Here is a 56,714-nt window from a genome sequence, read left to right on the forward strand (position 1 = left end):
ACCCGCTGGACTGGGGAGAACAACCCCTGAAAGTCATCTATCTGGTTTCGATTCCTACGGCTGGAATCTGTTGCGTTGTTAGGGTTTCAACGAGGCCTAATAGAAGATTACAGGTTGCTGAACTCATCCTCTATATTCAGCACGCCGATTCTGACAACATCCATATAAAAGACAGCGTGGTTTCTGGGTCCGATTGCGAACCTCCACGAACAGCTGTACATGGCCGCTGGACACAGGAGCATCCACCGTCACTACCGAGACTCGTCTCCTACGGTCCCACTCCAGAGTTGCAACCGCTGGCGTAACCATTCGAGATCGACTGTCTCACCCTGCAAGGGGAGCTCATCGAGCATCCACCGGAGAATATTCCCCATCGACCACAGAAGCGCGAGTGTCTCGTCGTCGATGTCTGCAGGTGCCGTGTTTTCGAAGTGCTCAACGAGGGCCGCAACCTGTTTGGTCGTCGGGTCGTCTGCGTTGGCGATGGACTCACGACCGACGTCGATGAACCAGTCTCGAATGTACTCATTATCGGCGAATGAGTGGTCGCCGTCGCCGACGACCTCCTCAAGCAGTTGCTCGGTCATATTGTGAAGTCTCGAAGATACCACCTAAAAGAGTCGGTGGCGGCGTCGCTCTGGTGTCCCAGCCATTGCGTAGTCGAGCGACCCGTGAGCACCGCTTCGTTCAGCACGCGACTCCTGCAGTGAGCGTGCTGGGTCGCAGACAACACATCGGATGAACCACGTCGACAGTCTCGGAAACCTGAGAAGTAATCGATATCGATAACATTCGAGGCGATAATAAACCAGTATTATATAGTAGCTCGTGCAACTGTCCACTCACCCGACCGCACGCTGCCGTGCGGTCGGGTGAGTGATGACTTGCACTCGTTACTATAATATACATGCAGACAATATGTCAGGACGGGGCAAACGGAAACTGTCAGAGGCATGCACCCCATCCCTCCCTCTCAACAGTCATGGGAGACGCTCGTGATGAACCAGATCGTATCGACGAGTTCCAACGAACAAGTTGATAACGAACAGGCTATCATACCCACCTGTGCGTCCATTGACGCACGCCAACTATCGCGGCCCTACAATCACGACCGGCGCTTTTCTCGTCGGTCGTGAACGCTGCACCATTGCCGGCCGCCAGCCACTCCCCTGACGGCCGGCCCCCTCGTCTCGACCCCACACACTGAGTCTGCTGTACGAGTTATGACCAAATCAACACCTCAGAAAGAAGTAATAGCGCACGCGACCGTCTAGTGCGGTGAGCGACCGGGCTACGCACTGCATAACACACAGTCTCCACCCGATAAGTCTCGTATCGCAAAAACACCGTGAGAGACGCTCAGAGCCAATCCTACCGCATTTCAGCATGGCGTTACACCAACTGTGATTTTGCGATATAAGTAACACCCCATAATCGCAAGACAGCGCAGTGTTACGGCAATATACCGTATGCCGTCACAGCACCCCGTCGTGAGAAAATGCCGTAACATGCCGTACGCAGACGACACAGCACATATCACGGCGGTTTTTAGTATCTGCTACGGCAAAAACCAACTAGTATAGACGGGGGGTCGGCCGTTGGAAGTTGGGGTGGAACCAGTGAGTAGAAATGTAGTGCGCCGCGCGCGGCGCAACGACGAGAAGTTGCTGTCGCTGTCAGCGAGAACTTTCTGAGTTCTAACATTGAAAAGAGAGGTAAGTCGTGGGGGCAGACCACAGCAAATTTCGTAGGCCAAATGCAACACGGAGGATTAACACTACCTTCTAATCCGGTGACTCAACGAGCAAGTGTTCCAAACACGCGTTCTTCGGCTTTTCGGAGGTGATCACCAGCAGTCGTAGGTGCAATCCCGACGACCGCTGCTACGTCACCAAGCGTTGCCTCTCTGGGAACTGTGTAGTATCCTATTTCAACGGCCGCCTCGAGCACCTCCTGCTGGCGCGTTGTTAACAGTCGTGTAAATGACACTTCGTTCGGATCGTACTCACCGGTTTCAACGACCTCGAACGTGATCGGGAGTTCCTCCTGCCCGTCTTGGGCGAACTCTTGGAAGGCTGCGTCGGTTCCTAGATACGTCACTCGGAACGATCCGTCGGTGTTGAAGTGGATTGGCGTTTCGAGGACGAGGTCGGATTCACGCTGTCGTTCCAGCATTCGGCGAGTCGTATCGGTCGGTTCAAACTGACTGACAGCCATCCAACGGTCCTGGCCGGATACGAGATAATCGATGACAAATTCGGAGTGTTCCATGATCTCCTCGTACCGCTCCCGATCGCCACTCCCCTCGGCGAATAGCAATACAGTCCCGTCCGAAAGCAGTTCGACGTTGCGAATCGCTTCCCGGGTGATCGAGGGCTCGTCCATGAGTTGCTTCGCAAGCGGATGGAACGCACCCTCGTCGGTCGGACGAACGTGGATCGTGAGATACCGCATTGAGATACGATGAATCGGGGGGCTGATAAAAACGCGTAAATAATCACCAGTTGACGTTTCGTGGTGCTCGTCGAACCGAGAGGTATGAAGCCTCGCCGACTAGCCACCCGATCTAATCGACTGGCAGTAACACTTGGTGTCGAACTCGTTGTAGCAGATTCAGGTACGGGATACAAATGGTAAAATCGAAACCGGAGGTTGCGATCATCGGGGGCGGCATCTGTGGACTCACTACGGCCCTCGCATTCGAACAACGAGGCTGGCGGCCGACGGTCTACGAAGCCGCCTCAGAATATCGCCCTGTCGGTGCTGGACTGCTACTCCAGACAAACGCACTCCTCGTCTTCGATCGCCTCGGGATCGCTGACCGTATCCGTACTGCAGGAGTCCCTCTCAGTGACAGTCTGATACGTTCCTCAAGTGGTCGGGTCCTCACTCGATTCGATCTCGAGCAGGTTGAGCGAAATCAGTTCGGGTACGGGTTCGTCGCGATTCACCGTGCCGAAGTTCAACGCATTCTTCTCGAAGAACTCGATACCGAGGTTCGCACTGGGATGACATGTGTGGCTGTCCCAGCGACTGACCCACCAGTAGCTCAATTCGCCGACGGGACGCACATTCAGCCAGAAATCCTCATCGGGGCTGACGGTATCAACTCTGCAGTCCGAGCTGGAATCGCTGGCAGCGTCGAACCGCAAGTACTGGATAGCATCGTTTACCGGGCTGTCACCACAGTCGACCTCCCCGACGAATACCGTACCCAGGGGGTGGAGGTCTGGGGGAACGGGACCTATACTGGCGGGGCACCAATTGACGCTAATCGGTTCTATTGGTTCGCAACAGCACCGGAGCCTGCTTCGCCCGATTCGACTGACCCTGCGGAAACGATTGTGACGCTTCGTGCCCGATACGCTGACTATCCGGAACCGATTCCCACTGTTGTCGACTCGCTCAAGCCCGACGACGTCTTCGTTACTAATCTCGAGGATCTCCCCTCCTTGGAGACGTGGTCCCAGGGATCAGCTGTCATCGTCGGTGACGCTGCTCACGGGATGCTCCCGTTTGCAGGTCAGGGCGCAGCACAGGCTATTGAGGACGCAGTTACGTTGGTGCACGCGCTCGATACGCACGACGAATCGACGACAGCGTGCGAGACGTTCGAAGCCGAACGAAAACCGAGAGCGGACCGAATTCGGTCCGAATCTCACTGGCTCGGAGCACTCGGGACAATGCAATCACATATTGGAACTCGGGCACGCAATCTCGCTGTCAAGCTACTTCCGAGCGCTGTCCTCCATCGGGCGCGTCGCCGCCGAGCAGCTCAGACGTCGCTTCCCAAACCGACAACGCCCACGAAATCGACCACCAGTTCCTTCTGATTCAAAGTCGAATCACAAGCTGAGGGACCGCCACCGCTCGGCGGGGGTCCCGAGCGTCCAGGAAGTGTCCGGACGGGCGCGAATATGCACGACTGACAAGAGCTCACCCCAGCTTGGTGGACACCAACGTCTCGGGTCGGCGGGAAGGGAGTACGTCCAGCAACCCCGCTCGAATATGACTGGTCGGCGTGTGCTCAAAGCATCGGATGAACATGCCAGCCGACACTCTCGTCAACAGACACTACTCCGCTGTGACGATCTCGGCGAAGGCAACGTTCTGGCGAACCGTATGCACATCGACCTTTACCGTCTCACCAGGCTGACCACCGTCGACGATGATGATGTAGCCGCGCTCAACTTTTGCGATGCCGTCGCCTTCCTCGCCGAGCGTTTCGATTGTTACCTCACGGACTTCGCCCTCGTTGACGGGCGGTGCCTGGGGCTCCTGTGGTCCCGCGTCTGGGGCGGTGTCGGCGTCGAGGGACTCGCTCGGCGACGACACGGCGGTGTGCGTGAGCACACCAACGCGATAGAACTTGCCGACGTCAAGCCTACCTTGTTCAACTTCTCCACGTGGGATCTCGATGCGGTACGAGCCGTTTTGTTCGGTCACAGACGCAGCAAACAGACACTGCAGTGAGTCAGGAATCTCGACCATCGGTATAGTGGTAACCCGTTTGAGAGACTCATGTATAATGGTGTGCGTCGAAGACATCGCGAACTGGCACCTGAGAGGGACGTTCGCCACCGGGGATCGAGATTGTGAGACCCGAGACGACCACTTCAGTTGTGTGATCGACACCTGTTAACCAACAGATTGGGCTCGTTGGTTAATAGCATCATGTCGACGCACAGCGACGGTGGTCGGCGAGCCACTGATGGAGTCCAAGTGAACGTGACAAAATCTTGAGCAAGTTGAATGCAGAGACAGTAGAACGAATGGACACGTTGCAACCAAGAGTGCGTGTCAAAACGACGTGGGAAAGCCACGCCCTGGCTATCGACGGATCGGGTGACTGGTAACAACCCGGACGCCGCCACAGACGCGTTCGAGGTGTGTCTCCTCGGCGACGCTGCGGTGTGCGATCGGCGTCAGACAGAGTACCTCGTTGTCTTGTGTCTCAACCCACTCTCTCCCGGTCTCGGTGTTCCAACACTCTGGTGTCCACACCCCAGACTCGAATCGATCCCAGAGGTCCACATCCCCGTAGTACTCTCCATCACTGCCGCGATAGATCGTCCCATCACTCATCAAAGGTAGTCACACACTTCTAGACAATAATAGTTGTCACCTATTTGATTAATTCGAATGGTAGAACAATAATAGGAAGTAAATTTCCGTTGAAATTTGTATTTAGGTTATTGATACTGTGACGAGACCGACGTCGACGACCGTCCAGAGGGCGTCCCGTCAAAAGCGTCGCTCAGGGTGAAGACGATCAACGACAACGACGACGAGTACTGGCAGTGGCGAGATGGCGACAGTATCAAATTGAAGTATCACGGCCCAGCTGACGACGAGTGAGTAGTGAGTGTCGGTCCTTCGATGCTCACTTGAACCCTCGAGGCGGGAAATCGGCGGAAAGAGAGAACCTGACTACACACCATGTTGCCGTTGTAAAGAGTGGGGTAGTTCACGCTGTCGACTGCAGCCATGGCAACCGTCGGGCACCCAGCCACCGGACAAGCGTTGAGGAAGCGTATCCCAACAAGCCGACTGCGATCATCCCGACGACAACGTTTGGATACTCGCCCGCAGTGAATGCGTTCCAAATGAAGTACCCGAGACCGCTACTCGACAGGACCTCTGCCGCGACGAGGCTGACCCACGCCAATCCCATAGCATTAACCAGACCAGTGTAGATTGAAGGGAGTGCACTCGGGAGCACAACGTGGCGCAAAGTCTGTGACGAAGAAGCACCCAAGGAGCTGGCGGCTTGTGAGAATTCTTCCTCAACATCTTGGACTCCCTCAATCGTATTGAGAAGAATCGGGAAGAATGCGGCAAGAAAGATGATGAATCGGACGATATTTTCGGGGTTAAATAGGATAATCGTCAGTGCTGGGAACCACGCAATCGGTGGAATCGGTCGGAGGACCTCGAGCGATGGGAAGAGGAGATCCTCAGCAATCTCACTACGACCGATCAACAGTCCCAGTGGAATCCCCGCTATGGCTGCAATTACGTAGGAAAGATACACCCGGAACGTGCTCAAAGCGACCTCTCCCCAGAAGTACGAATCCGCCGCCGAACCGACCAGCGCCGTGAGTACTTGCGGTGGGGTCGGAAGACTCGGGTTGTTGGCGATGACCATAGTGGCGACTACCCACAACGCGAGCACTGCGAGAAGCGACATCGACTGCTCGGCACGCCGAATGTACTCCATCAGGTCCGTCCCTCCGCTTGTTCCATCGCACGCTCGGCCTCGTCGTGGATACTCTCGCTTGCTCGGCGCTGGAGTTCGTTGAACCGGTCGCTAGTGACGATGTCGGTGTCGCGCGGCCGATCGAGATCGACATCGATGACGTCCTTGACCTGACCCGGCCGCGCAGTCATCACAACGACTCGATCCGCGAGCAAGATCGCCTCTTCGACGTCATGAGTAATGAATAATACTGTCCTGTCGTCGTCCTCCCAGACGTCAAGCAACTTCTCCTGCATCAGCTCTTTTGTCATCGCGTCGAGCCCGCTAAATGGCTCGTCCATCAGCATGATGTCTGGATCGTTCGCGAGCAACCGCGCAAGTTCGGCGCGCTGTTGCATTCCGCCCGAGAGCTCGTGAGGATACGAGTCTTCGAATCCCTCCAGCCCCATCTGATCGAACAATGTCTCTATACGACTTTCGTCGACCGCGTCACGCATCTGGGGACCGAATCGAACGTTCTCGTTGATTGTCTTCCAGGGGAACAGCCGATTTTCCTGAAAAACTACCCCACGGGAGGGGTCCGGCTCATCAACTGGCTCGCCGTTGACCAATACCTCACCCTCGGTAGGGTCAAGATAGCCGGCAATACACTCCATTACGGTGCTTTTCCCGCAGCCGGAGGGGCCGAGCACAGTCACGAACTCCTCAGCCTCGATGTGGAGATCCATCCCGTCGACTGCAGTCAGTTCGCCGCTGTCGGTGTGGTACACCTTCGACATGTCCTTGATATTGACGGTGCCTGTCCCGCTGGAGTTGGTCCACGACCGAAACTCTTCGTTGTTGTTCGATTCTGGGTGGTCCGTCCGGTTCGCGGGTTGTTCGTTCGGGTTGGTGCGTTCGTCGCTGGTATTGTGTTCACTCATGAATTAGTTGCTTTGGGGTGTGTTACTCTGTGTCGGACCATGGGGTGAGCCATCGGCCGAGCCGTCCGACGAGCGCTGAGGAGGCATACCCGAGTGCGCCGACTGCGAGCATGCCGATGACAATCGTCTGCTTATTTCGAAGCCGCGATCCTCGAATGATGATGTACCCGAGTCCAGGGCCGCCAGTGACGAGCTCAGCGGCGACGACCGTGATCCAGCCAAGACCGACACCGAGCGAGAGTCCTGTAATAATTGACGGCAAGGTCGCTGGCAGTACCACATGTCGGAAGACATTCGTCGAGGATGCACCCAGACTCTCTGCTGCCCTGCGGAACTCCACTTCAACGTTTCGCGCGCCCTCGATAGTATTTGTAAATATTGGGAAGAATGCTCCGATGAACACCACGAAGAGCGCGGACAGTGGGATCGAGACTGACCCAACTGCAATTGCTGGGAAGACGATGATGGCGATTGGGAGCCACGCGATTGGCGGAATCGGACGGAACGCCTCGAGTGCGGTATACACGAAGTTTTCCCACCGCTGACTCGTCCCGACAATCAGCCCTAGTGGGACAGCGAGTATGGCTGCAACTCCGACCCCAATCACAACGCGCGCTGTCGAGTAGATAGCGTGGAGGTAGATGGTGTCCCCGCCCTCAACTAACGGCTGCCCGGTGAGCGCCTCGCCGAATGCTACGAGGGCAGCCGTTGGACTCACGAAGTGTTCGAAGTTGAGCACGCCGAACTGATAACACAGCCACCAGATCGCAACGAACCCGACAAGTGAGAGGAGCTTCCGAACTCCCCGTGTTGACGACGGGCGACTCCCAGTGAACCACTCGCCAATGAGTTCGGTCGTCGAACGCGTGCTCATCGATTGCTTCCCGTAATGTTACCTCCGTTCGAGGCGTTCGTTACTCCCGGCCCAGTGCCGCTGTCCGACGCGTTTCCGGCCAATCGTGGCGACCAGTCGACCGTGTCGTTGAGTTCGGCCGCTGCCTCGTTGAGGACCTCTGGCTTATACCGGTCGGACGGTGGGGGTGCTTCAAGCGCTCCCTGGCGTGTGAGGAACTTCGGACCGGTTTCTTTCATCAACCGCCCCGGCTCTTCCGCCTGCTCGAAGTCGGTCGCAAATTGCAAGCGTTGGACATTCTCGCTAATTGGCGGGCTTTTGTATACGCCCCACCGGAGCGACGAACGGTTGAAGTACCGGAGGTCGGCTTCTTGCGAGACTAAATCGAGTGTCCGCTCGTGGTCGGTCGCGAGGACTCGTGTCGCTTCAAGCTCGGCCTTTAGAATTGCCTTCGCGGCCTCGCGATGGTTGTTGATCAAGTTGTCAGTCATCGGTATTCCACCAGCGTCAATTACATTGTATTTCGCGCCGGTCGAGACGTACCGGGTCAGGTCGTCCTGAACCACTGACTTTGCAACTGGAGGCTCCCATCCTAGTCCTGCTGCAATCCGCCCCTCCCGTAGATTTGCGAGTATAGTGGAGATGCTGGTGTCTTCCATCGTGACGTCGATCCCCTCGGCTTCGAGCAGTCGGAGGAGATATCGATGTGTACACGACCCCTTCGTGACGCCAACGGTCTTGCCAGCGATGTCTGACGTCTTTTCGATCGGGGAGTCACGGGGGACGATGAGGAGGTTACATTGTTGGCCCCGTGACCAGTTGGCGAGACCGACGAGGCTGGCTGGGGTTTCGTCCTGGGCGATAGTCGTCAGTGCAGGCATATCGCCCATCCAGCCTACTTGGTTCTTCCCGACACTCATTCGGTTGCCAACGACCGAACCCTGGAGTGCTGACTGCCATTCCAGCGAGTAGCCCTCAGGGAGATATTTCTGTGGGATATTGCTATGTTTCATAATGAGGGCTTCCCACGCGTGCGCTGAAAACGGCTGATACCCCATAGTCAGCGTTTGTTCAGTATTGGATGCCGAACCAAGACATCCAGTGAGCAATCCTGTGGTTGTAACGGCCGACGACTGGAGAAATCGTCGGCGTGACGAACTTCTTGCTCTCTCCGTCTTCGATTGATGATTATCCATTACTGAAGTGTGAGACGTATCCAATTAGTTTCCGCACAGTGCCGTACGAACGATGATTAACAGCTAAGTCGGAGCACAAAATTGGCGGAAGACACGCCTGATTCCACCTGACAAATGAAATGAAGCACTGTCGAATAAGAATATTGCTTGTAAATAAAACGGACACTGCCAGAGAAAGCGCTCTCACAGCTCGACTGGATCGCTGCAGCTCTCAAACTGCCTCCTCAGAAACACTGTTGTTGACTCGGTATGGACGGCAGCACAAATAGCATGTACTAACATTCGAAACTGTGGCTACCTGAGTAGTGGTAAGAAAATGAAAGAATGTTGTGCATGTGGAAGTTGAGATGTTGTCACACTTGGGCACTTAGAGTATGACTGCAAAATGGGTGAGCCTTCTCGTTGACCTTGCACGACCAGTGCGCGGAGAAAACGTTCGTGAGGTCGCTTACGATGGCCGGTGTCAATGCCTGCGCCGAGTAACCACTCAGCCACGAGTCAGACTGATGCGTCTCGATGATGGTATTGGCAGTTTCCTCAAAGCGCATACGTTCGGCGTATTTGCCGACTGGAATCCGTCTCTTAAGGGAGCCGAGACTGGAGTGTTGTAATTGGGTTTGTCAACGAACAGACCTACGACACTCTGAGCGAGCGTTAAGGACAAGTGTATCAGCCGCGATGGTGACGACGCTGATCGTATTTTCAGTGACCTTGAGGTTCGTGTGTTTATACGTGGAGCACTTGCTGTTCTGAAGTTCATCGATCAATTCCATGTGTTGTACAACTACTTCGATACAATTCTGGAACTATAGTCTGGGGTCCCACCGTTCCAATCTCTCTGAGCGAAATCAGCATGGACAGCAGTAACGATGTCCCGATCGGCAGTTGGACGAAGGTTGCAACCGAAGTTATCACCCGTCTCAATAGTCTATTTTTCCAAGCTACACCTAAGATCGATAAGTTACAACGCTACTAAGCAGGGAGCAACGAGTCTCTCCCGGTCGTGAAGCTAAAAGCGTAGGCTACCCCGAATCGTGGTTGTAATTTGGATCATTTGTATCGCTTGGATAGCTTGGCTATCAAAGACGTACAAATGGCTTAGACGTACGATACAATGCTCAACGCTTACTCTGACGCGTCGGCGGGAGAGCGTCAGAGGCCTCCGAAGAAGGGGGACAGAGAGTGTGCTGTGCTTGACCACGAATTCTCAAGATGAAGAGAGTCCAAAACGCTATTGACAGGGTGCCTTAACGGAGCAGTATGAACAGAAGTGTTTGGGGAAATGGAAAGCGGGCCAGGCGCTATTCGACCAACCGTGCAGAGAGTTTTTCTGCCGCAACAGCGATCGAAAGGGAGAACAGCACGATCAGCGTCCCAATGGCGTTGATCGTCGGATCGAGTCCTGTTCAGATTTTTGCTCTGTAGGATCGCTAGACTGCGGCGTGGCGACTCCGTTATCTCGGTAGAAATCGAAGCGGCAGATTGGTTTGGGTTCAGAATTCCGCCGCTTCACACGTGTTACGGTCGCTACTGCTAAAACAGTTGTCGAGAACCCAGGCGAACCCGCCGACCCCATCGGGGGAGGCAGGTTCGCCGACTGAGCGATGCTCACGCTTCATGTTATGACAATTTGATGAACTGATATAAGCTTACCTCCCAAGCTGATAAAAGAGGCTATCGGGCAGAGTTACTCACAAGCAGGAGACTTCCATAGACTCAATAGAACCTGAGCAGACTCGTCTTTCTATCCGTGCTAATAGTTATTTGACTTCACATTCTTCTATTCTCTCTTTGACTTCTTTACTCTCTAACTCTTCTAACCGTTCTAACCCGAGTCTGACGACCAACGGATAGTAGTGCCGCGTCTTCTTGATTGAGAGGCCGTAGTCTTGGTCGAGATCAAGGTCGAGCCGTTTGTAGTTGTGACTGAGCGATGACGCCAGTTCGTCGTTGAGATAGATCGAGTGGTTGGTCCACTCTGATTTGATGTTTACTGCCTTCTCGTTCTTTGAACTCTTTACCTTCTGTTCCTTCTCTGCTTTCTTCTCTTGATTTTCGTTCTCTTCTTTCTCTGACTTCTCATCGTTCTCGTCATCGAACCGTTGTGCGAATCGGTCTTTTACCGAGTCGCCAGTCTCATTCGCCATTACGCAGTCACCTCCGTTTGTTCAAGTTCAATTGCCAGCTGCTGGTAGTTCTCTTTCATGTCCGTATCTTCGGCATCGTCGCCGAAGATCGACCCGCCAGCACTGAGGCTCCGCTTCACTGCTGCTCTGTGCCGGATCTCGTGTACCGGACATCTCCCATCAAAGGTCTCGTGGAAGAACTCGATGTTCTCTTTCTGGTCGTTGTCCAAGGGGTAGTGAACGTTCGAGATTACGATGGCGGACTGCTGAATGGTGACACCATACCGATCTTCGAGCGTTTCGATTTGATTGAGCAGAATATCGAGTGCGTGGATCGAGCTCTCCATGGCTTCCACTGGGATGACCATGTTCTGGCAGGCCAGCAATACGTTGTCGTTGATGACACCGAGACTTGGTGGGGCATCGACGACGACGTAGTCGTAGCTGTCGCCCAACTGTTCGAACAGCATCGACAGGCGTTCGCGTGGTTTCCAGCCAGCCGCGATTAGGTCTTGCTGCAGTGAGAACATGGAGACGTTAGACGGCAGCACGTCGAACTCCGGATGCCCCAGGATGATCTCATCGAGATCGTATTCAGTGGGGTCGTTGAACGCGTCTGCGAGATTGGGACTTTGGGTGTTGTATTCGTCGGTGAATCCGAGCGTGCGTGTGGTATAGCCCTGTGGGTCGGTATCGACGATGAGGACATCATGGCCTCGAGAAGCCAGGGCTCCGGCGATATTGATAGAATTTGTTGATTTCGCGACGCCGCCTTTCTGGTTCGACACGGCTATATTTACGCTCATATCGTTCAAAGAACGATGTTCGCTCTTTCCTTGTAAATCTATGTCAGACAACTATCGCTCAGACGAGTCTAGCCTCCGATTCTATGCTGGTAGCGCCCAAAGATGGGACTATGGAGGGTTTCGGCACTCGGCAGTTCACGCTGCTTGTGATTGGTGTGGCGATGATTGCCGTCGGGTATCTCGGATTAACCGGACGGATAGCAGACCCTGATTCTGTGCTGGTGGGATGTTTCATCGCGGTGATGGTACTGTCGTTCTCTCTCGGCCGCCACTCAACACGCTCTGCATAGCTCTCATTCTTCGGAGGCGGAACAGAGCGCTTCCATCTTAGAGACGAACTGTTGTGTCCGAGCTAGAAGCGCGTCGATGTTTTCGTCGAGTTCTCCGTACCGTAGTCGGCTTGCTTACGGAGTTCAGAGAGGTCGTTTAGAAAAGGGCCATCCGCACGTGACGCGTCACCAGCGACGACAACTTCGGATCCGAAGAGGGAGAGAACACCTCCGTGGCTAGTGGGATCGTGCCCCCGGTGGTAAAGGACAACCTGTGCAGCGTGGAAGCAAGCGTAGTACAGCCGATTGATGACAAGCGCGTCAGAGAGTTGTGCATCCCGCGCACCGTCGGCATCTGCAAGCGCTTGGCGGGCTTGCCGGAGTTGATCTTCGACCACGGCTTCTCCCGGCTGTTCACCATCAGGCATAAGAGTGCCCCTCAGTGACGACATTTCTGATGAAGGGGTTGCCCTCGTGCTGGTGACGTTCGAACGCGGTCTCCGACAGGATGTGACTCGACGACAGGCCCATATTCGAGCATCATGTCATAGGCGAGGTCACGGAGAGAATCGGCGGTGACGTCTTGGTCGGCATCGTCATTGAGGACAACGAGGACGTCAACGTCGCTGGCAAGGCCACGGGTTTCGCCGCGGATGGTTGAGCCGAAGACGTACAGTTCGGCGATTTCATCGCCATGCTGGGACCGCGCTTGGTCGACAAATGCCTCTGCTGCGACGGTGTGGGCATTAGCCGATGTGGATTCGTTCGCGGTCTCGTTACTCATATACTTGGCTACGTCCTTCGGTGTCATTTATTTTCCCTGTTGAGGAATGACGAGACGGGCATCAGATACACCTAGTGAGATGCTCACTGAGGTGAAGTTCATACGATGTCAGACCGACACAGACTCTGAGCAACCGAAGCCGGGCGAGGACAGCTCTATCAATCTCCTCGGCCTGTGATAGGTTTCTACGGTCGTGCTGACTCGATGGGAATTCTGCTACCGATAGAGAGCGTGAACAAAGTATGGGGTGCAAGAGACCAACCTGAGTTCCGTACCACCGAGCACGTCGTGCTGACTGGTCCGAGTGCGTAGGAAGCCGAGACTTGGGCGAGACAGCCCGGATGCCGCTCCAGCGGCATCCAGGAAAGCCCGTATAGGAAAGAGGAGAGTGAGCCACCGTCGAATAAGGTCTGGAGAGAGTTGGGACAGCATACCCTCTCCCCATGCGGTCTACAACGATAACTTAGCTAAGTGAGCGCAGTCTCTCGGCTTTTCTGCTTACCCGAACACGGATTAACACAGCTATATTTACGCTCATATCGTTCAAAGAACGATGTTCGCTCTTTCCTTGTAAATCTATGTCGGACAGACACTGCTTGACCGCGGACTCACCATAGTCGGTGGTAAATAGGCACCCTGATGGGTGCTTTCTGTGAACTCCAGGTATGGCTGAGACGTATGCTCTCCTCGTTCAAATCGAAGCGCACGAGTATTACGGCGAGTTTCATATCGTCGGCGACGGGTATGGAACTCCAGCAGAGATCTTAGACCACGTTGGTGGCGACCATCTCTTGCGGATTTCAAATGCCGCGTGTATCGAAGAGTACCTGCTTGACGTCCTGAATACCGGCGAAAACGCACGCAGGGACGATTACAACGCGACGGACATTGATGTCGAGTGCTGGATTCACGTTGATGTCTCCTACCAGCGATATGCGTTCGGCGTAGGCGATATAGTACTTGAGTTCACCGGCGAGCCGACCAAGGACGAGATCACATCGAACGTGGAGAAGTTGGAGTCGTGAACCTGCCCCGAGGTCAAGCCTCGGGGCTTCCTGCTTCAACGACGCGCTTTGCATCCACCCCAACCGGGGTGAACACAGGGAGCGCAGTCTGCACAGGCGTTGGTTCGGAGCGTCCCGCCCCTACATCGAGCTTCTGACGACCGCGAGAAAGAATGTTCTTCGCCGCGTTCAAATCCCTATCCTCCTCGTGGCCGCACGCAGGGCACGAATGCTCACGCACCCACACCGGCTTCGCAGTCTCCACACCACACCGCGAACACTCCTTCGACGTACCTGCCGCTTCGACCCTCACGACATGAGTACCATACAGCTCACCTTTGTACTCTAATATCGTCAGGAACTGCGACCACGCCGCGTCCTGCTTATTCTTCGCGGACTGCGACGTCTCCATCATCGGCTTCACGTCCAAATCCTCGACAGCCACCAAGTCGTACTCTTTCACCAACCACGTCGACAACTTGTGTTGGAAGTCCTCGACTTTCCGTTTGATAGTTCGCCTCGCCTTCGCCACTTTCTGTCGCTGTTCCCCCCAATTATTCGACCCGTGTTCCTTCCGGTCAAGTTTCCGCTGTTCACGGGCGTATCGCTCGTACTCGTCATCCAAGTCGAGCATGTCGACCGAGAGGTTGTCCGACGTGTGGATGTACGAGAGGATACCGAGGTCAAAACCCACACAGTCAGCATCGTCGAGTGACTCTGGAGATGGTTTCTCAGGGAGTTCTTCGTCCGGTATTCCGGTTATGAATGAGACGAACCACTCGCCGGTTGCCTCTTTCTTCAGGATGACGCGCTTGATGTCGTCAGTCTCCGGAATCGGTTGGTGTTCGCGGACAGGGAAGCTACCGATTTTGGAGAGTTCGAGTTGAACGTATCCGTCTTGACCCGTGTTGTGATCCACGTCGAAGCCTTCTGACTGATACGCGACTGACCGGAACTCACCGCACCCTTGCCATTTGAGTCGCCCTGTTTTGTATCCGTTCTTCCGCCGTCCTTTCAGCGTCTCGGTGTCCTTGTGGATTTGCGAGACTGTTTGTTGGGCGGCATGCGCGGATACGTCACCATAGACCGGCCACTGCTTTTTCCATGTGTGAGCTTCTTGTGTTGCTCGTATGCGGCAGGCCGGTTGCCTTTCTTGTAGGAGTAGTAGTCTCGAACCGCGTCGTTGCGGATTTGGCGGTGGATTTCAATGTGCCGCCACGCTTCGCTAGCCGTGTTTTCGTCTGGGTAGGCACGACAGCGAAGCGCGGTATCCATCGTGGGGTTAGTCCTTGGTGGTGGCTTTTTCAACAGTGAGTTTGAGTCGGTCTCCGGGTTGGAGTCCGAGTAGTTCTCGGGTTTCTTCAGGGATTGTGATTTGCCCACGTTCGCGGAGAGTGGGGTAACATTTCATCTGATTCATACCCATTCACTCACACCGAATCGTATTAAAAGTGATGACTGTTTGTGTGCGGTGGGCCTGTGAGCAGGTCGTCGTGAGAGAAAAATGTAGGGAGTGTCGGCATTCACCCTCGGGGTCAAGCCCCGAGGCACTCTGCCTTGATTATCTGTAGACGAGTCCCACCTGTCAGGGGTTGAAGTGGTAGATGTAGGGATGATCAACCTTGCCAGCAGGCATTATGTCTTCGAGTATCTCACGGACCTGTGCTTCAGAGGGTGCGCTCGTGATGATTCGATCATCGTAGATGGCGACATGGGCTTCGTTCAGCTCCAACTCGCGTAACTCGCGACCAAGGCTTCGAGCTCTGGCTTTACCCATCTCTTGGTGGTAAATCCGCTCTAATTCGTCGTTTTTCTCCCGCAACTGGTCGATTTCCGACGCATATCGCTCTCGGTTGCGCTTGTTCTTCATGTAGAAGCGTAACTCTTCCGTGTCTGACTTCTCAGCCTCTTCGGGTGCTGGAAGCGAGTTGACGACGCCGAAGCGGTGTTTGGCTTCCTCGTATTCGTCGTCGATGTCCGTACTGAGCGACCCACCGAAGACGATGTTCTTGACTCCGATCCACCCATCGTAGATAATCTGTCCCTCGAATGGAAGTAGGACGACGCTCGAAACCGGTATCGGGAGTGCGCGTTCGTCCCAGAGTTCGGAGAACGGTATCCGAGTGGGCCGCACCGCGTATACTTTTGGAGGCTCTGTCCAATCGAGAAAGATCGCATCATGCTGTCGGTATCGAACAACGACGAACTCCCCGGCGACAAAGTCAGTCCAAGCGGCGATCTGTTCGAGATCAGCCTCTGACAGCGTGGCAGGATTCTCCTCGACGAAGTCCGTGATCAGTTCCGTCGTCGATTCCTGATACAGCTTATCTCGGAGGGGCAAGAGCTCGTCGGAGTAGGCCTGTTTCAAATCGTCCAGAGCTTCGACACCATCGATGACATTGAATCGATCGTTGACGTACACCAAGAGATGTCCGTAGAGATCCAGAAACCGTTGCTCGCTGTCTTCGGACAGTCGTCTGTCGGTCTCGCCCATGGTTCCTGTACGTGTTCACACTCTCGCTAATCAGTTGTTTCGCCACCGGCAGTGACTGGTTCTGACCGACACTGGCACGCTTTTCTCGCTGCATCGACCGCAACTGCTTCGGTGACGAAACGGTGATTTGTCTCTCCGACGATTGTGTCTCTAGAGGATCGTGCCCCGATGACCAAGCACCCTACACCCGATGATGAGAGCCCAGTTGTTCTCGACTCGTTGCCTGCTGGCGGTCTGAGCATGGAGATTGTCGATATATTCAACGACAGAGACATATTTGAGATGGTCGGCCCACTTGTCATCGACACTACCACGAACGAGATTACCCATCTCAACTTTGTCATTGATGACAGACATCACTTCGTCGGCTGGAACCCGACGAACGAGCAATGGGAGCAGATTATCGTCGTTGTCGATGAGCAAGCGGATGACGATACGGTTGTTCTCGAGTCGGCGATCAAGGTGTTTGATGACGAAACAGGAGAGCTAGCACTCGGATTCAATCAGAGAACGAATCCCTCCGTTGAAGATGTCGCAGCGTTCGTCTGGGAGTATGTCGAGTATACGTACCCAGAGACTGATCGGTTATTCAACGTGATGGACGAAGCGCTGGACGAACTGAGGGCGGACGCCGGCTGACTGAATTCGGGCGAGCGGAGCTGTTCACAGCTACCTGACACTCTAGATACGGTCGAGCGAGGCGTGTATCGTACGCGATAACCCACAGATTGAATTCTTCTCACTGTCTTGCGTGTAGATACTGAATGCGGATTGAGTTCGACGACGGAACGCTGTTACTCCGTGACGCGCCGGCCGACGTCCCCTACGTCGAGTGGGACGACCGCGTCGACGAATACCGTGCACAGGCCTATCGATATCGATCGCTTCTCGAATGGGCTGGTGTGTGGACGGACGGTGACGAACAGGCGACGCTTCAGGACGGCTTCACTAACTCGTTTGAAAATGCCGCCCGAGCGTACCCTGATCTTGCGCTCACACCGGCGCTTCACATCGAGCCACGTGACTACCAACAAGCAGCTCTCAACGCATGGGTCGAACATCGACGACGCGGGAGCGTTGTCCTCCCGACGGGCAGCGGAAAGACGTTCCTCGGGCTACAGGCTATTGCGGATGCTGGTGTCAGCGCGCTCGTTGTGACGCCAACGATCGACCTAATGAACCAGTGGCACGCCACGCTCACCAACGCTTTCGGTGACCAACTCTCACAGCCAATCGGCGTGCTCGGTGGCGGCAGCCACGAGGTCACCCCGATTACGGTCACGACCTACGATAGCGCCTATCGCTACGTCAACGAGTATGGCGACCGGTTCGGGTTGCTCGTCGTCGACGAGGAACACCACCTGCCAGCCCCGACGTACCAACAGATCCCCGAGATGATGATTGCGCCGTATCGACTCGGCCTCACAGCGACCTATGAGCGCTCTGATGGGAAGCACGAACTTCTCGAAGATCTTCTCGGCTCAGTCGTCTATCGGGAGCAGGTCGACGACCTCGCCGGCGAGTACCTCAGCGAGTACGAGACCATCCACATGTCGGTCGACCTCACAACCGACGAACGCAAGACGTACGACGAGGAGTACCAGATCTATCGCGACTACGTCGACAGCCACAACTTCGATCTCTGGAAGGAACGCGGCTACCAGGAGTTCCTCAAACGGACCTCCTACGACTCACAGGGACGGCGGGCGCTCATCGCCAAGCAGCGCGCCGAGCGAATTGCTCGGACAGCGACGAAGAAACTCGATACACTCGATACTCTCATCAAGCGCCATTACGACGACCGCGCCATCATCTTCACCGCGAATAACGACTTCGCCTACGAGATCTCTCAAGAGTTCATCGTCCCCTGTATCACCCACCAGACGAAGACCGACGAACGCACCGAGATTCTTGAGCGATTCCGCACTGGAGAGTACTCGTTGCTGGCAACGTCCCAAGTTCTCGATGAGGGTATCGACGTTCCGGCTGCGAACGTCGGAATCATCCTCTCGGGGAGTGCGTCGAAACGGCAGTACGCCCAGCAGCTTGGCCGTATTCTCCGGCCGACGGACGACCGTCAGCCAGCGCGTCTCTACGAGATTATCACCGAAGATACGATGGAGACGTATGTCTCCCAGCGACGCCGCGAAGGGGTGACCAAGTAGTGTTGACCGCGAATCTCGCCCGGTCGCGCACGACCGACGAGACGATTACGCCACTGTTCATCGACCCATCCGATGCACGCTACCGCGAGACAGCAGAGGAACTCATCCGACTGTTCGAGAGCCATCTCGGTGAACCGAAAGGTGACCTCGAGGACGCGATCGACGAGCTGACCGTCGCAGATACTGACTACAAAATCGTCCAAGGCCTCGCGAAACTCCTGAAAGATGAGTGTGCGTTTGAGGTCGTCGCGTCGGTCGACCCGCAGGAGATCCGCCGGTTGCTCTTCGAGAAAGCTAACGAGCAGTATCCTATTGTCCGACAGCCCACGCTCGGCGAGGACACCCAGCAGCTGGAAGTGTACAGTGCAGTTGCCGACGAATTCGGGATCTCGCTCGAAGAGTGCTACCGTGGAATGTACGCCGACCTGGAGGACAACAAGCGCCTTGTCCAGATTGGTACGCGGACGGCTGACCGATACACGAGTGACGGTGACACGTCATCGTCGACGACAAATCTGACCGGCAGTAGTGGCGAGGAGTACGAACACACGGACCTCACCGTCGATTGGCTGTTGACCCGATACAACCTCGCACTCGCTCAAGCTGTCCTCTACGACGCTACAGAGATGCGGATTCGTGTGTGGGACCACTTCGGGACGGTGTTCAGCTACGTGAAGCTATTTGGGCTGATGCATCGAATTTATCCAATCGACGCCGACGGCAATCGTGTTTCAAGTACGGATCAGGCAATAGGGTATGAGGCTGTGTTGGATGGGCCTGCGTCGCTCTTCTCGAAATCACAGAAATACGGGATTCGCATGGCGAACTTCCTGCCAGCGTTGCCCCTCTGTGAGCGGTGGGAGATGAGCGCTGAAATTCTCGTCGACGAAACGACTAGCGAGACACGGCAATTCACACTTGATCAGGGCGAAGGTCTCGATTCGCACTACAGCGCGGGGGAGCGATTCGATAGTGACCTCGAGCGGACGCTCGCCCAGAAATGGGAGCGGGCGAACACAGAGTGGCAGTTAGTACGCGAGGATGATGTCTTCGATCTCGGTGCCGAGGTGATGATTCCTGACTTCGCAATCGAACATCCCGATGGCCGGCGAGTGACCCTCGAAATCGTTGGCTTCTGGACACCGGAGTATCTGGAGTCGAAACTGGAGAAAATCCGGCAGGTGGATGCAGAGAACTTCATGCTGGCCGTCTCAGAGCAACTGGAGTGTGCCAGCGATGACTTTAGGGTCGTCGCGGATCGCGTACTGTGGTTCAAAACAGGGATTCATGTCTACGATTTGGTTGAGATGGCCGAGCAGTACGCGACTGGGAGTGCTCACACTGAGATAGACCATCAATAGGTATTAGCGAAGGTAGTTGTATTTTTCATCGTTCGATAATCTGTAGGGAATCGTTGATACCGGTCTCTCCAGCTGAGTCGGAACAGGCGTTGACCAGCTGACCTTCCAACGATCCGATTCTCGTCTTACCGACTGCACCCCAGAATCACACTCGAACGCACTTCTGACAGATTAGACCGGGGTTAGCCAACGAATGGATTCGCGTCTGTGTTGAGCCGTGTGAGTTGGTCGAACCGATCGAAGTCGTTGTCGAAGCTGTAAATGTAGGTGAATCCAACGCGATTCATATACGCCGTGGCGAGTGCGTCGGCCAGTTCCAGTTCTCGCTCCCGGACGAAGATACTCTGGGCGTTCACGAAATCGTCCTCCGACGGATGAACAAGGTCAAACTGAGAACTGTCGTGGAGATACCGATATGTCTCGACACCACGCTCCCAGCCGAGATTCTTCTGAATGGCGTTCGTCGCCTCAATCAGGTTGTGTGAGAGAATCCGCAACTGGGGGAGATCGCCTTGGTGTGCTGCCTGCATGATTCGATGGCCCGGTTCGTGGAACGAGTCGTTGCGATTCCGATCCGCATAGATGATACCAGAATCGAGAAGCGCCGTCGCCACAGTTAGTTTAGCGAGGCTTCTGTTTCCTCAAGTGCGTTCGTCTCTGGTCCGTCTACAGGCGTCGGTGGCTTCACATCCTCACGAGGCCGCCACCACAGAATCACCGACCCGCCTTTCTTCCGTTTTACGAGACCACGATCAGAGAGCGCCTCTAAGTGGCGACGTGCCGTATCCGTCGAGCAGCCGAGGATATTTGCGATGTTGCTCGTCGTCGCTGCCGGCGGCTCAATCGCATTGAACACCTCCAGCACATCTTCGTCGGTGACTGTGACATCACCATTACTTGTCTCGGAATCGCTCATAGGCGTTCTTAGAGACCACATCGAAAATACGTTTCCCAACACTGGGACTACGTTTCTCCCTATAGAAACTGCGCTGCTTGACTCCTCCACTGACGGAACTACTCCATTAGGAGCGTGTGCCAACTTCCGTCCCAGGTGTGAACTCGGTCAGATCTTCGATGCGTTGTTCGAGTTCCTCGACCTCGTGACGTAACTGCTCGGCTTCCGGCTCGTCACTGCCTGCAAGTCGGTCTTTGAGTCCCTGCAGCCGGGTTTCCTTGTGTTCTTCGTCGACGTCGGCTTTGCGGACGTATGCACTCTCTTCGATATTGTAGACTGCTGCCTCTGACAGGCCAGTCACGTCGAGTGCGTCGTCGACTTTCGCGCGGTCAACACCCAGCACTTGCTCTCGGGGAACACCCGCCTCTTCGAGCACACGCAGTACCTCTTCATCGTCTTTGAGGGTGCGATTATGCCGTGTCGTCCGCTGGACGGATCCGTATTGGCCGTGGACGGGTTGGTCATGGTGGAGTCGGTCAAGCAGGAGTTCACGGACCGACTGACGGAGATCACCAGCGTTGTGCTGGACATCCGAACAGAGCGTGTAGAGGTTGATGAGCACCGGTGTCTCACAGTCTTCGAGTGTCGTTGAGTCGTGGCGCTCGAGGGCGTCGATGAGAAGGAGCATATCGGCATAGACGTCAAGGTCTGGTTCGACACGCTCACTTTCGGTGGCAGCGGGGCGACTCTCGACCAACTGTGAACTCGTCGGGTCGTCGGTTTCAGTAATCGTCTCCGTCCGCTCGTCGCACTCGTAGCGTGGATGTAAGCTGAGAACTGCTGCATAGGGTTCGGCATCGGGTGGGAGTCGACTCAGATCGAATGTGCCACCGATTTCACCAATCCGCTCGGCAAGTGTCGCGAACTGCTCGCGCTGCAGCGGTTGTGAGGTCTCTGATTCGACGAACTCGATAATGATGCGGTGCGCTTGGCTGTCAGTAATGCGGAACCGTTTGTCTGTGAGCGGCGTCACGAGTGTCGCTTCATCGGGAAGCGCGTCGCATTCCTCGAGCAGCGTGTGCCAACTCCCAGTGAATGGCATACGTGACACTTGCCGTCCGGCGATAAAACATCTCGGCCGCTATTCTGGACGGTAGTCTGTACGGGTTCGGTGATCGATATCACTCCAATTTCGCTGCTCTGGTGACGACTGTGCTGCCCGCTCTTCTGCCAGAGCTCCGGAAACGGTGGTGTGTTACCGTCGGTTAGCGGTAACGTATTAACCAACACGACCCACCCTGATTCGACCTGTTGGTTAACGCGCTGACGAGTACTTGTTGTTGTCGAGAGCTGGTTCTCCAGGAAACAGCACAGATTCCGAATTCGTCTCGACTTCAATCGGTAATCTTGAGACCGTGCTTGGATTCGTACAGATACCCCTTCAACAACAACTGTTCGAGGAGGTCCTGCGCCTCTGGCCGTTCGAATCCACCGTCAGTGATGAACTCAACTGCTGTCTCCGGTTTTATTGACTCGTCCTCTTCCCCAATGCCCTGGGTGATTTGTTCGAACGCAGCTTGTTGTGACGGCGTCAGCGGGGTCGACGGGTTCCGCATTATCTGTCTCTCTGTCGGCGTCCACTGAGACTGTTGGGGTTGTCTCGAACTCTCGTCAGGAGAATCACTTGAGATGACCAACTGAACGACGACTCGTCAGTGGCAGTGGTGGTCGACGTTCACTCAAAGCCTACCGGGACTCTATGTAGAACTCTCTGACACGGCTCCGATGTCGTAGGCGTATGTGTAGACACAGACCAAGAGAATGCCACCGAGAGCGAGCGCGTTCGTCAACCAGTCTGCCACAGCAAACACACCGATAAGAGATACTGGTATGAAAAACGCTGTTCCAATAGCGAGTCCCATCGCACAGTAATATCGGGGGCCGAGGAGGTCGATCTCTCGCTGCTCGGAATCACCGTTGAACACTGGCCAGAATGCGCCACAGACGGCGCCAGTACTGACGGCGGTCAGTACCGTGACCGGGAGGAACTCAGGATGCCAGAAGAGGAGTGTCCTCACTGACAGCGTGGTGATCTTACTCACCCCCAGGACGAGCGCGCTTCCAAGGGTGAAATAGAGGAGAAGCGCGGTGAGAGTCCACTGTACAGTGGTAAATAGCCGTGTCAACGGCGCTGGTTGCGCGATGGGTATTCTCTCAACGAACATTGTTTGTTAACACAGACCATAGCTACTGTCTTATCTATTTTGTGCAGTTAGGAGACAGAACACTTCCCCAGCGACAACGAGGCCGCACCAATAGTGGCAGATCTCAGCGGCGACCCGATAGACAGCAGTCTCGCTGCAATCGAAAGGGTGGATAACGTTATTAGCTAATATCGATTTGTGGAAGTTTTTGGACCTCACAACGTAACAAGATTCTCACCTATTGAGATCTTCGTGCTGAATGTAGGGCGCAAGTCAGTCAGCGAATCGAAGTGATTTGAGAGACGGCGTACCCAATCGAGACACTACCGGCGACGAGGCCGATAGTCCCGAGTAATTGGTTTCGGGGGACAACCGTTGTCTGTGAGATGACGAGCAACGCGATTAGAATCACAAGTACCCAGAGGGGACGTTCCAGGTTTTCACTCATAGATTACGTCCGAATACCAGACATATGAAACTCCGGTTGATTCGACTCGTAGTGCTGAACTTACTCTCTATATTCAGCACGCAGCTATTGTCCGTATCTGTATGATTCGACGGAGGAAACCGGTAGTATTGATTGCTGGATGAAGTTCACTCCCCGAACGCCTCGGTCAACTGCTCGCGCATAAACTCACGGCGTACCCGTCGCGACCGCGAGTCAGAGAGATAGTTCTGCATCACGACTTGGGGGTCGCTACTGCCTTGCTCTGCGGCGATTTCTTCGACACCTTCGAGCACGCCCTCGAGGACTGCCGTGTACGTGTCGTACCAGAAGCGCCGACACAGCTGTGGACTCGGACGCTCGCCGTCGATACGCTCTGGGAGATCGGCGTCGGCGGCGAGCGTTTGGAACCAGTTCCGGATGGTGTCTCGTGTCACGTGGGGTGTTTCACCTTGTGACGACGGGAAGACGTACCCTGTCCACGTCTCATCGCCTGCTAGCTCGTCGATTCGTGCGTCCAGAACGTCCAAACCGAACAGCACCGAGACTTCTCCGGGACCGTTCTTGCGATTCTCGAAAGCGATGTAGGGGACGTCGTCGTCGGCAACATCACGATTGAACTGCGAGACGTGGAGTGCTGCGGCCTCGCTTGCGCGGAGTCCCCAGCCCGCAAGTGCTACGACCAACAGCCGTTCTCGCGCCGTCGTTGTGACCTGCATCAACTTCCGAATGTGGGCTGCGGAGAGTGCTGGCGTCGACGACTCCTCAAGTTCCCACTTGAACTCGTCGTAGAGTCCGCTCGCTGGGTTCATCGCGGCGACGCGTCGCCCGACCAAGTGTTGATACCAGGCGTCGACGATGCGCCGGACACGCTGGAGCGTCTGAGCGCTGTAGGCACGATCTGCCTCCTCGTTCAACCAATCGAACGCTGCATAGCACGCATCGACGGCTTCGTAGGCCGGAGCGTCTCCGTCGCGCTGAATCGGTGTGAGGAGGTTATCCGTATCGTTCGCTTCTCGGTAGGCACGTACGTACAGGTTCAGCCGCGTTCGGAGGGTTTCGACGGACGACGTCGCGAGGCTGTACCGTGATTGTCGGCGGTCGAGAAACCGTTCGAGGGCATCAATCGTTTGTTCGTCTGTAGTGGCCCACGTGTAGCCCTCGTCGTCGTCGCCGAGCCCGAGGTCCTCAGTCCAGAACTCGTCAAAGGGCCGGTCATGCTGGCGCCGTAGTGCGGCAAGGTATGCCTGAGCGTCGTGATCTCGAAACCACTGATGGGTCGGCTTTTCGCTCGTCGAATCAATGCCTGCTGCTTCGAGACAGGGCGCGATTTCGTCCTAGTACAGCTCTGTGAAGTCCTCGAGGGAACAGGTTGTCCAGCGGACGTCGTCGAACGAGGGCGTGAGTTTCGGTTCTTCCGCTGACTCACTCATCGCGATGGTCTCCTTTGAGAGCGAAGATTCCGAGGTAGTAGCCCACTCGCTGCGTGTGGTGGTGTTTCTGAGTGTGGCATGTTCTGAGTGTTCAGCGTTTCATTCGGTTTTCTTATAGTTTTGTGGATTTAGCAGACCTCTCCAGTCTGCTAAACACACAGTAAATGCAGTGAAGATATGCCTGTGAAGAATAAACTGTATATCGCTACACAGAGTCTGCAGCGAATTTGTGCTTTTTGAAGCAACGAAATTGACCTCGCAACCTCAAGTCGAAGGATCGATGAAGTCTGCTGGATCGAGGGGCTGCAGCAGCGACGTCTACGTCAAAACGCAGGAAGAATATTATCCAAGCGGCTCTGTTGAAACCCTCTGTCGATGATAGGTTTCTATGGCCGTGCTGAATAGAAGGCGCGAGTCTTGTAGAGGTTAGTCGATAAGTTGGCCTTTGTCGATGCTTCACTCGATCCGGCCAGCATGGAAACAGAGGATTGCTCCAACGGCCAGAGAAGTGATCCGTAAGAACTCAGCAATACCATCCTCCGTCCCTCGATATCTGTACGCCCCTTGTTCGTAGTACGCGCCCTCATGGGCAACAATAGCGTGGGTCTCGTCCCAGTATGCGAAGCCGGTCAGTGGAGAGTTTGTATGGACGGTTCCCTCCTCAACAACTCGCTGGACACCCCTTGGGAAGCGCCTGAAGGAAGTAGATGCAAGTTCAAGAGCAGTAGCGTTTGAGACCAGAACGAGATCAACCTTCGTGGTATCGTTATCGTAGAACGTGATATTCGACCGGTAGAATCTCGTCTCGGCGTTGCGGAATATGATGAGTTCTTTTTCTGGACCAAAGCCATGGGCAGCACGGTATGCTTCGTCAGAGACGATACGAGGACCGTCATCTTTGACCCGATTCGCGAGTTCGCATTCATCAGACTCATCGTAGCAGAAGGAGGTCTTGTCCGCCCAGCCTAGTATTCCGGCGAGTTGTGGGTCGTCGGGAGTGACTTGATTTGCGTTGTACTCATACGTCCAAGCGACAGTCCCGAACGGTGCAAAAACTGCTGCGAGGAGGAAGAGTACACCGATCAACGCGAGTGCAAAGCGACGAGACTGAGGGCCGAGGGAGGGCATGTATCGAATCTCTAACTGAGGGAACACAATTCTTTCTATGACAGACATTCCAGTGGTGAAATCAACCCTCCTACTGTGCTGAACTCACACTCTAAGTGTTGCACGCCGCTTCTGACAGCATGCGGTGAGGTTTCTACGGGCGTACTGAATAGAGCGCGCGTATCTTGCACGGTCGGTTGTAGCGAACTGGGCGGTAGATAGACCCATGTGGTTCACGCCAATCTAAAAACCAATTCATCCAATCGGGAACTTATTGCTGGATAATTTGGATGAGATTTCCGCATGTGTCATTGAAGACGGCCAGCGTGACGCCCCCGGCGGTCATCGGCTCTTGGGTAAATTCAACGCCTTGCTCGCTCAGCCGGTCGTATTCAGCCTCTACGTCCTTGCACCCGAATTGCGTCCAAGGAATGCCGTTGGTGACGAGCGCATCGCGATAGGTTTCCAGCGCCTCAGCTACCTCTGAACTCCCCGTTGGTTCTAGGAGTAGCTCAACGCCGTCGGGCGACTCGGGCCCAACCACGGTTAGCCATCTCGCCCCGCCCGCCGGGACATCTGTCTTCTTCTCAAAGCCCAGGACGTTCGTGTAGAAATCCAGGGCCTTCTGCTGGTCATCAACGTGTACGTTTGTTACGGTAATTTCCATTTCATTAACTCCTCTCGGTTTCTGTGTTGGTGTCGTTCTCGGTCAGGCTGTCAAGCCAGGCTGCGGCCGCGTTGACCTGATCTGTCCCCGCGAACTCCAGAACTCTGTACTTGCCCCGCCGGGTCGAAGCGACAAGTCCAGCCTCCTCGAGAACGTCGAGGTGGTTGCTCACTCCCTGTCGAGTCATGTCGACATCATGCTCCATGATGAGCCGCGTGCAGAGTTCGTAGAGCGTCTGTCCGCTGTTGTCCGTCAGTTCCTCTAAAATCAACCGCCGGGTATTGTCGGCCAGCGCCCGGAACACGCCGTCATTCGAGGTCACGGGACACCATGCAAACAGACAGTTGCATGTATAGATAAACCTACCGGCGGGGGCTTCAACAGCAACGTCCTGTAGATATCGCGCTGCTGCATACACTCTCTAAGTCTTGCACACGGTTTCTGACACCGTTCGATGAGGTTTCTACGGGCGTGCTGACTCGATGGAAATTCTGCTACCCATAGAGCGCGTGAACAAAGTATGGGGCGCAAGAGACCGACCTGAGTTCCGTGCCCGAGAGCACGTTGTGCTGACTGGTCCGAGTGCGTAGGAAGCCGAGACTTGGGCGAGACAGCCCGGATGCCGCTCGGGTGGCATCCGGGAAAGCCCGCATAGGTGAATTTCTGTTCACGCACCGGCGTCCCATCCCGGAGGAACAAACCATGTACCTTGAGTGATTAACCCAGTATCTTGGAAACTTCGATCACACTACCGGATTGTATGGGGTACCTGTAAATTTCCATCCCTGACAGTAAGATTAGTATGATGAATTCTTTTATTCTCTTAATGCAGAGGAATAATCCCTCGGAGTGCTCAAAATCTGTTATCAGGGGGATATAACCAATTTCAGGTTAAGCACGACGTATGGTCTCAAATACTGATGGTGGTGTTTGATATATTTATTTGGATAATCAGTTGGCTCCCTTACTTGCATCTCTCTACGAGAGAGGGCTGTGTGTGATTTTCATTTTCGCGAGGAAGATTATGCGGACACAGTGGAGTGTCCGTCGTCGCCGGCTGCTTGATCACTTGACATGACAGGGGCCGCCCAGAGTCGAGTAATACTCAATCATCCTATTGGCCTCCGTATCCGGCGACACGCGGACCAAGCATACTCGTGATAGGAACCTCCGGAGTCGGCTCCTTGCGGCCTGGCGTTGCGGGTTAGGGGACCAGCCCCCTACTTCCGCCTGCTCTGTGCAGACTGGAACCTGCACGCCGCTGCTCCGGGCCGTGCAATGGATGGGTGGACTTTGGCGCAGAAGAGTAGCGAACATAGGGAACAGCACAAACAGTTTAACAAAGGAACACCAAGGTACGACTATGGGCGCTGATAGCATTGATATTCGCCGGTTCGAGGAGGCTGACTCTGACGAGTTTGCTTCTAAGACAGATACTGAGAAGATTGTCGAGTTCCTTGCGACACACAGTGACCAGGCGTGGAAGGCGAAGGTCATCGCTGAGCGAGCGGGGGTCAACCCTGACTCGGTGAGTACGCTTCTTAGCCGGCTCAAGAGCCGTGGCCTCGTTCGCCACAAGGAGCCTTACTGGGCCATTACTGACGATCAAGACCGACTGTACGATGCCCATCGACTGCACGCCACGACAAAGCGGCTCGATGAACGATATGGTGAGGAAGACCCAGATCAGTGGGCTACGGAAGCCAGCCAGGAGCTGGAGTAGTGCTGCTCGAACAAGGCGCGATTATCTGGGCTGCTGATCCGTTCAAAGACGGTGATGAGGGTCGTCCTTGGCTCATCATCGGGAATTCCGAGGCTCCGTTTCACGGCGAACAGTACATCTGTCTCGCACTCACGTCAAAGACGTACCACGACGAAGCACTCTCACTTCGCGAAGATGACTACGACGATGCGCCCCTGTCGATGCAGTCACACATCATGCCGTGGTCGGTTGCGACCATTGAGAGGAAAGACATCGAACGCTATGTGACGGCTGTTAGGAGCCAACCGCTTGAGACAGCAGTTGAGCGACTGATAGGTTACATCGACGTTGAGGACTGAGTAGCCGTTAATCTCTCCTTCGCCATGACGATCGCTCAGAACACTGGAAGTGGTGGTGTGTCTGGGCCGCGTGATAGTTGGGTTCGGTGTATAGGATGAACACTTTCCCGAGATGCAGTCCGACTCGCCAATTCTGTCGGCCCAGCCCTTTTGTTTCGGGCGATTGAATCAGTGTCAATGGTCAACTCTTCGCCACAGCGTACTACCACATCCGAAGCAGAGGAGACAGCGACTGATCAACAGTCAGCAACACAGACCTGTCCGGAGTGCGAATCGGAGGCAATCATTCAGGACGGTGACGAACTGCTGTGTGAGGACTGTGGGCTCGTCCTTGACGAACAGGCGATTGATCACGGCCCAGAGTGGCGGGCGTTCAACGCCAGCGAGCGCGACTCGAAATCACGTGTTGGGGCGCCAACTACCCAGACGATGCACGACAAGGGGTTGACGACGACGATAGACTGGAAGAACAAAGACGCCTACGGGAATTCACTCTCCTCGAAAAAGCGCGAGCAGATGAGTCGGCTGCGAACGTGGCAAGAGCGCGTCCGCACGAAGGACGCTGGCGAGCGCAATCTCCAGTTCGCGCTGTCGGAGATGGACCGGATGGCTTCGGCACTCGGCGTGCCGCGGTCGACACGTGAAGTTGCCTCGGTCATCTATCGGCGCGCCCTCAACGAGGATTTGATCCGTGGACGGTCGATCGAGGGGGTCGCCACGGGCTGTCTGTATGCGGCCTGCCGTCAGGAGGGGATTCCACGCAGTCTTGATGAAGTCGCCGACGTCTCGCGGGTTCCCTACAAAGAGATTGCTCGCACCTATCGGTATCTCGCCCAAGAGTTGAGCCTGGAGATGCGGCCAGTTGACCCGAAAGATTTCGTACCACGATTTGCGTCCGAATTGGATGTCCCTGAAGAAGTCGAGCAGAAGGCAAACGAGATTATCGACAGCTCGGCTGAGCAAGGACTCCTTTCCGGAAAGTCACCAACCGGGTTTGCGGCGGCAGCACTGTACGCAGCAGGACTCCTCTGTAACAAGAAGCGGACACAACAAGAAGTGGCCGACGTGGCGCAAGTGACTGAGGTAACGATACGGAATCGGTATCAAGAACAAATCGAAGCAATGGGGATTCACTGAGTAGCAGTTGCTCGAAAGCAATTTCACAGCCAGCTGGTTGGCCAGTGAACACTTCCCGCATGATTCCGAAGGGTCCCCCAATGTACGACCGAATCCTCCTTCCGACGGATGGCAGTGAGGGGACAGAAACCGCTGTCGAGCAGGCGATTGAACATGCAAAAACGTATGACGCAGAGTTACACGTGCTTCACGTTGTCGACCAATCGGTGGTTGGTCTCTCTGCAACCCCAGCAGCGGGTGGGGTCCCTGCGGATGTGCTTCGTGAACAATTTGATGAGGAGGGGCAGACACTTGTTGAGGCCGTTGCGGCACAGGCAACCCAAGCTGGTGTCCCAACGACTACAGAGGTGGTCGACTATGGACATCCCCACGAGAAAATCACGTCGTATGCAACAGACCACGGCATCGATCTGATTGTCCTTGGGACTCACGGGCGGTCGGGAATCGACCGCCATCTCCTGGGCAGTGTTGCTGAAAAGGTAATTCGAACTGCAGAGGTTCCCGTGCTGGCTGTGCAGCTTGCTGAGTGACAGTTTCTCACCGCGTAGGGTCGAGACGGAGTGCCGACCACCAGGGGAGTGGCTGGCGACCGGCGATGGTTCGGAGTGTCACGACCGACGAGAAAAGCGCCGGGCGTGCTTCTAGGGCCGAGAGACCTGGTGTGCGTCGTCCGACGCACAGGTAGATGTGAGAGCCTGTTCGTTATCAATCTGTTCGCTGCTACTCGTCGACGGGATCTACTTTATCATGAGCGTCTCTCGTGGCTGTCTCTGGCGGTGACGATAGTTTGTGCTTCTTGAGACAGTGACTGTCGGCCGCACCCACCGCCTCGGGACTACATCTAAAGAGCACAGCCACCCTTCGGCGGAATGCTTCGATACCTCATCAACGTATATTAGCCCCTCGAACAAGCCGCTTGCCGTCCTGGTCAAGTGGCGTCTCAATCAGCCCCGAGAGTAGAACCATCCCTCAATGCAGAAATCAGGCGATCACAAGGTGGGAGTTGGGTTGCTGTGTTAAGCAGACATAGTGGAGTGGGAGATTCATCCCGAGTGTCATCGTCGGCTGCGAGATTATGCGGACATGGTGGGGGGTACCGTCGTCGCCGGCTACTCGAATAACGGTCTCGGACCGTCTGCAGTCGGGTTACAGATGCATGCTAGACTACCGTGTCTGGTGCCGTCCAGATAGAGTGGGCGATTTGTAATTTAATCGCGTGACGCCTCCTTTCTGCCATAAACGCGTGATTTACAATGGAAACGTGGTGTGAGGGCATGTTCTTGATTTTCACAACCTCCATCTCTTGTTGAAATGCTCTAGCATGGGCCATCGAGGAGCCGACACTCCGTACTCACTCGCTGTCAGCTGGGCCGTGCTGTGAGCGACGCTTTCAACGGGACACCGTCCAGATGGTCGTCGACGTCAATCTCGCTATATTGTCAATAAAACAAACATATTTTTCAACATATATTTATTTTCTATTATTGTTCTACTACTCGGATAAATCAATATAGTGACAAGTATTATTGTCTAGAAGTGCGTGACTACTTCTCATGGGAGATGGGACGATCTATCGCGGCAGTGATGGAGAGTACTACGGGGATGTGGATCTCTGGGAGCGATTCGAATCCGGGGTGTGGACACCACAGTGTTGGAACACCGAGACGGGGAGAGAGTGGGTTGAAACAGAAGACAACGAGGTCCTCTGTCTTACGCCGATCGCACGCCGCAACGTCGCCGAGGAGACACACTTCCGACGTGTCTGTGGCGGTATCCATGTTGTTGTCGGTCAGTCGATCCGCCGGTAACCAGAGCGTGGTTCTCCGGCGTCGTTTTTGACGCACATTCTCGGTTGTAGCGTATCTCCCCGTCTGCGGTCGCTACGTTCGACTGGCCCGAGACCTTGTCACGTTTACTTGGATTCTAGCAGTGGCTCGTTGGCTGCCGTCGCTGTGCATCGGCGTGATGCCGATTAACCAACACGCTCGATTTCGTTGGTTAATCGGTGTCGATCATACAGCCGAAGTGGTCATCTCGGTTCCCACGTCAGTCTCGGGTTGCAGACGTCCCTCTCGAGTGGCGCTTACACACTGGTATCGAGAACACACCCGATATTCTCTCTCACCAGAATTTGAGATTTCGTTTGACTGATTCACGCTTCAGTTCCTGGATTTCCTCGGTGATCGGAATATCCTTCGGACAGACGGTAGTACACGAAAATTGCGTGTGGCACTGCCAGACGCCATGTTCCTTGTCCAGGAGTTCTACCCGGCGCTCTTTGGCGTCTTCCCCCTCTCGTTCGTCGAAGTAGAAGCGATACCCCTTGACGATCGCCGCCGGTCCGATGTACTCGCTATCAGTCTGGGCCGGATTACACGACGACGTACAACAGCCACACTGGATACATCGCGAGGCCAGCTTGATCTTCTCGCGATTCTCGGGCGACTGACGTTGCTCTTCTCGTTTCCCAGCAGGAAGCTCGTCGGGCTGAAAAAACGGCTCGACAGCCTCCATTCGGTCGTAGAAAGGATCCATGTCGACGACGAGGTCCTTGATGACTGGTTGGTGAGGAAGTGGTTCGACGCGAATCGGTTCGTCGAGATCCGAGAGCTGGGTCTGACAACCGAGGCGCTGACGGCCGTTGATGAACAAGCCGTCACTTCCACAGACACCCATTCGACAGGAATGCCGAAACGTGAGCGACGAATCATACTGATCTCTCGCGTAAATGAGCGCATCGAGGACGGTCATTCCCCGTTCGGTGGGGATAGTAAACTCATCGAATCGGGGTTCCTGTTTGGACTTCACATCGGGATCGTATCGGAACACCCTGAGACGGAGCGGTTCTGTATCCGAGTCGACAGCCTGTTCGGCTTCAGCCTGTGATTGAGTAGCCATCGCCCGCTCTCGTTTCCGTTCCAGCCGTTGCTGTTGTGACGTCTCGTCGGTGTCGGATCCGGTTTTCGTCGGCGATGATGGCTGCTGGGTGCTCATGAGTTCCCTCTTGAAGCGTTAGGTCTCTCGTTTCGCAGCGAGAACGAGCAATGCGGTACAGTCCGTCTTCGCAACCGGAGAGATGTCTTGCGCCCCATCGAAGTGAACCACATCTCCTTGGTTCACGTTGTGTGATTCCCCGTCGAGTTGGAGTTCGAGGGCACCAGAGATGAGATAGAGCACGATTTCCCGATCCGGATGAGCGTGTGGTTCAACGTGCTCTCCTTCCGAAAGGGTCAATCGGATCGTCTTCGGCTCCTCATCGGGAAACGCGTTTGCATGTGGTTTTCCTTCCAGTTTCTGTAGGGATTTGATATGTACCATGATGTTCGAATTGGTTGGTGGATGGATTTACAGGTCGCAACCGCCGTTCGGTTCGTTCGCGGGCGCTATTCGACGTGCGCGCGAACGACGTGGCCGCCACAGCCACACTGTTCGATGTACTCCCAGCGAACGTCCGCCTCCTCGAATCGGTCGCCGAGCGCGTCGTAGAGATACGTCTCTGGATGACCGTGTGCTTCGTGAGTAACGAGATTGACGTGGTGGCCGCTTGTCGTGTGTTCGATGGCTTCAATCGCGTGTTGTTCGAGCAAGGAGCGATCGTCTGTGTACTGCGGCTTCTCGAGATTCGCCGACCACGAGTTATCGTGCGTGCGGTCAGTGACCGGTTCCGTGTCGCCGTGACCATGGTCGTGATCGTGAGAGTCAGTTGCCATACACATCTGTAGGTTCGCTGTGAGCAAAAGAAGGTGGGTCGCGAATCTCTCCGAGACGATCTCGTCGTACTCCGAGGGAGCATTATTTCAAGCAATTTACTCGGGACCGTCTCAGATGCTGCCAGCACTCTCTTCGTGTGGAACAATACCATCACCGAGAATAGTCGCGACGTCTATCGATCCTCATCACAGGATGAGTAACTCTCGAAACGGATGTGAGTCTGGTCACACCGAGGTCGTCACTCTCTGTCCTTCTGCCCCGCTCGCTTGGAAAAACGCAGACAGTCATCTGTATCGGGACAAATCAGCAATGCAGTGACGACAAAACCGATAGTCCGGCTCATTCACTGTGTGACAGACTGGACACACTACGGCCCACTGGAGTGACGAGGGCGCGATTACAGACTCATCGAGCGGAGATCTGGATTGATGCCGTGGACCAGCTGATGTCGCGGAGCTGTGCTGTCGATTACGAATTGAGTACAGTACGAGCACACTAAGCAGACATAGCACGAGAGCGAGGGTCGTCACATAGATCGGGAATGGATTCGGCAACAGAGATCGAATCCAAGAGGGCTTCCCGAGAACGACCACCAATACCATGGATAGACCCTTGGAAGCCAGATAGATAACTCTCCGCCCTGGCTGTAAATCGCGAGACGCCGACTCGGAGCATCGAGCCATTACTGTCTCTACTTGCGGCGGTAGCGCGGAGTTTCTTTCTGCAAGATGGGGAGTCCTCTGCTGGCATTTGAAAAGACTGGTAAGTGTCGCTTACTAGCACCAGTCTCATATATCTCCAGAGCGGATTTACCAACGAAGCGTAATGAATGATTCATCGACCCGACGCAGTGTCCTCGCATCGCTTGGTGCCGTCGGCGTGACTGGTGTCGCCGGGTGCTTGGGAGACCCCGGTCAAACCGAACCGAATACCACGCCAACGAATACGACCACGGCAACCACTTCAGCGACCTCGAGTGGAAATACGAGCGAGACACCCACACAACAAGACCAGCCATTCACCCGTGGCGAACTCCTCGACGACTTCGAGGATATCGGGACGAAAGACGCGCGTTGGGGAACGATTGGCGGGACAATCAAAGCCGACACGGAAGATGTGTATGCGGGCACCCAGTCGGTCCACATGACCAACAAAAACGGGGACGTCGCTGGGATCTACAAATCGTTCTCGGAGGGGCTTGATCTCCGCAAGCACGACCTATCGATCGCCGTCAAACTCGAAAAACCAGTGCGGGGGAAGATTGCTGCTGAGTTCATCGCTCCGGCACGCAGCGATATGCTCACGAGCAAGCGCTTCATTCCCAAGGAACTCAATGACTGGGTCCGTATCGATCTGGGGTACACCGGGAAAACCGGCGAGCCGGTAATGAAAGCGATTCAAGAACTTCGGCTCATGGTCTTGACCCCAGAGGGCGAGCCGATCGACGTGCGCATTGACGACCTCCGAAAGATCCCCAAGCCCGACAAAGGGAAGGTCATCTTGCAGTTCGACGACGCCGTCACCTCTCAATACGAGGTTGCGTTCAAGGAACTGCAGAAACGCGGCTGGCCGGGCGGGGTCGCTGTGATTCCTGATGCCATCAACAGCCAAGGCAATCTGACGACTGGGCAGATGCGTGAGATGCGCGATGCTGGCTGGGACATGATGGCTCATCCGCAGGCTCCAGAGCCGTTGCCGGCGTACTCGAAAGCGAAACAACAGCGGATCATCCAGCAAGCGTACAACTACCTCGACCTCAAGGGGTTCCCAGAAGGTGCGCGTCACTTTGTCGCCCCCTACAACCGAGTGAGCAAGACGACACTGGAGATCGTCGAGCAGTACCACGAGACGGGGTTCATGTTCGGTGCCTGCCCGAACAACGCCCAGCAACCGAGTAACATGCACGCCATCTCGCGAATCATGGGGAAGGACCCACAGGGGACACGCCGCATCCTGAACCTCGCTGAAGAGTTCAATCAACTGGCGGTCGTCACTTGGCACTCGATCGGTGACGGTGAGGACTACGAGACGTCGGTTGACGACTTCAAGAACGTCTTAGATCACCTCGAACAGAAAGACGTCGACGTGATTGCCCCCTCGGGGCTCATCGACGGCTAAGGGCTCTTCTCGCGAGGGCGTTTGCTTTGCTCCGCGTTTGTGATTAGTGAACAAGAACGCGTGTTTGGATTCGGCGTCTTTGTTCTTGATTCGTCTGGTGCGGTGCCTTGCAGGTCGCCAAGATCTCTGGTGAGTCGGCAGTGCGAGCGCGAGCAGTTCCTCTGTCGCGCTGCTGAATGCGTTAACACCGATTTTGGAGTACGACGTGATAGCCAGTGGAGGACGGTGATACCGGGTCGTCACGCCTCGGTCGTTGTTGTGTCCTCGGTTGGCGTTCCTTCTGCAGTTGTTGTACCCGCTGCGGTAGGTGTGCCATTATCTGGTGTTGTTTCTGCTGTCGTCGTCTCCTCTGTTGTTGTGGTTCCTTCTGCTGTCGTCGTTTCTTCGGCGGCCGTCGAATGGGCGTTAGAACACTCAGTCGAGAGCTGACACCTCGACCAACGAGGCACACCGTACTCACACCCATTCGAGCGCGGCGTTGTGCTGGGCGACGTACTCAGGGTTCAATGCGTCGTCGAGTTGCGGGAGGTACTCGCCGGCGCGGTCGATGATGGTGCGTTGCAGCACGTCGCTTCGCGTTTCGAACGCCGGGTTCACGCGTAACCGGTACTCACGGTCAACAGTGAACAGCTCCCGGTCGAACGCTGCGTGATGCGTTTTACTGAGCGGCAGAACGTTCCGCACGTCCGCGCGGTGCTGCGGGTGTTCACTCCACGACAAGATGTGCGCAACGTCTAGCAACACCGGGTGATCAACGCCCGACACGGGGCACGTTCCGTCGTACCGCGACAACACTGTTGCGCGGAACTCCGGGTCCACAGCACGCGCAACCACTGTCGTCTCGTACGTCCCCGCATGGAACTCTTGACGCCCCGCTGTAGACGTCCACTCAGCATCACGCCACTCACCGACCGCGTGATCGACGAACTCCCAGCCATCGTCTGTTAGCACGTACTCGCCGCCGCGTTTCTCGACGAGACCCATACTCCGCAACCAGTTCGCACGCTGCTTCGCCATGTCCGTCTCCCCGCGACTCCACCCTAACTCTGGGTGCGTATCCAACTGCTGGTCACTAATCTCCGAAATCGTCAACGACCCCGCAGACAACGCGTACAGCAAACTCCGCAACCCAACGTTCCGCTCACACATGACTCGAAGCAGAACACCAGTGTCGTGCTCCGCCGTGTATTCTCGACCAGCCTCACCCAACCGCCACTCATCACCAACACGTCGCAAAAACCCGACGTTCTCCAAGTACGACACGCGCCGCAGGATCGAGTCGCGGCTCGACACGTTCGCAAACGACCCGCGATGCCACCCCACTAACTCATCCATCGAAGGGCGATGCGTCACAACGAACTCAAGAACCGCATCTAACGACTCCACGTACTGCGTCGCCCCGCCAAACATTGGGACGATACTCCGCAGTCGATCCGCAGGCATACATCGACCCACTCACACCCCGATCAAGACGTTTCCCCTTATCGACACGAATCCGTCACGACTCCGGCGGGTCGTCAATTGGCGGCCGTAAATCCTGTGACCGGAAATCCGCCTCCGCACCCGACTGCAACTCCACGCAGAACAACCCAGAATCCCTGTCCTTCCCAGTCGCCATCCCAGCATCGTCATCCAACATCGAAACCACGCGGCCATGCACCCTGTGATACCGCTCATAATCCGGGTCCGTCACATCAGGAAACGTAACTCGTTTCAGACTTCGTAACGCGTCGTCGTGACGTAATCAGCAGAGAACGTGAGATCGGACACGAACGTCGGTACCCTAGCCGTGTGTGGAGTCAGAGTGGTGGTTGACTGGCGTTGCTTGCTCAAGCAGGTCGAACATCTCATCTGCCTCTTCTTCGGGCGTTTTGTCTACGTCCTCGGAGTCGACAACACCAGCTAGTTCCTTGGCCTCTGACCAACTTCCACACCGCTCGGCGATGGTTGTCACTGAGGGTTTGTATCCAGACCGCTCGTAACTCTGTATCGTCGGTTCCTCACCGTACGTGTCTACAAAATCTCGAAGCGCCTGCAGACAATCCTTGCGGGTGTACTGGTTGCGAGAGGGCGGGTCAAGATCGGCGAGAGACAGTGCATGAGCCCACGAGCCACAACGACGTGCAATAACACTTGCCGATGGGGACAACCCGAGCACCTTGTATTCGAGCTTGGTCGGTGTCTCGCCCAACTGCGCAGCTGCAGTCTGGAGGGCGTTGAGACACTCGGCAACGGTCTCGTCGTTTGTTCGCCGCCTAGACATATTCTGACAGACTACGGCTCGTCACAAAGCCCTATCCCCGGGCAAGATGTGTAGATGGTGCATTCAGTGAGATGGATGGCTTTGGAAGTACGACGCTCGTCAGTGTCGGGTACGTTTGGAGCTGTCTCATCACACCCGTTGTGAGCGGCCTCGAGCGACCAAACCACTCAAACTCGTTTCATACACTCCTACTACTCCTACAACAACCGAGGATTTCCCGAGTGCTGCTGCTAGTACTACCGTGCGTCCCGGCGTGGTGTGTCAGTGTCCTATCGTGTACCTAGTGTGTTTCGGCGGGTATCACACCCTCACTGTCTCCACCACATCACCACGTCTGTGATACTGCGCGAATTCTCGTTCGTCGACTCGAGATCGGCGACGGCCTGCTCGGTGAAGACGACGCGTTTGGTGCCGCGGCGTTTCACGATCTTCGTCTCGTCTTTGCCGAACCGATTGAGGAACTCCATCACTCGCGAAACAGTCTCCGGGTGGGGGCTTTCGTCGTCCTTCGAGCGCAGGACGTTCCGAATCGTCCCCGAGTCGATCGAGTAGCCCGCCGGGACTTTCTTGGCGTAGTCAGAGAGTCCCTTCGCGATGTAGCGAGCCCGCTTTTCGTTGGACGTGAGCTTCTGGACGGCGTTGTTCGAGAAGGCGACGACCTGCTGGAGTGGGGAGAGTGATGCAACGTCCTCGCTCGTGGCGACGTCGTCGGTGGTCAACTCGTGGAACTGCTGTTGGAGGCGCTTGCGGTGCTCGTGTGCTGACTCGTAGTTCGTTTCGAGTTTGCGCACGCGGGCTTTGGACTCGGCGAGGTCCGCGTGGTGGGACTCGATCGTTTCGGCCTGGTCGTCGACGGTCGCTTCGAGCTGGTCGGTTTCGGCTTCAAGCGTGTCGACGCGGGCTTGGAGCTCTTGGTTCTCGGTTTCGAGCTCGTCGACGCGGGCTTCGAGTTGCTCGTTTTTCGTTTCGAGGGCGTCGAGACGGGACTTGAACGTCTCGAGTTCGTCGGCGAGGGCTGGACTTGTGGTTGCGCTCATTGGGTGCCCTCCGTAAACTTCTCAAATTTTGCAGCCGATGCGATCTGTCGGTCGGGGAATTCAATACCCCGCGAAATGTTTGCTGACATGCTTCCGTAGTCTGGATACGGAGGCCACAGCGGGCCGGTGTTCCAGCACCTGGGTCCGCTTGATTCTGGATCCGACAATCAGTCAGATCTGTCTGTAGCTTCCGTTGGATCTCATTAGAAGGAGGGCGGTAATAAGTCTTGACGACGAACGTAGTTTTGTAGGAACTACGAATGTGGTTAGAACCAAGACACACCGAGGTCACTTTTTACGAATGACAGGCCACATCAAGGAGATGGTTGAGCGTGTATCGTGGATGTCTCCAATCGATTACGAGATTCTACTGTTCTTCGAGACCCACGATATCCTCGTGTCTCCAAAGGTACTCTCAGTAAACATCGGGTACGACCGACAGTACACCAGTAAACGATGTCGTGTGCTGATGGACGCAGGCATTTTAGAAAAAGACGAATCTGAGCTATATGGCCTGAGTGACTCTGGTCGGGCATTCCTTGCCGGCGAGCTTGATGCTGAGGATCTGGAACGGGATGAGAACTCATAGTCAGAAGAAGCAACCTTACTTCTCCTGCTGAGGGTTCGTCGAAATCTAGCTACTCCTCTCGCCACCATACGACAGCACGGGCACCGACATTCATTTTCCCAACTTTGCCCTCTTCATGGAGTGCTTGGAGCTTCTGTCTGGCAGCTTCACCAGAGCACCCGATTGACTCGGCAACCTGCTTTGCTGTCAAGACGGGTGTGTCAGCCTCTACAAGCACTTCGAGGACTCGCTGTGGTGTAATCTGTGTCGAGTAGCGTCCTTGGTTGTCTCGTTCACGGTCCATACAGTACACTTGATTCCGTGTCGGATAGTCCTATTGCCTGGTGGCATGTGGAAACCTTTTTCACCCATTGGCACGTAGCAATTGGTAAGGAAGACGGGTCCCTCTTGGGCGTGAGAATGCCCGCGTGTTGTCGCACGCGGGACCGGTCTTCCAAAGGCACCAGAAGACCAATGTCAACTACGAAAGCCCTCGCACAAGAGCGTACCGCATCGCTAGCTAGCCATCTCACCGACGCCCTCGCCCGCTCGTTCATCCTCGGTGTCGACGCCAGGGGGTCGACCCATCATTATTACCGTCCCGCCGACGCCGTCGTCGTCTTCGAGGGGCGCACGTTAGATCACTACCAGCCGCTTGATGGCCGCCCACTCGCAGAGTGGCAGGCGTTCGTCGCCGAAGAGCGTGGGTGGAATTCGACCGGCCAGCTTGCACAGCTCGGCCTGCAGGCCGATTTAGAGCGCAAGGAGGCCCACGCATGAGCGCGCGCGAAGAGCTAGAGATGCATCTGTCGCAGGCACTGTCGCGGACCGAGGATGCTGCGGTGCAAGCGCATCTGCACGCGGCGTTGGAGTCGACCGAAGAGTTGCCGCCGACGCCGCTGGTGGAGTGTCCCGTGTGTGGGACAGTGGGGTTGCCGGAGCGGATTGAGATGCACGACTGCAGAGGTTCTTGAGTGAGATAGGTCCAGTATTGGATTAATTCGCTCCCTTAGTAAGAACGAGAGATAGGATATATCTGCATTTGCGTACACAAAGCGCTAGGTTCTAGTGCGGTTTCCACCGTGAACCGGTAGATCTGATTCCGTTGTGTCTACCGGTTTTGTCTAGCATTTCTTGACTGAAGCGGCACTAGTCCCACTATTCGGGATTCATAGGTTGGTAGATACCGGGAAAGGTTTTGAAAGTGGTAAACACAGAGATGGTTCCTGAAAGAATACTGATTGTCTCTAGTGTGTAATTCACTATAATATCGTAAGAAATATTTCGCAAATCTGTACTATATTGTTACCAATGGGATCTATCAGGTTCGCCCGACTGAGTTTTGAAACCAAACTCAACCATTATACGGACAGACGAACCGGCCATGAACGGCGGAGGGAGGCACTACTGGAGGTGATTGATTTCGACACTAAAGTCAACCAACTACTCCGGGAATCAGGGAAACCTGGGTTAGCTAACAAAGGAGATTGGGGGTTTTCAGACCCAATTGTCGGAAACACCTTCATTGCTGGTCGAATCGCGAAAGAACAGGAAGACACCGGACGACAAAAGGATTCTTCCCAACGTGATTATATTCCAATAAAACGTAAGGATCCGAAGGTTGCTTTCTTTGTTATTGATTTAGAGGAGATGGTGATGGCATATGAATACAAAACAGCCATCGGTCCAAAAGCACCCTATCGCATTGTCCGTGAATCCTTCAACGTCTATCATGATGGTGAAGAAACATTATCTATGTCGCCTCTCGTTGATAAAGATGAGCTCAGTGTTGAATTAGATTCGTTTGCGACATTTACAGAACTCCAATTCAAAAACCTCCATCCAACGAATCCGAACAGCACTGACCGATCTGAGCCAATGGATCGATTCCTCCAAGAAAGTGGCATTGAAGACCTCGATTTCGACGCGGAAGGTGACGAGGAAGAAGGTGGAATCGATGTGCGGGGCACACCGCTGCTTGATGGCGGGTTGAGTTTGGCAGAAGAAGGCTACGGCAAAGCCCATATTGAAGGGAAGGACGAGAATGGAAACGACAAACAAGTAAGCACCGACAAAATCCCTATTAAAGGAAGAGTGGAAATTGGTGATAGCGACGATCTTAACGTTGACAAATTACGAGATGCAATCCGTGACGCCATATCCGAACTTGGGAATTGAGGGATAATGCACGAACCTAGTCTTCTGAAGCGATTAGCCAATCTCGGGTTCCGCGGCTTATTTGTGGGACTTGATACTTTTGCAGCTGTCATTACATTTTCCCTCATCATGGTTTGGAGTGGTGGGTCATTTCCTCAAGAACTCGCTTCAGATATGCTCTCTTCATTCGTTCGTGTTTCAGCATCTCTATTCGCAATCGTACTGACCGGACTGACAATTATTACCTCATTCACTGATAAAATGTTCGTATATGCATGGAAGGAGGTCGGTGAATATGATAATATTATCACTGTCTTTCAGTTTAATCTCTTTTTACCGCTTATTGTGTTAATTATGTCGATGTTACTAAATTATATTGTATATGATGGTTTTGGGATGATTCTCCTCATCACGTTATTCGTATTCATGATATTTTCACTTGGGAGTCTAGTGAATTTAATTAGTCGGTATGCGCTTCAGCGCGGAGAGTTCATCAAACAGCAACTGGATAGCGAGAAGACTTCAGAATCAAAAGATGATAATCATAGCGAGCCTCTCTCACAAGAAGAGCTATTGACTGTTCTGCGTCACTTAGAGCAGGCTGGTGGTCAGAACGGCACAGAAGAGGGTCAAAAACGAGAGTAACTGCTTTTCTCGAGGCTCGCTGCTTCTACTCTAATCTGCTGAACTATGGCTACCTTTAGTTGTGTCCGGGTTTTGAATACGATCGGCACACCGGTGTTCGTACTTGTTGATCCCACTGTTTCCGTAGCTGTATGCAAGTGAGTTTTGTTTATTAATATGTCTAACAGTGGAAACTACTGTAACTGAGGAAGTTACTATCTGACTGAGGTGGAACACACCCCAAAATTTAGTCATTTAGAATACCAGTCAGTTATAGTAATCTATACCTAGCATGGTGAAAATAGGTACTGAAGTAATGTCTTCGGCCCGCCCGCTTCGGGTTTTCAATCTCTACGATATCCTCGGCGTATTCATTCCAGGAGCAGTACTCTTACTTGGATTATTGTTGCTCTTTGCCGACCCTCCGGTTCCGACTGCTCCATGGGAATATTTGATCTATGCAGTTATTGCTTTATCACTCGGTTACGCTGTCCAGTGGTATGCCTCCCGCGCAACGGGAGATAGACGGATTTTCGAGAATACGATGGACGAGGTCCGAAACCCATTGGAGACTGACGTAGAAGAATCCGACACCGAGACGCAGACTGGCGAGACAGATTCAGATGAAGAGATGGGTGGGTTGGTTGATTTCCGTCTCAGTTCTGTTGATGAACCCTATTTTGTCATCCTGATTCGAATTTGTAAGCATCCGACACGCTGGTTTCAATCTCGAGCAGCGTCTATTATCGAGATTGTTGCTCATGGCGTATATGCGGTTGTCGGACCACTTGTGTGGTGGATTTGGGTTCCAAGAGGAGACAGTATTGGCGATCTGCATCATACGAACCGTGTATGGCGGGATTTACGTGACACCTATAGCTTAGATGTCGACACAGACGATTATGAGCAACTACACCGGATGATTTCGAGTGAAGTTGACGACGTAGAATCCCCCTCAAGGTCATATAGGTTTCAGGCTATTCGGAACTATCACCGTGGAATGTGGGTTTCAATCTGGATTGTTTCTCTTATTATTGTAGGATATGTGACTGGAGTCGTTGATCCCATTTATTCCTTCATAGAGATCCCTCAAAATGAACCGTACCTATTGTCTAACTATTCTCTCCGTGGTATCTCCCTCGTCGCAATCTGTTCGCTCGCTGCCTTTTGGCGACTTACTGTTGAGTATCAGCGACAGTTCGTAATGTATCTCATCGTCGATTACTTTGTGATTCTCCGACGACGAGAACGAAACTGAAAGGAGCGACGAATACAATTAGTCGTCTGCAGGTGCCACTCGGCCTCGTTGCTGCTTGTCGACCGATGTGAATCGCCATGCCGTATTGCGTTCATTCTCACTTACTAGCGTCGCTGTGATTCGATCTCCGGGTTCTAGATTGTTGATCTCTTTTTGAAGGGAATCATCGTACTGTTTGTGGGAGATGGGGACCGCAAACTGGAGACCACTCTTTTTTCCTTCCAACAATTCTATCCATATAAGGTCATCGACATATTCGTCGACACGGAATCTCCTTTCAGTCTCCGTCATCAGACAACTGTTCAGAGCCCATGATAATAAACTCCGTGTCTAATTGTAGGTGGTGCTGGTACGACAGCTGCGATGTAATCCACTATGGAGCGGTTAGCCCCTCATAGTGAGTGTCTTCTGTGCGTGGAATAGTGGGATTTCCAGAAGTCATGTCTGATAGCCACAATTATCTTTTTTAACGAACCCTAAAGGTCAACTGAAATAATCTCTCTGCCTTATTCAGAAGCTGAAAGTCGCGACAGCCATCTTAAGACCGTTTGTTCAGACTCATCAGGAGCGGTTATCAGCTCATTCCCTCCAAGTAAGCTCCTTACAGCCTGATTTGCAGAGGCTGGCTGAACAACATCTGCGTTCAACGCGTCTCCGATGTGGGTTTCGGTAGTGACCTCCGAACCACTTTCCCCAAGTGTCCCGCATACAAACTCTATCACGTCTAGTTCTTCGGGTCTCATGTTCTGGATAAGTACTCCGAACAGTGGATCCCCAGGTAACAATAACCGAATCGACGAGAATTTCTCAGAAATGACTGGCGAGAATGTCACGACAACCCCATCCCCGTCACTGAGTTCGGCTTGTGCCGTCTCACCGAAGGAATCCGGCACAGCGACCGGATCTCTGTCCGGAATCTCAAGCACGTATGCATCATCCACTACTTCAGAGAAGTCATCTGCACGGTTATGATTTCGAAGGGCAGTGAATTTCCAGTTAGATTCTTCAAGGCGGTCGCTTTGCGTAAGCAGCGTTTCAATCGTTTCCAAGCTCACAGTTGGTTCATACTCCCGATTCCCCGTCCCGATTTCTGCAAACGCTGGGTAGCAATGCGGTTCCCACCCATCTAGTCCAGCACTTTCGATAATCGCCTCACGCGTCGTTGCCGAAGTAGCGTTGCTTTCCAACCCGGTCTCTTCGGCTTTCTCTTGCGCACGCTTCGCTCGAGCGTCTGCCTCTTCAATCACCTGCTCGGTAGAGTTAACACCACCCTCATCGGTGCTGCCCATCACTGCGTCTTTAATATCCTTCTCGATACTGTTCAGGACTGGCCGCATTGGTCCGACCACATTCTCGAACAACTGCAAGCGTCCCTCCAACTCCTCGTAGATGTCGCCGTCGATACTGTCCTTGTAGGCATAGTTGATAATTTTCACAACCTCGTTCTTCTGCCCAATCCGATCGATACGCCCAATCCGCTGTTCGACGCGCATTGGATTCCACGGCAAGTCGAAGTTAATCAGCGCGTCAGCTGTTTGGAGATTGAGACCTTCGCTCGCGCTATCCGTGCAGATCAGGATGTTCGTCTTACCATCGGTGAAATCACGCTTGATCGCTTCCTTCCCAACATCAACCCAGTCTCCAGTCTGTTCATCGTACTGTACTCCACCACCACCACTATACGTGCCAACGTTCGGGTGCGTATCGGTGAGAGTCTCTCGAATATGTTCGAGCGTGTCGTGGTATTGCGTGAAGATGATAATGTTGTCCCGCGCACTCTGGCGTAACGATCGGATGTCACGCCTGAGTTGCGCCACCTTCGGGTCTGTGTGTGCTTGGTTGAGGTCATCAACGAACTCTTGGAGAGCAGCGCGTTCAGCCTGAATCACATTCGATGCCTGTCCACTCGTTGGCTGGTAGGCGTCAAGCGATGTCTGTCCAATCGTCTCGTCAATCGTCGCCTCCGTCACGCCCGAGTCCTTACTAAGATCAGAGACCTCCTCGGTCATGTCTTCGACTTTCTCGTCGAGTCTCTCCATCCGACGCTGCAAGCTCTGACGAATCGCGTGGAGGCTGCTCGTGAGCCGCTGGCGGTAGGTCGTCATCACGAATCCTAACGCAAGCTTCTCTTTCCCAGTCAGCACCTTCTGTGACTTCTTATATGTCTGGTCGATATACTGCTCAACCTGGTCGTAAAGTGGCTCTGCATCGCCCAGCTCGATCCGCTTCGTCTCGACGTCTCGCGTCGGAACTGTGTCTGTAAGTAACTCGAGGTCTTGGCACTGTTCTAGAACCGCCCGCGTATTCCGGAAGATACGGGATTGTACCGGGGTTGCCCACTGAGACGCCTCAACGAGCGCGCTCCATTCAGCAGGGCCACAGTCGAACATCAGTGAGCGGGGATTGTCGAACCGAGCTGACGTCTCTCGCACGTCAACGAGCTTTTCAAGGGCTTTTTGCTGTTGGATTGACGCAGTCTTTGTCGAATCGACTAACGCGTTCGACTGGTTGTCATAGCCGGGATTCGACGCCAAGTGCTCGTGGAGAAGCTGACCAAAGCGTTCGATTCTGGGCTGCCCCTCGCCCTCTTCGAGATCAAGTTCTCTCTGGAACTGCTGAAGGACTTGTTGTTGCCCATCGATGATGTTCTCATAGTGAGACCCTACGGCGTCCAGGCTGTCCTCAAGTGCGCCGCGTGTTTCGAAGAACTCAACGAACCGGTCTTTGTCGTCCCAACCTTCTGGGAGATCGCACAGTCTGAGGAGATCGTAGAGCTCACCGATGTTCAATTGCATCGGCGTCGCGGTGAGTGCATAGAGGCATCGAGAGATGTCTTCAACCTGTCCGAGGAGACTGTAAAGTTTCGTCTCTTCGCGAGCGCTGTGTGCTTCGTCTACTACCGCAAGATCCCACACGTCTTCACCCGTTTGTGGCGCCACGTGTGCTTGGTTGTTCTCGCGGCGGGCGGTGTGCCACGACTCGATAATGACCGTCGGCTCGTCTCTCTCGGTTGTGAACGAACCAATGGGCGTCCTTTCCCAGGCATCTGCGTCGACGGTTCCAGTAATTGGGATGCGGTTATCCTGTGCGTTCCCGAGTGGACCGACCATGTAGTCGCCGTCGTAGGACCGTTCGTGGTAGTACGCGTGGATGTTGAATCGATCAAGGAGTTCGTTCTGCCACTGTTGGACCAACCCTGCAGGAACCAAAAACAGGGCGTTCTCAATCTCGCCGATCTGCATCAATCGCGAGAGCGTTAGACCCGCTTCAATAGTTTTGCCGAGACCGACTTCATCACAGAACAACAGATTGTTGGGATAGATACTGACTGCCGTATCGGAGATTGTCCGTTGATGTGGCCAAGGGGTTACGGTGCTGATCTCTTCAGCGAGGTGTATTCCACCGGGTGTACGCCCAGCGAGTGAGACAACACTCGCAGTGTCGTCTTCGGAGAGTGTGGTCCGAGGGTCGTGGTTCTTGATGCGCTCGACGTGTTCCTCCAGGGTTCCGTCAGTATCCTTCCAGTCGATGAGGTCTTGGCGTGCGGCTTCGTCAAGCTGGTAGACATCGACGGAAGGATGGAAGCCGTTCCATAAGGCGTTGAACGTCGAGACGTCTTCCTCGACGTATTTTGCTTCACCGCGACTCCACGAGCGATGGACTTTGAAGCGTTCGTAATTGTACTGCCATGCGCTGAGTGTTTCGTTGATACTCCCTTCGAAGCTGATTTTGCTGCCATCCCGATCGACACCGATGCCGAGTTTTGGATGGAAGAGGCCGTCACCGCCTTTCGGGTTGCCGACTTTGATTTGGAGGTCTCCGCGGTCGAGGAGGGTAGCAATGATGGTGAGTTGGGACTCGACCCAGGGTTCGAGGGGTTCGTCTGCGTCAGGGAACATCGCACCCTTCTCGCGTTTTTGGAGGTCAGCACCAGCAATTACACGGACCGTCCCATCTGTTTCGAGCAGGGAGTCAATGCCTTCGAGAGCGTGTGCGAGACTCCGCAGGCTAAGGTATCCAGCCAGCCGGTCATACCGAATGACTTCGTTGAGGAATGGCCGGTAGAACGTCTCCATGAGCGTCCGGTTGGTCCGGAACTCGCTCTCGTACACCGGCTCCCATGAGACGTCCCTAAGGGTCATTTATTCGAACTCATTGAGGGCTGCTTGACTGTCTTCGTCGTCCTCGCCGCGGACGTTGAGATTGATGTTGCTGATATCGATATCCAGATACTCGCCGGTTCGGCCCGAGAGCATATTTCGAAGCGTTTCTGCGGTGTCGTGCTCTGATGGCAGTACTTCGAGGAGTGCAGTGACGGTAGTACGGAATCGCTTGTCGTTCTTCAGCCCGCGATCAGACAGCCACTCCCAGGCGGCTTCTGGCCCTTTGGTTTCGTAGACATGGATGGCAGAGTGGACTATATCGATACCATGACTAAACCGTTCGTCAGTCGGGTTTACTGGGTATTTGCGAGTTGAGACGCTCTCCCCGTTCTCGAGGAGAACGATGTCCTGAACACGATTGGAGTGGGTCTTGAGTTGGACGTCACCGCTACTCTTCCCCCAGATTTTGGTATCACGCTTCACATCGTCGATGTTGACACCAACCCCGATACCAAGCTGTCGAGCTTCATCATACGGCATCGTGTCAGACTCATAAATGAGCCACGAGAGAACGTACCAGCGCGTGAGTCCGTCAATATCGTCGAAGCCTTTCGTGTCAAGGTACCGCTCAGCAAGGACTTCCGCGACGGCATCGCGGGCGGCGGTAAGAGCATCGCGTGGCGGAACTTCGTCTCCTTTCTTATCCACGACAGGGTAGTTATCGGCGAACACGCGCAGGGTTGGGCCGAACGCTGCAATGATCGTATCCGTCTTGGTTAGACTCAGACCGGAATCAAGGAGCTTTCGCGCGGCATCCTTTGCTTCTGACCGAGTCTCGGATTTCACATCGTCCCAGAGCGTTGCCCCGCCTGTGTCCTCCTCTTCGTGTATCGGTTTCCGTCCAGTAAGAAGGATTGTACTGTCGGCGCTCTGGCTTCCACGCATCACGACGCGGTTTGGCATCTCACTCGTAATCGGGTGTGTTGCGGTGATGGTGAACCCGGCTTCGATGAGCGACATCGACAGCGTATCCCACGCATCGGTCTCTTTGTGGGTGAACATAATAGTCAGGACGCCGCCGGGCTCGAGTGTCGCGTAGAGCTCAGAGAAGATGTCTGCCATTTTCTCCTCATAATCATCCTTTGCGAGTTGCTTCTTTGACTTCTCACCGTCAAGCCCCTCAAATCGGGAGGTGTTCGCGACAGCTTCATCAGCCTTGTTCGTGAGTTCTGAGGTGTAGAACTCTGAGAGGGTATCGCTAAGATACGCCTTCTGTAAGACGTAGAAGCCATCAGCGAGCTGGGCGTACATAACGCTATCATAGTATGGTGGATCAACGACTGCTGCCTGAACGGAATTCTCTCCAACTTCCGACGTGAGATTGGCGGCATCACCACAATACACTTCTGCGGCGTCTCGCCCCTGGGTCATCTCCACAAGTTCCTCGTAACAGTCGATGACCTTTCGTGAGGTATCTTCATACCCCATCGTCTCGGAGACCAAATTATTGTCACAGAACACTCTCCGGAAGGAGTAATTATGCGACATAAACATGTTTGCAGGATATCCCCTCCCCGTGTCCCACGGAGACATCCGTGAATTCCGATCAATCATCTTACTGGCAGATATCGTAAGAATCGTCAGGATGGCTTCTGCCTCACGAAGATCATGTTCCTCGCGGATCTTTTTGGCACATTCTTGGAACGCGTTACAATACTCGTAGTGCGAGACAAGCTGGCGAGGATTGAAGATATCTCGCCATTCTTCCATCCCATATGTTGCCGGGTCAGTGATACGACTACTCACTTCGACTTTTTCTGAGAGGAACGTGAGCAGATCGAAATCAGATTCGATGTGCTCTTCGGCACCCTTGAGGGCCTGCTGGTCGAGATCATCTCCCGCGCGATACCCCGAGCCACCACGGGGGTCGTCGTACTTGACGCCGTAAATTTGGTATTCGAACTCACCGTTCTTCAGCAGTTCCCGAGTCTCTTCGTACTCGATTATCACGCCACAGTGTGGGCACTCCACATCCGAGCGCGATACTGTCCCTTCGGATGGGTCAAAGTCTGTACTCGAGCTTTCTGTTAGCTCGACACACTCATACGACACATCCCCGTCTTCGTAGTGCGGCTTAATGGCGACGCCTTCGTTAGCGCTACGCTTGTGAAGCCACCACTTGGGTACCAATGGAACCGTTCCGGCACACGACTCACACTGGATATGGTACGTACAGGCTGATGCCAGTACTTCACGGCCATCCCGTTTTGTCGGATATAGGTCTTTGAGTTCCTCGCTCGCTTTCTTCTGAATCTCGTTTCGCCACTTGTAGAGTTCATTTTCGAGCGACCCTACCTCCGGTGCGTACTCCAACATCACCTTCAGAATCACCGACGGAACCGGATTCAGTTCATTCGCGATTGTCGGCAAGCCGTAGCGGATTGACTCGAAGGGAATCACTCCGCCGCCAGCCGTCGCATCTAAGACTGTTGGTAACTCACCATCCCACGTCTCTTGCAACGATGCGTGTAGGTCCGCGAGCTCATCTTCGGTCGGAGACTGCGTAAACGGTCTCGGATAGCCGTACCATTCGCCGAGAGTGCCGTCGCGATTTCCTTCGGTCGTCTTGCGCTCCTGAACGTACTCGCTAATGTTCTCTTCTAGGCCCTCGGGACCGATTTGCATCAGGGACAACAGCTCATCGGCACTCGTCCCTTCCTCTATAACCGACCCAAGGATTGCGAGCCGAGCAGCCGGAGTTGGACGCCGAGCGAACCACGGATGAATGTACCGATGCGGTGGCATGTGCTTCGGGTTCGCTTCCTTGAGATTCTCGATCCCTACTGCCTTCAGGGGGAGTTCTCCCTCGATTGCCAACGAGGTGTACTCTTCATCGGATTCGCGTTTGGTCTCGGATGTCGTATGAGAGTCGTTCATAGTATCGTAGATATCGTCAGATATGATCAGCAAGCAGTACTCGGAGTGCTTTCGTACCACTAGGAGAGGACGGTGAGCGAGCCTTGGCGTGCCAGTAGTAGCACTCACCGAGACTCATCTGGTCGATGCCTTTCGCGACCTCTCGGAGCCTGTCTCGGCGACGCATCGGCTTCATCGCACGGAACGCGATTGAAAGCCGAACACCAGCTGCCTCTGGGAGGCTGACGCTTGCTGGGTCGCCTGTGCAGACGATTTCGGGATCAAGACTCAGCTCACGGAAGGTCGATTCGATGAGGTAGCTCACCTCGTTGAACGCTCCGCCACGTAAGGTGGCGATACGAATTGCACACCAGCCACCCCAGTCGTATGGTGTATCGTCTGCACCTGGAAGCTCAGATGGCGACTTCTCCCCGATAATCGCATCATCTAGCTCGCAGACTGCGACGTTCACAGACTTGTGTGCTCTCTCGAATCGCTCACGGCGGGCAGTCGCGATATCTCGGGGAGCCAGTTCGTACAGCGTAATTTCGTGTTGGTCGCCGACCCGTTCACGTGTCAATACGAATGTGGGCCGATTCCCGTACGCACCAGTCGTAAAGGCAAACGAGTTGCCTTCGGCGAGTCCATGGCTCATACTTCCGTTACCTCGCTTGCCTCGTCCACACGAATTTGGGCGTGCATTGTTACAGTGAACGCATTGTCGACTGCAAGCAGATCATCGAGAGCGTCGAACGTGTCCCCATAGAGCCGAGTGTCTCCCTCAGCGAACTCAATAGCGAACTCGGCTTCGGCGGTGCGACCGCCGTCCGGATTCGAGAGATCCTCTGGTTCCATGTTGAACCGAAGATGGCTTGCGAAGACATCCGGGCGCCCGACGAAATCGACGTTGAACACCGATTTTGAGTCGGTACCGTCGTCGGCCTCATACTCGAAGTCCATCGTGGTGTTATCCGCGAAATCTTCAGAATTGCTGAGTTTGTTCGCAGTGAACCACGTCCCTTTCCACGCATCAGCACCATCGATGTGAATCCACACGCCCTCGACGAGAGGCGTCAGCTCGTCCGGGTGACCGTCGTACTCTTCGCGAGCGCTGGTGAGTTTATCAGCGATATCCGCGCGCATCTCCTGGAGCGCACGCGAGACATGTGCCGGTTCCGAGGTATGAACCTCGAAGAGCTTGCTGAACGGCTCGGGTTCGTCACCGCCGTCCGAACCATCATCTCCACCACCGCTTGTGACGTCATCATCGCCATCTTCACCCGTCGTTTCCTCTTCTGTCTCCCCGTCGTCGGATTCGTCCCACTCAAGTGCACTCCCGACGTCGGCAACTAATTCGTCGAGCGATGTATAGAGAGTGTGCGACTGCGAGAGCTTGACGTCTTGATACCGCAGGCCTGCCTGGAGATTCTTTGCGTCGTTGAGGTCGTGATCGTCCGTCGTGAGCGTCGTCTCAGATGTGTAGTACCCGGTGTTTTGCTCGTCGTCCCAGTAGGCGTAGCCGTCTTCACGAACGAGCTGGGCAAGCGTCTTTCGTAGCGGAATCGGTGACAAGAGAATCTCTGCGTCCTGCCGCTTCCCGAACTGTTCCTCGATTGCGCGTGTCGTCATCGACGTGGCACCGACGTTCCAGATCGTCGACTTGAACCAATCGACACCGTAAGCCCCCTCTCCTTCGGGGATGATTGCACCAGCCTCATCGAGCTTCTCGATAACGCTCTGATGGATGGTGCTGTCGGTCGTCACGTTCCGATGCCCAAGTCCGTTCCCAGTAGGGAAGTAGAGGTGTGTGTATGCTTTTTTGATATCCTGATCGAGCGTGCCTTTCGCGCTATCCAGCCGTTCTCCGAGCTTGTCCTGTTGCTCAGTGTTGAGCTCGTATTGGTCGCCAAGATGGCCCTGAATGTGCTTGATGGCGGCAACGCGTTCTGCGGTGCGTTCCGCATCAGTTACATCGTTCGCACTCGCTGCCAGGAAAACGACGTTGTTCTTGTACACACGCGGCGTCTTCTGTCCCCCACGTGAGGACGCCGTGTTTTTGAACAAGGTCTGAATCGTCTCCGGAATGGCCTCGTAGTCGGTTATTTTGACCGTATCGAAGTCCATCACACAGAGATGGGCTTCATCGGCCGTATCTGGAATTTCGTGTGGCTCCTCAGGACCGACAACCACGTTGAGGCTCCCTTGGCCAAGGGCTTCGTCAAGGGCCTCCTCAAGGTGCCGTCGTGCAAGCCCGTCTTGGAGTTGGCCAACGACGGAATCGATGAGTTTTGTCAGGTTCGGCTCTGACTTGAACTGAATCTTCTCACCATTATCTCCATGCAGATAGAAACATGCCGACCGCCGACCGCCTCCAAGGAGATTGTTGAGCGCATCATCGTAATGCGCTAACTCGACTTCGGTGTTGGCAATGGCATGTCGGAGTGGACGACGCGTAGTTCCGCGTCCATCGGCACCCTTGACGATACTCTTCCAGAGAATCGTCGTGGTGAGCTGGGTGCCGAATGGGGGATGACCATTTTTGACCCAGTTGCGGTCCTCTTCTTCGGCGTTTGCTGTTCCATCTTCGGAGTGGATATCGGCTTTAATCGCCGCCTCGAAGTCCATATCGACCGACGAGAACAGCCGAAGTAGTGTCGAACGGACGTCGCCATCGGCTGGGTGGAGGTCAAACAGCCGAACGAAATGTCGGGTTTGGTTCTCGTCCCGCTGTTGCCAGAGGCGGTAGACACCGCGTGAAAGGAGTTTGAGGGCACCCCGAGTGCGCTGGAAGGAGGGCAGTGAGTCGAGCTCCTCAGTGAGCGTATCGATGACACTCGGATGGATTGGATAGCTATCTTTGAGACGCTCGCGATGTTCTGGACTCGCTGCACTCTCCGGGAAGGAATCACGATCGCCAGCGTAAAACGACGTGTAGGCGTCCACAGTCGCGTCGCGACCGGTTGGGTCGACGTCTTCAAACAAGCGGTGGCGGAGGACAGCTGCGATCTCGTTGTCGTCAGTCGGTGTGATAGAACCTTCGACGCGGTCGTTGATTCTGTTGAACTCGGAAATCGCTTCAGAGACGAGTCCACGGACGTCTTCGGCTTGGTCAGCAAAGGCAGTATCTGCGATACTGAGGACGACAGTGACCTTGTCGCTATTCTGTGTTGCGGAGAGCAACGACATCAGGAACGTGTTTGTCTGCTTCGCAAGCGTTGAATCACCAATCTCGACGGCGGCGGCCTGTTCAAGGTAAGCGGCGATCTCGTCGAGAAGAATAAGCGAGGGGTTATCATTGCGCTCGAAGAGACGTTCAAGTTTGGTCGTCCCCGGTGGTGTGCGGTTTTCGTCGTTCTTTCGGAGGAACTCGTAGCCATCACGTCCGAAGAGCTGGTAAGCCATTTCGCCCCACATGGTCTTCGTCGCGGGCGCGTTCGGATCGTCGTAGTTTGAACGCGCATCTTCGGCGTCGACGTGTGTCCCGACAAAGACAGCAGTGTTGACGTTAAGTCCGAGGGCGGCGGCGTCGGTGTATTCGTCGGCGATGTCCTGATTGGTAATGAATTCTGAGAGGTCGGGGACAGCACCAGGCGACTCGGCAAGATGGTAGGCAGCAATCTGATTGTGGGTCTTCCCCCCACCGAAGCTGGTGTCAAGGCGAAGGATGCCGTTCGTTCCAGTGTAGTCGTCGGTGTGCGTGCCGACAAAGCGGGTAGCGAGGCGAGTGAGTAGTTCTTGAAGTCCGCCGGTGGGGTATGTCTTTTCAAAGAAAAGATGAGGATCAGCATAGACGTCGGGGGCGTCGCTACTGTGGGCAACGTCTGCAAGACTGGCAGCGAACTGGTCTTCGGCGAGTGCGCCAGTAAGAACGTCTTGGCGTGGTTCGCAGGTGTCGAAAATCTCTGGAACGTCGCTTCGGTGTGTCGTAGTGGATGTTGAGTCGCTCATTTGGAGTCTGTGGCTTGCTCTTTGAGAAGCGATTTAATGACAGAGTCAATAGATGTATGTTCCTCTTGCTCTTTGATTTCCTCAAGCTGTGTTTTTGTCCAATCTTGGACGCGTATCATTGGCATGGGCTCAGTCCTTCCCCTGACCAGAGTCTCTCGAAAAATCGATGCGCATGCTTGTTATCGCTGAGTAAACCAACCGTTAACTTAGACTTTTGGAATTTCGCATCGTTAGATAGGTTCGGTCGATAGACCACTTTCAGACCATCCAATCTGACTGTTGAGGGGGTGGTAGATGTTTGGCAGAACTTCCACACTACTATACCGATCTGTTGTGATGTCACAGGTGATGGGTGCGAGTCAGATCGACGCGAAGGAAGAATTTCTCACTAAACTCTACGACGACTATCACTACGAAATTCCCAAGTTCCAACGTCCGTTCTCATGGACTGAGGAAAACTTCATGGACCTCATCGACGACCTCACTGAGGCGTACGAGGTCGGTCGTGATGCACATGGTACCCTACTCGGCGATACGGGTGAACTGAAGAAGCAGACGCTCGATGCCTATGAACCCTACTTCCTCGGCAGCATTATTCTGAACGATGGAAGCGACACCGGAGAACGGTCCGATATCATTGATGGACAACAGCGGCTGACCTCGTTGGCGATTCTGATTGCTGTTCTTCGTGACCTCGTTGACGATGAAGCACGAGCGAATTCGCTTGGCGGCCTCATCTATGAAGAGAGTGATCCGATCAAGGGGAAGTCGGAGACAGTCCGACTCAAAGTTCGGGAGCGAGACCACGATTTCTTCAATACTCACGTTCTTACACACGGTGCAACAGAAGAGATCCCCAAGCCAGAAACGGGTGACTCTGAGCCGAAGCAGAACATCCTACAGGCAATCAAAACCTTCCGAGAGGAACTCGCTAGCTGGCAGACCGAGGAAGATGGTGATATTGGTGACTTCGCGACGTATCTCACACTTCGCGTAGTGATGGTCCGGATTTCAACGAATTCGCTGAGTTCGGCGTTCCGGCTGTTCAACGTCACAAACGCTCGTGGGATGCCGCTCAATAATGCGGACCTCCTAAAATCCGAGAACCTCAGCCGCATTGATGACGACGAGAAACGAAAAGAGTACCAACGGAAGTGGGAGGATATGGAGGAAGAAGTCGGGAACGAAGGCTTAGAGCGCTTTATCGGCTTCATGCGCCATATCATCGTAAAGGAGCGATCGCAAAAGTCCGTCTACGACGAATTCAAAGACCGTGTCTTCCCCGAGGACAACTCGTTCCGAGGGGCGAAGTTCGTTGAGTATCTCGAGACGGTGTTTGATGTTCACCGACATCGTATCTATAATGCTGAACTGGACGGTACGACCCATGCCGAGGAGGTCTACTACCATAATTTAGTCTCCTTGATGCGGGACTTCTACCCGTCCGATGAGTGGATGGTCGCTCTCATCCAATTCGACGCAAAATTCGACGATGAATCAGCTCTACTCTCGTTCGTCGAATTACTAGAGCGGCGGCTGACCGTTGACTGGCTTACTGGCTCCTCGAATACGGGGCGATATAGCCGGGTATATGCCCTTCTCCGTGAAATCGAGGCTGCAGAGACACCAGAAGACGTCCTCGAACTTCCGGTTCTCAACGAGAAAATCACAGAGGAAAGTGAGGCGTTCGAGAACGCACTTGACCTCAGTAACTTCTACCGGAAGGGAAACTATCAGTGGCCAAAGTATATCCTGATGCGCATCAACGGCGAGCGGTTCGATAACCGCAACTCGAAGGTGGAATACGGAAACAACGTTACTATCGAACACATCCTCCCACAGACGCCAAATAACGACTACTGGCAAAGTCGGTTCAATGATG

53 protein-coding genes and 3 pseudogenes (1 of these 56 cut by a window edge) are annotated in these 56,714 nt (G+C 54.5%); 19 read left to right on the forward strand and 37 right to left on the reverse strand.

The annotated features are described in order from the left end of the window. Window positions 1-251 precede the first annotated feature (251 nt). Window positions 252-587 (reverse strand): hypothetical protein, encoded by a 336-nt coding sequence (locus EOHIBHHM_RS25500; RefSeq protein ID WP_497258945.1) that lies wholly within the window; start codon window positions 585-587, stop codon window positions 252-254. A gap of 1,210 nt (window positions 588-1,797) precedes the next feature. Further along, window positions 1,798-2,454, reverse strand: coding sequence for a helix-turn-helix domain-containing protein (locus tag EOHIBHHM_RS25505; protein ID WP_497258947.1), 657 nt, complete (start codon window positions 2,452-2,454; stop codon window positions 1,798-1,800). Window positions 2,455-2,630: 176 nt separating this feature from the next. Between EOHIBHHM_RS25505 and EOHIBHHM_RS25510 the strand changes: the two genes are divergently transcribed. Further along, a complete protein-coding gene (locus EOHIBHHM_RS25510) occupies window positions 2,631-3,833 on the forward strand; it encodes an FAD-dependent oxidoreductase (protein ID WP_497258949.1) in 1,203 nt (400 codons plus the stop codon). Window positions 3,834-4,074: 241 nt separating this feature from the next. On the opposite strand, the gene EOHIBHHM_RS25515 is transcribed toward EOHIBHHM_RS25510, so the two are convergent. The 6 genes from EOHIBHHM_RS25515 to EOHIBHHM_RS25540 form a co-directional block, all read right to left on the reverse strand. Then, on the reverse strand, window positions 4,075-4,548 hold the full coding sequence (locus tag EOHIBHHM_RS25515) for a TRAM domain-containing protein (protein WP_497258951.1): 474 nt from the start codon (window positions 4,546-4,548) through the stop codon (window positions 4,075-4,077). 282 nt (window positions 4,549-4,830) lie between these two features. Then, the gene (locus tag EOHIBHHM_RS25520; RefSeq protein WP_497258953.1) at window positions 4,831-5,085 is read right to left on the reverse strand and encodes a hypothetical protein; all 255 of its coding nucleotides are present in this window, start codon (window positions 5,083-5,085) and stop codon (window positions 4,831-4,833) included. A 382-nt stretch (window positions 5,086-5,467) separates the two neighbouring features. After that, window positions 5,468-6,220, reverse strand: a complete 753-nt coding sequence (locus tag EOHIBHHM_RS25525) for an ABC transporter permease (protein WP_497258955.1) — start codon at window positions 6,218-6,220, stop codon at window positions 5,468-5,470. Then, complete coding sequence (locus tag EOHIBHHM_RS25530) at window positions 6,220-7,122, reverse strand: ABC transporter ATP-binding protein (protein ID WP_497258957.1); 903 nt, start codon at window positions 7,120-7,122, stop codon at window positions 6,220-6,222. Before EOHIBHHM_RS25530 ends, EOHIBHHM_RS25525 begins: the two co-directional genes overlap by 1 nt. A 22-nt stretch (window positions 7,123-7,144) precedes the next feature. After that, window positions 7,145-7,996, reverse strand: coding sequence for an ABC transporter permease (locus EOHIBHHM_RS25535; protein ID WP_497258959.1), 852 nt, complete (start codon window positions 7,994-7,996; stop codon window positions 7,145-7,147). After that, window positions 7,993-9,033, reverse strand: a complete 1,041-nt coding sequence (locus EOHIBHHM_RS25540) for an ABC transporter substrate-binding protein (protein WP_497258961.1) — start codon at window positions 9,031-9,033, stop codon at window positions 7,993-7,995. The genes EOHIBHHM_RS25535 and EOHIBHHM_RS25540 overlap by 4 nt, the downstream gene beginning before the upstream one ends. 1,625 nt (window positions 9,034-10,658) lie before the next feature. On the opposite strand from EOHIBHHM_RS25540, the pseudogene EOHIBHHM_RS25545 reads away from it, so the two are divergent. Beyond that, window positions 10,659-10,769, forward strand: a pseudogene (locus EOHIBHHM_RS25545) (IS5/IS1182 family transposase); the annotation flags it as partial. Window positions 10,770-10,931: 162 nt separating this feature from the next. Here EOHIBHHM_RS25545 and EOHIBHHM_RS25550 read toward each other — a convergent pair. The 4 genes from EOHIBHHM_RS25550 to EOHIBHHM_RS25565 all read right to left on the reverse strand — a co-directional run bounded on the left by EOHIBHHM_RS25550 (window position 10,932) and on the right by EOHIBHHM_RS25565 (window position 13,156). Beyond that, window positions 10,932-11,318 (reverse strand): DUF8160 family protein, encoded by a 387-nt coding sequence (locus EOHIBHHM_RS25550; protein ID WP_497258963.1) that lies wholly within the window; start codon window positions 11,316-11,318, stop codon window positions 10,932-10,934. Next, on the reverse strand, window positions 11,318-12,085 hold the full coding sequence (locus EOHIBHHM_RS25555; protein WP_497258965.1) for a ParA family protein: 768 nt from the start codon (window positions 12,083-12,085) through the stop codon (window positions 11,318-11,320). Before EOHIBHHM_RS25555 ends, EOHIBHHM_RS25550 begins: the two co-directional genes overlap by 1 nt. A 370-nt stretch (window positions 12,086-12,455) precedes the next feature. Continuing rightward, window positions 12,456-12,824 carry a HEPN domain-containing protein gene (locus EOHIBHHM_RS25560; protein WP_497258967.1) on the reverse strand — a complete coding sequence of 123 codons (369 nt, stop codon included), beginning with the start codon at window positions 12,822-12,824 and terminating at the stop codon, window positions 12,456-12,458. Continuing rightward, window positions 12,812-13,156 carry a nucleotidyltransferase domain-containing protein gene (locus EOHIBHHM_RS25565; RefSeq protein WP_497258969.1) on the reverse strand — a complete coding sequence of 115 codons (345 nt, stop codon included), beginning with the start codon at window positions 13,154-13,156 and terminating at the stop codon, window positions 12,812-12,814. The genes EOHIBHHM_RS25560 and EOHIBHHM_RS25565 overlap by 13 nt, the downstream gene beginning before the upstream one ends. Window positions 13,157-13,821: 665 nt before the next feature. Here EOHIBHHM_RS25565 and EOHIBHHM_RS25570 point away from each other — a divergent pair. Continuing rightward, window positions 13,822-14,181 (forward strand): hypothetical protein, encoded by a 360-nt coding sequence (locus tag EOHIBHHM_RS25570; protein ID WP_497258971.1) that lies wholly within the window; start codon window positions 13,822-13,824, stop codon window positions 14,179-14,181. A gap of 13 nt (window positions 14,182-14,194) precedes the next feature. Here EOHIBHHM_RS25570 and EOHIBHHM_RS25575 read toward each other — a convergent pair. The 3 genes and pseudogenes from EOHIBHHM_RS25575 to EOHIBHHM_RS25585 form a co-directional block, all read right to left on the reverse strand. Further along, window positions 14,195-15,435, reverse strand: a pseudogene (locus tag EOHIBHHM_RS25575) (RNA-guided endonuclease InsQ/TnpB family protein). Window positions 15,436-15,442: 7 nt separating this feature from the next. Beyond that, on the reverse strand, window positions 15,443-15,586 hold the full coding sequence (locus tag EOHIBHHM_RS25580; protein ID WP_497258973.1) for an AbrB/MazE/SpoVT family DNA-binding domain-containing protein: 144 nt from the start codon (window positions 15,584-15,586) through the stop codon (window positions 15,443-15,445). A 159-nt stretch (window positions 15,587-15,745) separates the two neighbouring features. Continuing rightward, entirely contained in the window at window positions 15,746-16,654 is a 909-nt protein-coding gene (locus EOHIBHHM_RS25585; RefSeq protein WP_497258975.1) for a hypothetical protein, read from the reverse strand. A 168-nt stretch (window positions 16,655-16,822) separates the two neighbouring features. On the opposite strand from EOHIBHHM_RS25585, the gene EOHIBHHM_RS25590 reads away from it, so the two are divergent. The 3 genes from EOHIBHHM_RS25590 (at window position 16,823) to EOHIBHHM_RS25600 (ending at window position 20,180) form a co-directional block, all read left to right on the forward strand. Beyond that, window positions 16,823-17,293, forward strand: a complete 471-nt coding sequence (locus EOHIBHHM_RS25590; protein ID WP_497258976.1) for a DUF7964 domain-containing protein — start codon at window positions 16,823-16,825, stop codon at window positions 17,291-17,293. 125 nt (window positions 17,294-17,418) lie between these two features. Then, window positions 17,419-18,819: a DEAD/DEAH box helicase gene (locus EOHIBHHM_RS25595; RefSeq protein ID WP_497258978.1), complete on the forward strand. Its 1,401-nt coding sequence runs from the start codon at window positions 17,419-17,421 to the stop codon at window positions 18,817-18,819. After that, window positions 18,819-20,180, forward strand: a complete 1,362-nt coding sequence (locus EOHIBHHM_RS25600) for a DUF790 family protein (RefSeq protein ID WP_497258980.1) — start codon at window positions 18,819-18,821, stop codon at window positions 20,178-20,180. The genes EOHIBHHM_RS25595 and EOHIBHHM_RS25600 overlap by 1 nt, the downstream gene beginning before the upstream one ends. Window positions 20,181-20,362: 182 nt before the next feature. Here EOHIBHHM_RS25600 and EOHIBHHM_RS25605 read toward each other — a convergent pair whose 3' ends face one another. From EOHIBHHM_RS25605 to EOHIBHHM_RS25645, 9 genes and pseudogenes are all read right to left on the reverse strand, one after another. Further along, window positions 20,363-20,794 (reverse strand): type II toxin-antitoxin system VapC family toxin, encoded by a 432-nt coding sequence (locus tag EOHIBHHM_RS25605; protein WP_497258982.1) that lies wholly within the window; start codon window positions 20,792-20,794, stop codon window positions 20,363-20,365. Window positions 20,795-20,796: 2 nt separating this feature from the next. Further along, window positions 20,797-21,096, reverse strand: a complete 300-nt coding sequence (locus tag EOHIBHHM_RS25610) for a helix-turn-helix domain-containing protein (protein ID WP_497258984.1) — start codon at window positions 21,094-21,096, stop codon at window positions 20,797-20,799. A 106-nt stretch (window positions 21,097-21,202) separates the two neighbouring features. After that, complete coding sequence (locus EOHIBHHM_RS25615) at window positions 21,203-22,177, reverse strand: DUF7983 family protein (protein ID WP_497258986.1); 975 nt, start codon at window positions 22,175-22,177, stop codon at window positions 21,203-21,205. Window positions 22,178-22,469: 292 nt separating this feature from the next. Continuing rightward, on the reverse strand, window positions 22,470-22,691 hold the full coding sequence (locus EOHIBHHM_RS25620; protein ID WP_497258988.1) for a hypothetical protein: 222 nt from the start codon (window positions 22,689-22,691) through the stop codon (window positions 22,470-22,472). Between the two features lie 141 nt (window positions 22,692-22,832). Further along, window positions 22,833-23,300, reverse strand: a complete 468-nt coding sequence (locus tag EOHIBHHM_RS25625) for a hypothetical protein (protein ID WP_497258990.1) — start codon at window positions 23,298-23,300, stop codon at window positions 22,833-22,835. Window positions 23,301-23,873: 573 nt separating this feature from the next. Next, window positions 23,874-25,157 (reverse strand): annotated as a pseudogene (locus EOHIBHHM_RS25630) (tyrosine-type recombinase/integrase). Window positions 25,158-25,613: 456 nt separating this feature from the next. Continuing rightward, window positions 25,614-26,285 carry a hypothetical protein gene (locus EOHIBHHM_RS25635; RefSeq protein WP_497258992.1) on the reverse strand — a complete coding sequence of 224 codons (672 nt, stop codon included), beginning with the start codon at window positions 26,283-26,285 and terminating at the stop codon, window positions 25,614-25,616. 250 nt (window positions 26,286-26,535) lie between these two features. After that, window positions 26,536-26,931 (reverse strand): VOC family protein, encoded by a 396-nt coding sequence (locus EOHIBHHM_RS25640; protein ID WP_497258994.1) that lies wholly within the window; start codon window positions 26,929-26,931, stop codon window positions 26,536-26,538. Window positions 26,932-26,935: 4 nt separating this feature from the next. Beyond that, entirely contained in the window at window positions 26,936-27,349 is a 414-nt protein-coding gene (locus EOHIBHHM_RS25645) for an ArsR/SmtB family transcription factor (RefSeq protein WP_497258996.1), read from the reverse strand. 945 nt (window positions 27,350-28,294) lie between these two features. On the opposite strand from EOHIBHHM_RS25645, the gene EOHIBHHM_RS25650 reads away from it, so the two are divergent. From EOHIBHHM_RS25650 to EOHIBHHM_RS25670, 5 genes are all read left to right on the forward strand, one after another. Continuing rightward, window positions 28,295-28,654 (forward strand): MarR family transcriptional regulator, encoded by a 360-nt coding sequence (locus tag EOHIBHHM_RS25650; protein WP_497258998.1) that lies wholly within the window; start codon window positions 28,295-28,297, stop codon window positions 28,652-28,654. Continuing rightward, entirely contained in the window at window positions 28,654-28,992 is a 339-nt protein-coding gene (locus tag EOHIBHHM_RS25655) for a type II toxin-antitoxin system PemK/MazF family toxin (RefSeq protein WP_497259000.1), read from the forward strand. Before EOHIBHHM_RS25650 ends, EOHIBHHM_RS25655 begins: the two co-directional genes overlap by 1 nt. 177 nt (window positions 28,993-29,169) lie before the next feature. Further along, on the forward strand, window positions 29,170-30,129 hold the full coding sequence (locus EOHIBHHM_RS25660; protein WP_497259002.1) for a transcription initiation factor IIB: 960 nt from the start codon (window positions 29,170-29,172) through the stop codon (window positions 30,127-30,129). Window positions 30,130-30,209: 80 nt separating this feature from the next. Continuing rightward, window positions 30,210-30,659, forward strand: coding sequence for a universal stress protein (locus EOHIBHHM_RS25665; protein ID WP_497259004.1), 450 nt, complete (start codon window positions 30,210-30,212; stop codon window positions 30,657-30,659). Window positions 30,660-31,682: 1,023 nt separating this feature from the next. Next, on the forward strand, window positions 31,683-31,937 hold the full coding sequence (locus tag EOHIBHHM_RS25670; protein ID WP_497259006.1) for a hypothetical protein: 255 nt from the start codon (window positions 31,683-31,685) through the stop codon (window positions 31,935-31,937). Between the two features lie 313 nt (window positions 31,938-32,250). Here EOHIBHHM_RS25670 and EOHIBHHM_RS25675 read toward each other — a convergent pair whose 3' ends face one another. The 4 genes from EOHIBHHM_RS25675 to EOHIBHHM_RS25690 all read right to left on the reverse strand — a co-directional run bounded on the left by EOHIBHHM_RS25675 (window position 32,251) and on the right by EOHIBHHM_RS25690 (window position 34,523). Continuing rightward, the gene (locus EOHIBHHM_RS25675; protein WP_497259008.1) at window positions 32,251-33,123 is read right to left on the reverse strand and encodes a succinate dehydrogenase/fumarate reductase iron-sulfur subunit; all 873 of its coding nucleotides are present in this window, start codon (window positions 33,121-33,123) and stop codon (window positions 32,251-32,253) included. Between the two features lie 18 nt (window positions 33,124-33,141). Next, window positions 33,142-33,447, reverse strand: coding sequence for a cupin domain-containing protein (locus tag EOHIBHHM_RS25680; protein ID WP_497259010.1), 306 nt, complete (start codon window positions 33,445-33,447; stop codon window positions 33,142-33,144). 65 nt (window positions 33,448-33,512) lie between these two features. Further along, complete coding sequence (locus EOHIBHHM_RS25685; RefSeq protein ID WP_497259012.1) at window positions 33,513-33,839, reverse strand: CGCGG family putative rSAM-modified RiPP protein; 327 nt, start codon at window positions 33,837-33,839, stop codon at window positions 33,513-33,515. A 285-nt stretch (window positions 33,840-34,124) separates the two neighbouring features. After that, window positions 34,125-34,523, reverse strand: coding sequence for a DUF7577 domain-containing protein (locus tag EOHIBHHM_RS25690; RefSeq protein WP_497259014.1), 399 nt, complete (start codon window positions 34,521-34,523; stop codon window positions 34,125-34,127). A gap of 460 nt (window positions 34,524-34,983) precedes the next feature. Between EOHIBHHM_RS25690 and EOHIBHHM_RS25695 the strand changes: the two genes are divergently transcribed. Next, window positions 34,984-35,958: a polysaccharide deacetylase family protein gene (locus tag EOHIBHHM_RS25695; protein ID WP_497259016.1), complete on the forward strand. Its 975-nt coding sequence runs from the start codon at window positions 34,984-34,986 to the stop codon at window positions 35,956-35,958. Window positions 35,959-36,414: 456 nt separating this feature from the next. Here EOHIBHHM_RS25695 and EOHIBHHM_RS25700 read toward each other — a convergent pair whose 3' ends face one another. From EOHIBHHM_RS25700 to EOHIBHHM_RS25715, 4 genes are all read right to left on the reverse strand, one after another. Then, window positions 36,415-36,942, reverse strand: coding sequence for an HNH endonuclease (locus EOHIBHHM_RS25700; protein ID WP_497259018.1), 528 nt, complete (start codon window positions 36,940-36,942; stop codon window positions 36,415-36,417). Between the two features lie 514 nt (window positions 36,943-37,456). After that, on the reverse strand, window positions 37,457-37,651 hold the full coding sequence (locus EOHIBHHM_RS25705; RefSeq protein ID WP_497259020.1) for a DUF8139 family protein: 195 nt from the start codon (window positions 37,649-37,651) through the stop codon (window positions 37,457-37,459). Between the two features lie 90 nt (window positions 37,652-37,741). Then, window positions 37,742-38,221: a homing endonuclease associated repeat-containing protein gene (locus tag EOHIBHHM_RS25710; RefSeq protein WP_497259022.1), complete on the reverse strand. Its 480-nt coding sequence runs from the start codon at window positions 38,219-38,221 to the stop codon at window positions 37,742-37,744. Window positions 38,222-38,529: 308 nt separating this feature from the next. Further along, complete coding sequence (locus tag EOHIBHHM_RS25715; RefSeq protein WP_497259024.1) at window positions 38,530-39,258, reverse strand: hypothetical protein; 729 nt, start codon at window positions 39,256-39,258, stop codon at window positions 38,530-38,532. Between the two features lie 322 nt (window positions 39,259-39,580). On the opposite strand from EOHIBHHM_RS25715, the gene EOHIBHHM_RS25720 reads away from it, so the two are divergent. Then, entirely contained in the window at window positions 39,581-39,847 is a 267-nt protein-coding gene (locus tag EOHIBHHM_RS25720) for a winged helix-turn-helix domain-containing protein (protein WP_497259801.1), read from the forward strand. A gap of 49 nt (window positions 39,848-39,896) precedes the next feature. Here the strand turns inward: EOHIBHHM_RS25720 and EOHIBHHM_RS25725 are convergent, their stop codons facing one another. Continuing rightward, window positions 39,897-40,130 carry a FaeA/PapI family transcriptional regulator gene (locus EOHIBHHM_RS25725; protein ID WP_497259026.1) on the reverse strand — a complete coding sequence of 78 codons (234 nt, stop codon included), beginning with the start codon at window positions 40,128-40,130 and terminating at the stop codon, window positions 39,897-39,899. Between the two features lie 170 nt (window positions 40,131-40,300). Here EOHIBHHM_RS25725 and EOHIBHHM_RS25730 point away from each other — a divergent pair, with 170 nt between their 5' ends. The 5 genes from EOHIBHHM_RS25730 to EOHIBHHM_RS25750 all read left to right on the forward strand — a co-directional run bounded on the left by EOHIBHHM_RS25730 (window position 40,301) and on the right by EOHIBHHM_RS25750 (window position 43,865). Continuing rightward, window positions 40,301-40,606, forward strand: coding sequence for a hypothetical protein (locus tag EOHIBHHM_RS25730; RefSeq protein ID WP_497259028.1), 306 nt, complete (start codon window positions 40,301-40,303; stop codon window positions 40,604-40,606). Further along, window positions 40,603-40,800 carry a hypothetical protein gene (locus EOHIBHHM_RS25735; protein ID WP_497259030.1) on the forward strand — a complete coding sequence of 66 codons (198 nt, stop codon included), beginning with the start codon at window positions 40,603-40,605 and terminating at the stop codon, window positions 40,798-40,800. Before EOHIBHHM_RS25730 ends, EOHIBHHM_RS25735 begins: the two co-directional genes overlap by 4 nt. Before the next feature lie 337 nt (window positions 40,801-41,137). Beyond that, window positions 41,138-42,004: a DUF4747 family protein gene (locus tag EOHIBHHM_RS25740; RefSeq protein ID WP_497259032.1), complete on the forward strand. Its 867-nt coding sequence runs from the start codon at window positions 41,138-41,140 to the stop codon at window positions 42,002-42,004. Between the two features lie 6 nt (window positions 42,005-42,010). Continuing rightward, window positions 42,011-42,628 (forward strand): hypothetical protein, encoded by a 618-nt coding sequence (locus EOHIBHHM_RS25745; RefSeq protein ID WP_497259034.1) that lies wholly within the window; start codon window positions 42,011-42,013, stop codon window positions 42,626-42,628. A 295-nt stretch (window positions 42,629-42,923) separates the two neighbouring features. Next, window positions 42,924-43,865 (forward strand): hypothetical protein, encoded by a 942-nt coding sequence (locus EOHIBHHM_RS25750; protein WP_497259036.1) that lies wholly within the window; start codon window positions 42,924-42,926, stop codon window positions 43,863-43,865. 506 nt (window positions 43,866-44,371) lie between these two features. On the opposite strand, the gene EOHIBHHM_RS25755 is transcribed toward EOHIBHHM_RS25750, so the two are convergent. The 4 genes from EOHIBHHM_RS25755 to EOHIBHHM_RS25770 are packed head-to-tail and all read right to left on the reverse strand — an operon-like array spanning window position 44,372 to window position 54,832. Continuing rightward, entirely contained in the window at window positions 44,372-48,007 is a 3,636-nt protein-coding gene (locus tag EOHIBHHM_RS25755) for a DEAD/DEAH box helicase (RefSeq protein ID WP_497259038.1), read from the reverse strand. Next, on the reverse strand, window positions 48,008-50,905 hold the full coding sequence (locus tag EOHIBHHM_RS25760) for a DUF1156 domain-containing protein (RefSeq protein WP_497259040.1): 2,898 nt from the start codon (window positions 50,903-50,905) through the stop codon (window positions 48,008-48,010). Window positions 50,906-50,921: 16 nt separating this feature from the next. Then, entirely contained in the window at window positions 50,922-51,539 is a 618-nt protein-coding gene (locus EOHIBHHM_RS25765) for a DUF7680 family protein (protein ID WP_497259042.1), read from the reverse strand. Further along, the gene (locus EOHIBHHM_RS25770) at window positions 51,536-54,832 is read right to left on the reverse strand and encodes an ATP-binding protein (protein WP_497259044.1); all 3,297 of its coding nucleotides are present in this window, start codon (window positions 54,830-54,832) and stop codon (window positions 51,536-51,538) included. Before EOHIBHHM_RS25770 ends, EOHIBHHM_RS25765 begins: the two co-directional genes overlap by 4 nt. Window positions 54,833-55,180: 348 nt before the next feature. Between EOHIBHHM_RS25770 and EOHIBHHM_RS25775 the strand changes: the two genes are divergently transcribed. After that, on the forward strand, window positions 55,181-56,714 hold the 5' portion of the coding sequence (locus tag EOHIBHHM_RS25775) for a DUF262 domain-containing protein (RefSeq protein ID WP_497259803.1). It continues 236 nt past the right edge of the window; only the first 1,534 of its 1,770 coding nucleotides appear in the window; it begins with the start codon at window positions 55,181-55,183; its stop codon lies beyond the right edge, outside the window.

The organism is Halogranum roseipondis (genome assembly GCF_059695585.1).

What these genes read in the sequence shown, in the direction of transcription:
- EOHIBHHM_RS25500 (WP_497258945.1), bottom strand. Translation starts at nt 587, where the DNA reads ATGACCGAGCAACTGCTTGAGGAGGTCGTCGGCGACGGCGACCACTCA.
- EOHIBHHM_RS25755 (WP_497259038.1), bottom strand. Translation starts at nt 48,007, where the DNA reads ATGACCCTTAGGGACGTCTCATGGGAGCCGGTGTACGAGAGCGAGTTC.
- EOHIBHHM_RS25635 (WP_497258992.1), bottom strand. Translation starts at nt 26,285, where the DNA reads ATGCCCTCCCTCGGCCCTCAGTCTCGTCGCTTTGCACTCGCGTTGATC.
- EOHIBHHM_RS25515 (WP_497258951.1), bottom strand. Translation starts at nt 4,548, where the DNA reads ATGTCTTCGACGCACACCATTATACATGAGTCTCTCAAACGGGTTACC.
- EOHIBHHM_RS25585 (WP_497258975.1), bottom strand. Translation starts at nt 16,654, where the DNA reads ATGGGCGAGACCGACAGACGACTGTCCGAAGACAGCGAGCAACGGTTT.
- EOHIBHHM_RS25715 (WP_497259024.1), bottom strand. Translation starts at nt 39,258, where the DNA reads ATGAGCGCAACCACAAGTCCAGCCCTCGCCGACGAACTCGAGACGTTC.
- EOHIBHHM_RS25670 (WP_497259006.1), top strand. Translation starts at nt 31,683, where the DNA reads ATGGGAGATGGGACGATCTATCGCGGCAGTGATGGAGAGTACTACGGG.
- EOHIBHHM_RS25505 (WP_497258947.1), bottom strand. Translation starts at nt 2,454, where the DNA reads ATGCGGTATCTCACGATCCACGTTCGTCCGACCGACGAGGGTGCGTTC.
- EOHIBHHM_RS25770 (WP_497259044.1), bottom strand. Translation starts at nt 54,832, where the DNA reads ATGAGCGACTCAACATCCACTACGACACACCGAAGCGACGTTCCAGAG.
- EOHIBHHM_RS25675 (WP_497259008.1), bottom strand. Translation starts at nt 33,123, where the DNA reads ATGAGCACCCAGCAGCCATCATCGCCGACGAAAACCGGATCCGACACC.
- EOHIBHHM_RS25760 (WP_497259040.1), bottom strand. Translation starts at nt 50,905, where the DNA reads ATGAACGACTCTCATACGACATCCGAGACCAAACGCGAATCCGATGAA.
- EOHIBHHM_RS25610 (WP_497258984.1), bottom strand. Translation starts at nt 21,096, where the DNA reads ATGAGCGATTCCGAGACAAGTAATGGTGATGTCACAGTCACCGACGAA.
- EOHIBHHM_RS25750 (WP_497259036.1), top strand. Translation starts at nt 42,924, where the DNA reads ATGTCTTCGGCCCGCCCGCTTCGGGTTTTCAATCTCTACGATATCCTC.
- EOHIBHHM_RS25695 (WP_497259016.1), top strand. Translation starts at nt 34,984, where the DNA reads ATGACCAACAAAAACGGGGACGTCGCTGGGATCTACAAATCGTTCTCG.
- EOHIBHHM_RS25510 (WP_497258949.1), top strand. Translation starts at nt 2,631, where the DNA reads ATGGTAAAATCGAAACCGGAGGTTGCGATCATCGGGGGCGGCATCTGT.
- EOHIBHHM_RS25650 (WP_497258998.1), top strand. Translation starts at nt 28,295, where the DNA reads ATGGGCGCTGATAGCATTGATATTCGCCGGTTCGAGGAGGCTGACTCT.
- EOHIBHHM_RS25720 (WP_497259801.1), top strand. Translation starts at nt 39,581, where the DNA reads ATGGTTGAGCGTGTATCGTGGATGTCTCCAATCGATTACGAGATTCTA.
- EOHIBHHM_RS25580 (WP_497258973.1), bottom strand. Translation starts at nt 15,586, where the DNA reads ATGGGTATGAATCAGATGAAATGTTACCCCACTCTCCGCGAACGTGGG.
- EOHIBHHM_RS25530 (WP_497258957.1), bottom strand. Translation starts at nt 7,122, where the DNA reads ATGAGTGAACACAATACCAGCGACGAACGCACCAACCCGAACGAACAA.
- EOHIBHHM_RS25700 (WP_497259018.1), bottom strand. Translation starts at nt 36,942, where the DNA reads ATGGGTCTCGTCGAGAAACGCGGCGGCGAGTACGTGCTAACAGACGAT.
- EOHIBHHM_RS25565 (WP_497258969.1), bottom strand. Translation starts at nt 13,156, where the DNA reads ATGAGTAACGAGACCGCGAACGAATCCACATCGGCTAATGCCCACACC.
- EOHIBHHM_RS25680 (WP_497259010.1), bottom strand. Translation starts at nt 33,447, where the DNA reads ATGGTACATATCAAATCCCTACAGAAACTGGAAGGAAAACCACATGCA.
- EOHIBHHM_RS25685 (WP_497259012.1), bottom strand. Translation starts at nt 33,839, where the DNA reads ATGGCAACTGACTCTCACGATCACGACCATGGTCACGGCGACACGGAA.
- EOHIBHHM_RS25535 (WP_497258959.1), bottom strand. Translation starts at nt 7,996, where the DNA reads ATGAGCACGCGTTCGACGACCGAACTCATTGGCGAGTGGTTCACTGGG.
- EOHIBHHM_RS25735 (WP_497259030.1), top strand. Translation starts at nt 40,603, where the DNA reads ATGAGCGCGCGCGAAGAGCTAGAGATGCATCTGTCGCAGGCACTGTCG.
- EOHIBHHM_RS25690 (WP_497259014.1), bottom strand. Translation starts at nt 34,523, where the DNA reads ATGGCTCGATGCTCCGAGTCGGCGTCTCGCGATTTACAGCCAGGGCGG.
- EOHIBHHM_RS25765 (WP_497259042.1), bottom strand. Translation starts at nt 51,539, where the DNA reads ATGAGCCATGGACTCGCCGAAGGCAACTCGTTTGCCTTTACGACTGGT.
- EOHIBHHM_RS25615 (WP_497258986.1), bottom strand. Translation starts at nt 22,177, where the DNA reads ATGCCATTCACTGGGAGTTGGCACACGCTGCTCGAGGAATGCGACGCG.
- EOHIBHHM_RS25520 (WP_497258953.1), bottom strand. Translation starts at nt 5,085, where the DNA reads ATGAGTGATGGGACGATCTATCGCGGCAGTGATGGAGAGTACTACGGG.
- EOHIBHHM_RS25570 (WP_497258971.1), top strand. Translation starts at nt 13,822, where the DNA reads ATGGCTGAGACGTATGCTCTCCTCGTTCAAATCGAAGCGCACGAGTAT.
- EOHIBHHM_RS25640 (WP_497258994.1), bottom strand. Translation starts at nt 26,931, where the DNA reads ATGGAAATTACCGTAACAAACGTACACGTTGATGACCAGCAGAAGGCC.
- EOHIBHHM_RS25625 (WP_497258990.1), bottom strand. Translation starts at nt 23,300, where the DNA reads ATGTTCGTTGAGAGAATACCCATCGCGCAACCAGCGCCGTTGACACGG.
- EOHIBHHM_RS25620 (WP_497258988.1), bottom strand. Translation starts at nt 22,691, where the DNA reads ATGCGGAACCCGTCGACCCCGCTGACGCCGTCACAACAAGCTGCGTTC.
- EOHIBHHM_RS25730 (WP_497259028.1), top strand. Translation starts at nt 40,301, where the DNA reads ATGTCAACTACGAAAGCCCTCGCACAAGAGCGTACCGCATCGCTAGCT.
- EOHIBHHM_RS25665 (WP_497259004.1), top strand. Translation starts at nt 30,210, where the DNA reads ATGTACGACCGAATCCTCCTTCCGACGGATGGCAGTGAGGGGACAGAA.
- EOHIBHHM_RS25550 (WP_497258963.1), bottom strand. Translation starts at nt 11,318, where the DNA reads ATGGCGAATGAGACTGGCGACTCGGTAAAAGACCGATTCGCACAACGG.
- EOHIBHHM_RS25740 (WP_497259032.1), top strand. Translation starts at nt 41,138, where the DNA reads ATGGGATCTATCAGGTTCGCCCGACTGAGTTTTGAAACCAAACTCAAC.
- EOHIBHHM_RS25745 (WP_497259034.1), top strand. Translation starts at nt 42,011, where the DNA reads ATGCACGAACCTAGTCTTCTGAAGCGATTAGCCAATCTCGGGTTCCGC.
- EOHIBHHM_RS25560 (WP_497258967.1), bottom strand. Translation starts at nt 12,824, where the DNA reads ATGTCGTCACTGAGGGGCACTCTTATGCCTGATGGTGAACAGCCGGGA.
- EOHIBHHM_RS25725 (WP_497259026.1), bottom strand. Translation starts at nt 40,130, where the DNA reads ATGGACCGTGAACGAGACAACCAAGGACGCTACTCGACACAGATTACA.
- EOHIBHHM_RS25540 (WP_497258961.1), bottom strand. Translation starts at nt 9,033, where the DNA reads ATGGGGTATCAGCCGTTTTCAGCGCACGCGTGGGAAGCCCTCATTATG.
- EOHIBHHM_RS25710 (WP_497259022.1), bottom strand. Translation starts at nt 38,221, where the DNA reads ATGTCTAGGCGGCGAACAAACGACGAGACCGTTGCCGAGTGTCTCAAC.
- EOHIBHHM_RS25525 (WP_497258955.1), bottom strand. Translation starts at nt 6,220, where the DNA reads ATGGAGTACATTCGGCGTGCCGAGCAGTCGATGTCGCTTCTCGCAGTG.
- EOHIBHHM_RS25595 (WP_497258978.1), top strand. Translation starts at nt 17,419, where the DNA reads ATGCGGATTGAGTTCGACGACGGAACGCTGTTACTCCGTGACGCGCCG.
- EOHIBHHM_RS25590 (WP_497258976.1), top strand. Translation starts at nt 16,823, where the DNA reads ATGACCAAGCACCCTACACCCGATGATGAGAGCCCAGTTGTTCTCGAC.
- EOHIBHHM_RS25660 (WP_497259002.1), top strand. Translation starts at nt 29,170, where the DNA reads ATGGTCAACTCTTCGCCACAGCGTACTACCACATCCGAAGCAGAGGAG.